Annotated in this window: 45 protein-coding genes and 3 pseudogenes; 35 read left to right on the top strand and 13 right to left on the bottom strand. The window is 29.7% G+C overall.

The features are described from left to right. Positions 1 to 44: 44 nt before the first annotated feature. The 7 genes and pseudogenes from B3J31_RS12425 to B3J31_RS12395 form a co-directional block, all read left to right on the top strand. Positions 45 to 590, top strand: a pseudogene (locus B3J31_RS12425) (EFR1 family ferrodoxin); the annotation flags it as partial. Positions 591 to 726: 136 nt separating this feature from the next. Further along, on the top strand, positions 727 to 2,061 hold the full coding sequence (locus tag B3J31_RS12420; protein ID WP_346867005.1) for a hypothetical protein: 1,335 nt from the start codon (positions 727 to 729) through the stop codon (positions 2,059 to 2,061). 59 nt (positions 2,062 to 2,120) lie between these two features. Next, positions 2,121 to 3,323 (top strand): sodium/glutamate symporter, encoded by a 1,203-nt coding sequence (gene gltS / locus B3J31_RS12415; RefSeq protein WP_346867004.1) that lies wholly within the window; start codon positions 2,121 to 2,123, stop codon positions 3,321 to 3,323. A 475-nt stretch (positions 3,324 to 3,798) separates the two neighbouring features. After that, complete coding sequence (locus B3J31_RS12410) at positions 3,799 to 5,241, top strand: aminoacyl-histidine dipeptidase (protein ID WP_346867003.1); 1,443 nt, start codon at positions 3,799 to 3,801, stop codon at positions 5,239 to 5,241. Between the two features lie 217 nt (positions 5,242 to 5,458). Then, a complete protein-coding gene (locus B3J31_RS12405) occupies positions 5,459 to 7,390 on the top strand; it encodes an OPT family oligopeptide transporter (RefSeq protein WP_150845797.1) in 1,932 nt (643 codons plus the stop codon). A gap of 182 nt (positions 7,391 to 7,572) precedes the next feature. After that, entirely contained in the window at positions 7,573 to 7,968 is a 396-nt protein-coding gene (locus B3J31_RS12400) for a PqqD family peptide modification chaperone (protein WP_150845796.1), read from the top strand. Between the two features lie 192 nt (positions 7,969 to 8,160). Next, positions 8,161 to 9,021 carry an undecaprenyl-diphosphate phosphatase gene (locus tag B3J31_RS12395; protein ID WP_150845795.1) on the top strand — a complete coding sequence of 287 codons (861 nt, stop codon included), beginning with the start codon at positions 8,161 to 8,163 and terminating at the stop codon, positions 9,019 to 9,021. Between the two features lie 71 nt (positions 9,022 to 9,092). Here the strand turns inward: B3J31_RS12395 and B3J31_RS12390 are convergent, their stop codons facing one another. Together B3J31_RS12390 and B3J31_RS12385 are read right to left on the bottom strand one after the other, a co-directional pair. Then, positions 9,093 to 9,890 (bottom strand): TPM domain-containing protein, encoded by a 798-nt coding sequence (locus tag B3J31_RS12390; RefSeq protein ID WP_150845869.1) that lies wholly within the window; start codon positions 9,888 to 9,890, stop codon positions 9,093 to 9,095. Positions 9,891 to 9,892: 2 nt separating this feature from the next. After that, positions 9,893 to 10,462 (bottom strand): LemA family protein, encoded by a 570-nt coding sequence (locus B3J31_RS12385; RefSeq protein ID WP_150845794.1) that lies wholly within the window; start codon positions 10,460 to 10,462, stop codon positions 9,893 to 9,895. A 559-nt stretch (positions 10,463 to 11,021) separates the two neighbouring features. Here B3J31_RS12385 and B3J31_RS12380 point away from each other — a divergent pair. The 3 genes and pseudogenes from B3J31_RS12380 to B3J31_RS17020 all read left to right on the top strand — a co-directional run bounded on the left by B3J31_RS12380 (position 11,022) and on the right by B3J31_RS17020 (position 14,042). Beyond that, positions 11,022 to 12,527, top strand: a complete 1,506-nt coding sequence (locus B3J31_RS12380) for a carboxypeptidase M32 (protein WP_346867001.1) — start codon at positions 11,022 to 11,024, stop codon at positions 12,525 to 12,527. Positions 12,528 to 12,853: 326 nt separating this feature from the next. Then, positions 12,854 to 13,174, top strand: a complete 321-nt coding sequence (locus B3J31_RS12375) for a rhodanese-like domain-containing protein (RefSeq protein WP_150845253.1) — start codon at positions 12,854 to 12,856, stop codon at positions 13,172 to 13,174. Positions 13,175 to 13,284: 110 nt separating this feature from the next. Next, a pseudogene (locus B3J31_RS17020) lies at positions 13,285 to 14,042 on the top strand (metalloregulator ArsR/SmtB family transcription factor). A gap of 168 nt (positions 14,043 to 14,210) precedes the next feature. On the opposite strand, the gene B3J31_RS12360 reads toward B3J31_RS17020, so the two are convergent. Continuing rightward, positions 14,211 to 15,149, bottom strand: a complete 939-nt coding sequence (locus B3J31_RS12360; RefSeq protein ID WP_346867000.1) for an AEC family transporter — start codon at positions 15,147 to 15,149, stop codon at positions 14,211 to 14,213. 310 nt (positions 15,150 to 15,459) lie between these two features. Here B3J31_RS12360 and B3J31_RS12355 point away from each other — a divergent pair, with 310 nt between their 5' ends. From B3J31_RS12355 to B3J31_RS12345, 3 genes are all read left to right on the top strand, one after another. Further along, positions 15,460 to 15,705 carry a TM1266 family iron-only hydrogenase system putative regulator gene (locus B3J31_RS12355; protein ID WP_150845249.1) on the top strand — a complete coding sequence of 82 codons (246 nt, stop codon included), beginning with the start codon at positions 15,460 to 15,462 and terminating at the stop codon, positions 15,703 to 15,705. Positions 15,706 to 15,787: 82 nt separating this feature from the next. Then, positions 15,788 to 17,206 carry a [FeFe] hydrogenase H-cluster radical SAM maturase HydG gene (gene hydG / locus B3J31_RS12350; protein WP_346866999.1) on the top strand — a complete coding sequence of 473 codons (1,419 nt, stop codon included), beginning with the start codon at positions 15,788 to 15,790 and terminating at the stop codon, positions 17,204 to 17,206. Between the two features lie 210 nt (positions 17,207 to 17,416). Beyond that, complete coding sequence (locus tag B3J31_RS12345; RefSeq protein ID WP_346866998.1) at positions 17,417 to 18,583, top strand: hypothetical protein; 1,167 nt, start codon at positions 17,417 to 17,419, stop codon at positions 18,581 to 18,583. A gap of 31 nt (positions 18,584 to 18,614) precedes the next feature. Here B3J31_RS12345 and B3J31_RS12340 read toward each other — a convergent pair whose 3' ends face one another. Continuing rightward, positions 18,615 to 19,196 carry a 4Fe-4S binding protein gene (locus tag B3J31_RS12340; protein ID WP_346866997.1) on the bottom strand — a complete coding sequence of 194 codons (582 nt, stop codon included), beginning with the start codon at positions 19,194 to 19,196 and terminating at the stop codon, positions 18,615 to 18,617. After that, the gene (locus tag B3J31_RS12335) at positions 19,196 to 19,408 is read right to left on the bottom strand and encodes a DUF362 domain-containing protein (protein WP_346866996.1); all 213 of its coding nucleotides are present in this window, start codon (positions 19,406 to 19,408) and stop codon (positions 19,196 to 19,198) included. Before B3J31_RS12335 ends, B3J31_RS12340 begins: the two co-directional genes overlap by 1 nt. Before the next feature lie 109 nt (positions 19,409 to 19,517). Here B3J31_RS12335 and B3J31_RS12330 point away from each other — a divergent pair, with 109 nt between their 5' ends. Both B3J31_RS12330 and B3J31_RS12325 read left to right on the top strand, forming a co-directional pair. Next, positions 19,518 to 20,189: a Crp/Fnr family transcriptional regulator gene (locus B3J31_RS12330; RefSeq protein ID WP_346866995.1), complete on the top strand. Its 672-nt coding sequence runs from the start codon at positions 19,518 to 19,520 to the stop codon at positions 20,187 to 20,189. Between the two features lie 57 nt (positions 20,190 to 20,246). Continuing rightward, positions 20,247 to 23,615, top strand: a complete 3,369-nt coding sequence (locus tag B3J31_RS12325) for an AAA family ATPase (RefSeq protein ID WP_346866994.1) — start codon at positions 20,247 to 20,249, stop codon at positions 23,613 to 23,615. Positions 23,616 to 23,736: 121 nt separating this feature from the next. Here B3J31_RS12325 and B3J31_RS12320 read toward each other — a convergent pair whose 3' ends face one another. Next, positions 23,737 to 24,264, bottom strand: coding sequence for a superoxide dismutase family protein (locus B3J31_RS12320; protein WP_346874021.1), 528 nt, complete (start codon positions 24,262 to 24,264; stop codon positions 23,737 to 23,739). Positions 24,265 to 24,437: 173 nt separating this feature from the next. On the opposite strand from B3J31_RS12320, the gene B3J31_RS12315 reads away from it, so the two are divergent. Together B3J31_RS12315 and B3J31_RS12310 are read left to right on the top strand one after the other, a co-directional pair. Then, positions 24,438 to 24,782 (top strand): hypothetical protein, encoded by a 345-nt coding sequence (locus B3J31_RS12315; protein ID WP_346866993.1) that lies wholly within the window; start codon positions 24,438 to 24,440, stop codon positions 24,780 to 24,782. A gap of 18 nt (positions 24,783 to 24,800) precedes the next feature. Continuing rightward, the gene (locus B3J31_RS12310; protein WP_346866992.1) at positions 24,801 to 25,973 is read left to right on the top strand and encodes a cation:proton antiporter; all 1,173 of its coding nucleotides are present in this window, start codon (positions 24,801 to 24,803) and stop codon (positions 25,971 to 25,973) included. An 85-nt stretch (positions 25,974 to 26,058) separates the two neighbouring features. Here B3J31_RS12310 and B3J31_RS12305 read toward each other — a convergent pair whose 3' ends face one another. Beyond that, entirely contained in the window at positions 26,059 to 26,598 is a 540-nt protein-coding gene (locus B3J31_RS12305; protein WP_346866991.1) for a 50S ribosomal protein L25, read from the bottom strand. A gap of 687 nt (positions 26,599 to 27,285) precedes the next feature. Between B3J31_RS12305 and B3J31_RS12300 the strand changes: the two genes are divergently transcribed. Beyond that, positions 27,286 to 28,596 (top strand): sodium-dependent transporter, encoded by a 1,311-nt coding sequence (locus B3J31_RS12300; protein ID WP_346866990.1) that lies wholly within the window; start codon positions 27,286 to 27,288, stop codon positions 28,594 to 28,596. 254 nt (positions 28,597 to 28,850) lie between these two features. Here the strand turns inward: B3J31_RS12300 and B3J31_RS12295 are convergent. Continuing rightward, positions 28,851 to 29,054: pseudogene (locus tag B3J31_RS12295) on the bottom strand (patatin-like phospholipase family protein); the annotation flags it as partial. Between the two features lie 77 nt (positions 29,055 to 29,131). After that, positions 29,132 to 30,424: an ATP-binding protein gene (locus B3J31_RS12290; RefSeq protein ID WP_346866989.1), complete on the bottom strand. Its 1,293-nt coding sequence runs from the start codon at positions 30,422 to 30,424 to the stop codon at positions 29,132 to 29,134. A 251-nt stretch (positions 30,425 to 30,675) separates the two neighbouring features. Between B3J31_RS12290 and B3J31_RS12285 the strand changes: the two genes are divergently transcribed. The 17 genes from B3J31_RS12285 (at position 30,676) to B3J31_RS12205 (ending at position 50,098) form a co-directional block, all read left to right on the top strand. Further along, positions 30,676 to 31,569: an SPL family radical SAM protein gene (locus B3J31_RS12285; RefSeq protein ID WP_346866988.1), complete on the top strand. Its 894-nt coding sequence runs from the start codon at positions 30,676 to 30,678 to the stop codon at positions 31,567 to 31,569. A 247-nt stretch (positions 31,570 to 31,816) separates the two neighbouring features. Further along, the gene (locus B3J31_RS12280; RefSeq protein WP_346866987.1) at positions 31,817 to 33,199 is read left to right on the top strand and encodes an AAA family ATPase; all 1,383 of its coding nucleotides are present in this window, start codon (positions 31,817 to 31,819) and stop codon (positions 33,197 to 33,199) included. Beyond that, positions 33,186 to 33,878, top strand: coding sequence for a hypothetical protein (locus B3J31_RS12275; protein WP_346866986.1), 693 nt, complete (start codon positions 33,186 to 33,188; stop codon positions 33,876 to 33,878). The genes B3J31_RS12280 and B3J31_RS12275 overlap by 14 nt, the downstream gene beginning before the upstream one ends. Positions 33,879 to 34,101: 223 nt before the next feature. Continuing rightward, positions 34,102 to 36,852 (top strand): type I restriction endonuclease subunit R, encoded by a 2,751-nt coding sequence (locus B3J31_RS12270; RefSeq protein WP_346866985.1) that lies wholly within the window; start codon positions 34,102 to 34,104, stop codon positions 36,850 to 36,852. A gap of 94 nt (positions 36,853 to 36,946) precedes the next feature. Next, a complete protein-coding gene (locus B3J31_RS12265) occupies positions 36,947 to 37,543 on the top strand; it encodes a hypothetical protein (protein ID WP_346866984.1) in 597 nt (198 codons plus the stop codon). Further along, positions 37,534 to 39,078 (top strand): type I restriction-modification system subunit M, encoded by a 1,545-nt coding sequence (locus B3J31_RS12260; RefSeq protein ID WP_346866983.1) that lies wholly within the window; start codon positions 37,534 to 37,536, stop codon positions 39,076 to 39,078. Before B3J31_RS12265 ends, B3J31_RS12260 begins: the two co-directional genes overlap by 10 nt. Before the next feature lie 12 nt (positions 39,079 to 39,090). Next, positions 39,091 to 40,359 carry a restriction endonuclease subunit S gene (locus B3J31_RS12255; protein WP_346866982.1) on the top strand — a complete coding sequence of 423 codons (1,269 nt, stop codon included), beginning with the start codon at positions 39,091 to 39,093 and terminating at the stop codon, positions 40,357 to 40,359. Between the two features lie 18 nt (positions 40,360 to 40,377). Continuing rightward, entirely contained in the window at positions 40,378 to 40,599 is a 222-nt protein-coding gene (locus B3J31_RS12250) for a YdbC family protein (protein ID WP_346866981.1), read from the top strand. 221 nt (positions 40,600 to 40,820) lie between these two features. Further along, positions 40,821 to 41,009 (top strand): hypothetical protein, encoded by a 189-nt coding sequence (locus B3J31_RS12245; RefSeq protein ID WP_346866980.1) that lies wholly within the window; start codon positions 40,821 to 40,823, stop codon positions 41,007 to 41,009. Between the two features lie 36 nt (positions 41,010 to 41,045). Then, positions 41,046 to 41,657 carry a class I SAM-dependent methyltransferase gene (locus tag B3J31_RS12240; protein ID WP_346866979.1) on the top strand — a complete coding sequence of 204 codons (612 nt, stop codon included), beginning with the start codon at positions 41,046 to 41,048 and terminating at the stop codon, positions 41,655 to 41,657. A 177-nt stretch (positions 41,658 to 41,834) separates the two neighbouring features. Further along, positions 41,835 to 43,790 carry a translation factor GTPase family protein gene (locus B3J31_RS12235; RefSeq protein WP_346866978.1) on the top strand — a complete coding sequence of 652 codons (1,956 nt, stop codon included), beginning with the start codon at positions 41,835 to 41,837 and terminating at the stop codon, positions 43,788 to 43,790. Between the two features lie 38 nt (positions 43,791 to 43,828). Further along, the gene (locus tag B3J31_RS12230) at positions 43,829 to 44,806 is read left to right on the top strand and encodes a D-2-hydroxyacid dehydrogenase (protein ID WP_346866977.1); all 978 of its coding nucleotides are present in this window, start codon (positions 43,829 to 43,831) and stop codon (positions 44,804 to 44,806) included. Between the two features lie 61 nt (positions 44,807 to 44,867). Further along, entirely contained in the window at positions 44,868 to 46,064 is a 1,197-nt protein-coding gene (locus tag B3J31_RS12225; protein WP_346866976.1) for an alanyl-tRNA editing protein, read from the top strand. Between the two features lie 147 nt (positions 46,065 to 46,211). Then, on the top strand, positions 46,212 to 46,925 hold the full coding sequence (locus B3J31_RS12220; RefSeq protein WP_346866975.1) for an ABC transporter ATP-binding protein: 714 nt from the start codon (positions 46,212 to 46,214) through the stop codon (positions 46,923 to 46,925). Continuing rightward, positions 46,918 to 48,564: an ABC transporter permease gene (locus tag B3J31_RS12215; RefSeq protein WP_346866974.1), complete on the top strand. Its 1,647-nt coding sequence runs from the start codon at positions 46,918 to 46,920 to the stop codon at positions 48,562 to 48,564. Before B3J31_RS12220 ends, B3J31_RS12215 begins: the two co-directional genes overlap by 8 nt. A 15-nt stretch (positions 48,565 to 48,579) precedes the next feature. Further along, complete coding sequence (locus B3J31_RS12210; protein ID WP_150846349.1) at positions 48,580 to 48,966, top strand: GntR family transcriptional regulator; 387 nt, start codon at positions 48,580 to 48,582, stop codon at positions 48,964 to 48,966. 1 nt (position 48,967) lies between these two features. Beyond that, on the top strand, positions 48,968 to 50,098 hold the full coding sequence (locus B3J31_RS12205; protein WP_346866973.1) for a DUF5808 domain-containing protein: 1,131 nt from the start codon (positions 48,968 to 48,970) through the stop codon (positions 50,096 to 50,098). Between the two features lie 85 nt (positions 50,099 to 50,183). Here the strand turns inward: B3J31_RS12205 and B3J31_RS12200 are convergent, their stop codons facing one another. The 4 genes from B3J31_RS12200 to B3J31_RS12185 form a co-directional block, all read right to left on the bottom strand. Next, positions 50,184 to 50,723 carry a permease gene (locus tag B3J31_RS12200; protein WP_150846351.1) on the bottom strand — a complete coding sequence of 180 codons (540 nt, stop codon included), beginning with the start codon at positions 50,721 to 50,723 and terminating at the stop codon, positions 50,184 to 50,186. After that, positions 50,720 to 51,205 (bottom strand): permease, encoded by a 486-nt coding sequence (locus B3J31_RS12195; protein ID WP_346866972.1) that lies wholly within the window; start codon positions 51,203 to 51,205, stop codon positions 50,720 to 50,722. The genes B3J31_RS12200 and B3J31_RS12195 overlap by 4 nt, the downstream gene beginning before the upstream one ends. 134 nt (positions 51,206 to 51,339) lie before the next feature. After that, positions 51,340 to 51,807, bottom strand: coding sequence for a DMT family transporter (locus B3J31_RS12190; protein ID WP_150846354.1), 468 nt, complete (start codon positions 51,805 to 51,807; stop codon positions 51,340 to 51,342). Between the two features lie 58 nt (positions 51,808 to 51,865). Continuing rightward, the gene (locus tag B3J31_RS12185; protein ID WP_150846355.1) at positions 51,866 to 52,291 is read right to left on the bottom strand and encodes a DMT family transporter; all 426 of its coding nucleotides are present in this window, start codon (positions 52,289 to 52,291) and stop codon (positions 51,866 to 51,868) included. Positions 52,292 to 52,430: the final 139 nt, after the last annotated feature.

Raw genomic sequence — 52,430 nt, 5'->3', positions numbered from 1 at the left:
TAATTTTCTTGTAAAGTGGTGAATTAAATAACTATAAGAACAATTATTTAACAGCAGTAGTAACCTGTGGTGAGAACATAGGAAATAACATGAAAATACTAGAGAAAAAGCTAGGTGCTAAGGGTTTAAAGTTAAATAGTGGATTTTCAATTGTTATGCCTAATAATTATATTATCCTTGGAAGAGCAGATGAAGATGATATTGTGAATAGTAAGATGTCTAAGGCTTTGGAGACCATTGGAGAAGTAAATAATCTTATAGGTGATAAAGTTAGGGATGTATTTAAAGTTGAAACAGGACCAATGCCTAAGGTTATGACAGCTATAGCTAATCCTATATTCAATAAGTTAGCTATAAATACTAAAAAGTTTTATGTTACAGATGATTGTATAGGATGTAAGCTTTGTGAACAGGTATGCAATACTAAATGCATTAAAGTTGATAAAGTTCCTAAATGGGGAGATAACTGCTGTCAATGTTTAGCATGTATAAGTTATTGTCCTAAGGAAGCCATCCAATATGGAAAATATACAATTAATAAAAAGAAATATAAAAACCCTAAAATTGCTGTAGGTGAAATGAAAATATAACTGGCAATAATCCTATATAGCTCAGTGAACTTTTAAAGACTCTCTTTAGTACTGTGATTTTACTTTTTAAAACATGTATATATTTTTATAATAAAAATAATAATAAGAGTACGAAATTTAAAAGGGGAGTTCATCCATGAAAAACTTACTTAGAGTTATTTTTGTATTACTTATTTTCAATTTTATATTATATGATATAGCTTTTGCTAAGGATAGAAGTTATGCTTTAACACATAGAAAAGAAGATAATAAAATTGAGGTAGCAGTAGTTATAAAAGATGATGGTATTTGGGCAGTGAATATAAATAACCCTTCAGAGAAAATAATGCTTAACAAAGGGGCTTATAGAGAGCCAAATATAAGTGGAAATGGTTATGTAGCCTATAGGGATATTAAGAATAACTTGTATGTAACAAAAATAGATTTTTATAAAAAAGTAGAAAATACTACTAATGTAGATGATAGTATTACTGCATATCAATGGGATAAAGATGGAAATTTAATTTATTCTAAGTCCACAGGTGGAGTATATATATTTGGAGTTAAAGATAAAACTAAAGAAATTTTCACTGGAGGGAAAGAGTTTTATACACAAATTTTATTAGGAAAAGATAACTCTTTATTTGCAACAAAGAATATTATGAAAAAAGGTAATTCGGATAATTATCCTTTTCCTCTAGGAATAGTTAAGTTAGATTTAGCAACTAAAAAAGAAAAAGTAGTGATACCATATATACCTATAAGTTCCCAAAATCATGATTTAGGGTTGGATCCAAAGATGGCTACCATCTCTATTAATGGAGTTAATTTAATTGTATGGTGTAGACCTAATTCTGCATCAATGACAGCAGATGGAGTGCCTATAGGAGTTTATAATGATGAAAGTAACAAGTGTAGAGAAGTACTTAATGAAGAGATTATAGTTTTAACTTATGAGGATATGATGTCTGCATCACCAATAGATGATAACTTAGTGGCTATTATAAATGGTGCATATAGGTTTATGAATGTAGATAAAACTTTAGGAATCTTAAATTTAGAAGATGAAAGTTTTAAAAAAATCACTAAGGATGGAGAAGTAGCTATGACTCCAAGTTATTCTAGTGATGGTAGAAAGATAGTATATTCAGCCTCAACTTATAGTGAAAATCTTCAGCAATGGGAAAATTCCAACAATCAACATATATATGAAGTAAACTTAGAAAATAATGAAATTACTAAATTGACTAACTCATCTGTAGGATGGGATTTTTATCCTAATTATATTAATGATGATAGTGAATTTGTATTTATAAGAAAAGATAAAGAAAATAAATTTTCTTTAATTAAGGGAAATAGGGAGGGGAAGGAACAAGTTATTATTGATAACATTTTACATTTGGATGATAGTGCAAGTATAAACGAGTATTTTTGGTATTATGGACATTACGATATGAAGAAGGTGTTTCATAATATGGAGATAACTCAATGATTTAAAAATTTAATACTTACGTACTAAGATACACATATGATGAGAGGAAAGATAAATTTATGGAATTGACATTAGACATATTTCAAACAATGGCATTAGCTTCTATGGTTTTTTATTTTGGAAAATATTTAAAAGAAAAAATATCTATATTAGAAAAGTATTGCATACCAGCACCAGTTGTAGGAGGTCTTATTTTTGCAATACTTATGCTTATATTTAGACTGACAGGATTTATAACTATTAATTTAGATACAACTCTACAAAATATTTTTATGACTGCATTTTTCACTAGCGTTGGATTTACGGCTAGTATTAGAATATTAAAAAAAGGTGGTATAAAAGTAGTAACATTCTTAATTATATCAGTACTTTTAGTAATTCTACAAAATACAGTTGGAGTTGTTTTAGCAACCTTGTTTAATTTAGAACCCTTATTAGGAATTTGTACAGGCTCTATTCCTATGATAGGGGGACATGGTACAGCGGGGTCATTTGGACCTATTCTAGAAGAAATGGGAATTGCAGGTGCCACAACTGTATCCTTTGCTTCTGCGACTTTTGGACTGGTTATGGGAAGTATAATTGGAGGATTGGTTGCTAGAACATTAATTATACGTCATAAGCTTAATACTCCTATGAAGGAGGATGATGATAATACCTGTATGCCACTAGGAGATTTTAATGAAGACAACCAAGATATACTATGTCATAAAAGATTAATATCAGGTGCATCTTGGATCTTTATAGCAATGGGAATAGGATCTATAATATCTAATTTTATTCAGGGAATTGGTTTAACTTTTCCATCTTATATTGGGGCTATGCTTGTGGCTGCAATTATAAGAAATATTTGTGATGCCACAAATATTGAGTTAGTAGAAAAAGAAATTGAAAATCTTGGAGGTATCAGCTTATCCTTCTTTTTATCTATGGCTCTTATGGGATTAAAGTTATGGGAACTTCTAGATTTAGCAATTCCTATGGTTGTTATGCTAATAGCACAAACAATTCTTATAGGTGTATTTACTTATTTCATAACCTTTAGAATTATGGGCAGAGATTATGAGGCGGCAGTGTTTGCATCTGCAAACTGTGGATTTGGAATGGGAGCTACACCTAATGCTGTAGCTAATATGGATTCAATTTCAAATAAGTTTGGATTTGCACCTACCCCATATTTTGTAGTACCAATTGTAGGATGCTTATTCATAGATTTCGTAAATTCTGCAATTATTACACTATTTATAAATATAATTCATTGAAGCCATTGATATAGGTAATCATAGAACAACGACACATTAAAATATTGGAATTTAAAAGAAAAAGCAATATACTATTAGAATGTAAATAGTATGTTGCTTTTCTTAGGTTAAAATGTATGAAATTAATTCATAAAAGATATAATAATTATGAGATTAGAAAAAGTTGTTATAAAAAGGTAGCATAAATTCTTTCTATTAACATAGGTATTATATAGAATTATATTTTAAAAAATAATAAATAATACTATTTTTATAAATACTTTTTTAATTATATAAAATATAAAAAAACTTAAATGAATTATTAAATGGATTATAGGTAATATTTCAAAAATAATTATTTTATATATGTTGACTTTATAAATTTATAAGTATAAAATTAATATAAAATTGTAAGTCGAAAAACATATTAAAATGTTGAAATATATAAAAAATACATATTGATTATAAAATAAATACAAATAATGGAGGGATTTTTATGTCTATATTAAAAGGATTAAATCCAGAAAAGGTTCTAGGCTATTTTGAAGAATTAACTAAAATACCTCATGGTTCAGGCAATGAAAAGGTTATCAGTGATTATTTAGCTAATTTTGGTAAAGAAAGAGGATTTGTAGTAATACAAGATGATGAGTTAAACGTAATTATTAAAAAACCTGCAACTCAAGGATATGAAAATGCACCAGTAGTAACAATCCAAGGTCATATGGACATGGTTTGTGAAAAGAATAAGGATAAGGTACATGATTTTGAAATGGATCCATTAGAGCTTAGAATCGATGGAGACTATCTTTATGCTAATGGAACAACACTAGGAGCAGATAATGGAATAGCAGTAGCCTATGGATTAGCTATTTTAGATTCAAAAGAGTTAAAACACCCAGCTATAGAATTATTTGTTACAACTGGTGAAGAAACAGGTATGTATGGAGCAATAGCAGTAGATCCTAAAAAGCTTGATGGAAAAATACTATTAAATATTGATTCAGAAGAAGAGGGAATATTCCTTGTAAGTTGTGCTGGTGGAGTTACTAACTATGTAAATATAAATAATCAATGGGAAGATGCTTCTAATGAGGCTTTAAAGCTAGAAGTTAAAGGTTTAAAAGGCGGACACTCTGGTATGGAAATAATAAAACAAAGAGGAAATGCTAATAAACTTATGGGAAGATTATTAAATGCCATATCAAAAGAGGTAGATTTCAATATTTCTCATATAAGTGGAGGAGCTAAAAACAATGCAATTCCACGTGAGGCAGAAGCTACAATTACAGTAGCTACTAAAGATGTAGAAAAAGTTAGAGAGATAGCTAATAACTCATTAGAAATTTTTAAAACTGAATTAAGAATACAAGATCCAGATGTAACTGTAATAGTTGATAAGGCTGAAGCTAATAGACAATTAACTAAAGAAGTAACTGAAAAAATTGTTTCTTATTTAACAGTTGCTCCAAATGGAATTCAAACTATGAGTGAGGATATTAAAGGGTTAGTAGAAAGTAGCCTTAACTTAGGAGTAATAGAATTTAGTGAAGAAAAAGTTACCTTTGTCTCTGCTGTGAGAAGCTCAGTAAAAACATTAAAAAGTGCAATTACAGACAGAATAGATGTTGTAGCAAAATTAGTTGGTGCCGAGGTTGTTAATGATTCGGATTATCCAGAATGGCAATATGAACCAAACTCACCAATAAGAGATTTATGTATAGAAACTTATAAAAACGTTACTGGTGAAGAACCAAAAATAGATGCTATCCATGCAGGACTTGAATGTGGACTTTTAAAAGAAAAAATGCCAGATGTGGATATGATTAGTTTTGGACCAAATTTATTTGATGTACACACTCCAAATGAACATATGAGCATATCATCTGTTGAAAGAGTATGGAACTTTATAATAGCACTATTAGAAAATATTAAATAAATACCTAAGGTGAATTTTACTTTAGATATTTAATATAATAATAAACAATTTGATTTAGGCATCCTGAAGAGTACTAGTTAATGTGTTTATGTTTTTATCAATAGTATTAATTAAAGATAAAGATATAGCTTGTAGATAAATTAAACTTTTAAACATAGTAATTAGTGTCTTTTTTAGGGTGCCTTGTTAAAGAGTTACAAAGGAGGAGAAAAAATTTATGAGCCAAGAGAAAAGAAAATTATCTCAAAGTGCTTATGGTGGATGCAAAGGTGAGGAATATGTTCCTTTTGTTCCAACATCAATGGCAATGCCAGAAACAACAGGTTATTCAATTATTTTAGGTATTATTTTAGCATGCGTTTTTGCAGCAGCTAACACATATCTTGGTCTGAAAGTTGGTATGACAATATCAGCTGGTATTCCGGGTGCTATTATTGCCACTGGAGTATTAAAAGGAATGTTTAGAAGAAACAACATTTTAGAAGCAAACATGGTAGCATCTTTAGCTGCTATGGGGGAATCCATTGCCGGGGGAATTATATTTATTTTGCCAGCATTAATTCTTTGGGGATTAAAATTAAGTATTTTAACCGTTGTTATTGTTACAATAATTGGTGGAGTTATGGGAGTATTTTTCATTACACCCCTTAGAAGATACTTAATCGTGGAAGAACACGGAAATTTAGTTTATCCAGAAGGGATGGCTGCAGCTGAAGTTCTTGTAACTGGTAGTGAAGGTGGACAAGGCTTCAAAACAGTTATGACTGGTCTTGGAGTAGGAGCTGGATATAAACTTTTCTCAGGTGGATTTGCACTTTGGGGAGAGCAAGCTACTTATGTTATTAAAAGTTATCAAGGTACAATGATGGGATTTGACACTTTAGCATCACTTCTTGGTGTTGGATTTATAGTTGGTACTAGAGCATCATTACTTATGTTTGGTGGTTCTGTTATAGCTTGGTTTGCACTTATACCATTAATTAAATTCTTAGGAGTTGGACTAGCAGAACCTTTATTCCCAGCTACTAAAATTATAGCTGAAATGAGTGCTAACGAAATCTGGGCTAACTATATTAAATATATAGGTGCTGGAGCTGTTGCAATGGGAGGATTTATTTCTCTTGCTAAGTCTATTCCTACTATTATCACAAGTTTTAAACAAGCTATGGGTGGAATAGGTGCAGGTAAAAATGATAAGGTAAGTAGAATTGATTTAGAAGCACCTCTTACTTGGGTTATTCTAGCAGCAGCTTTTGGATTCGCATTAACTTGGTTATTACCAATGGTTAACGGTGGATTTGTAGGTGGAATCATGGCAGTTTTATTCAGCTTCTTCTTTGCTGTTGTTTCAGCTAGAATGGTTGGTATAATTGGAGCATCAAACAACCCAGTTTCAGGTATGACTATAGCTACAATGTTATTTGTAACTACTGTAATTAAATTAACTGGTGGAGTAAGCCAAGAGTATATGACTAAAGCTGTATTAATAGGTGGAGTTGTTTGTGTTGCTATAGCAGTAGCTGGAGGAGCAGCACAAAGTTTAAAAACTACATTTATTATAGGTGGTACTCCTAAAAAGGTTCAAATAGGAATGTTTATTGCACTTTCAGTAGCAGGAGTTTTTGCAGCACTTGTAATTAACATGTTAAATACTGCTTATGGAATAGGTTCTGCAGATGTAGCAGCGCCTCAAGCTACACTTATGAAAATGATAGTTGAAGGTATTATGACAGCTCAATTGCCATGGACACTAATAATAATTGGTGCTGCAATTGCATTATTCTGTGAGTTAGCGGGAATAGCAGTATTACCAGTAGCTCTAGGTATATACCTTCCAATAACTTTAAATGCTGCTATCTTAGTTGGTGGAATAATCAGAGAAATCGTTGAAAGAAAATTCGCTAAGGATCAAGATAGAAGAGGAGAAGTTGTTGAAAAAGGAACTCTTCTTGCATCAGGTTTAGTTGCTGGAGATGCATTGATGGGTATAGTAGTAGCTGGATTAGTAGCTGCTAATATAAACATATCATTCGGTAAGAATTTCTTAACAGGAATAACTCAAAGCAATCTATTTGCTTGCGTAATGTTTTTATTACTAGGATTATGGATTTACATGTTCTCTTGTAAAAAGGATAAGGCTGTTAAATAGTTATAACTGTTAAATAGTAAATTATAAAATAATTTAAAATCGCTTTGCCACAGGTAAAGTCTATCTGTGGACAAGCGATTTTAATAATTGGTAACAAATTAATTTACATAATAAAGAATAATAATTTGAATTAAAGAATATCTTATATTTAATAGTTATAAATAAGTTAGGAGGAATTTTGCATGAAAAATAAGAAAACGCAAGAAGAAATAGAAAAACAAGCTCAAGATACAAAGCATAATTTTGCCCTTTATGTACCTGAAATTAAACAACAAAATTGGGAAGAAAAAGATGGTAAAGTTGTTATACATATAAAAGTTACTGATCCAGTTAAAAAGTTTCTAGCTTGGATGGTTAAAAGAACTCCTGAAACTAAATTAGAACTAGATGAGAGATGTTCTACAGTATGGAAGTATATAGATGGAAATAGAACTGTTTATGATATTGCAAAGCTCATGGCAGAAACTTATAAAGAAAATGTAGATGGAGAGCTATATAGATTAGTAACTTATTTAAAATACATATCTAAAAGAGGATGGATAAAGTTTAAAGAATATGATAAAGAAGTTGAAATTTAATATACATAGTGTTTAATTAACATAAAATTAAAAATTATAAGACCTATGTAAATACAAGGTTTATAGGTATTAAAGGGGACAACCTTACATCATTGAAAGATATATGTAAGGTTATCCTCTTGTTCTATTTATGCATGTAAGGTAAACTATATGTATGTCAAAATCGGTACAAGTAGCAAGGAGTGAAAATTAGTGGGTTTAGATTTGATAGTTATAATAAAAGCAATAATTATTGCAATAGTAGAAGGATTAACAGAGTTTATTCCAGTTTCATCTACAGGACATATGATATTAGTTGGTAATGCCATAAACTTCCGTGGTGATTTTGCTGATATGTTTCAGGTAGTTATTCAACTAGGGGCTATACTTGCAGTAGTGGTATTATATTGGAATAAGATTAAGGATAGTGTAATAGAATTTTTTAAATTCATATTCACATTGGGTAAGAAGGGTCAAACTGGATTTAAATTTGGAATTAATGTATTGATTGGATGTATTCCAATGGGAATAGTAGGAGTAATTTTTTATAAGCAAATTAAAAGTTTATTTAATCTTCAATCAGTAATTGTTGGATTATTAGTAGGAGGATTTTTACTACTTATAGTGGAAAACTTCTTTAGAAAGAGAAAAAGCAAAGCTGTTAAAAACATAGATGATATAACACCTATGCAAGCATTAAAGGTAGGGATATTCCAAGTTCTTGCTGTATGGCCAGGAATGTCAAGAAGTGCATCTACCATAATGGGAGGTTGGGTTGCAGGGCTCTCAACTCCAGTAGCAGCAGAATTCTCATTTTTCTTAGCAGTACCTGCAATGGTAGGATCATCAGCTAAAGATTTATTTGAATTTAACTATTCTATTATGACTCCAACCTTATGGGTTGCATTAATAGTTGGGTTTATTGTTGCCTTTGTTGTATCAATAATAGTTATGGACAAATTTGTTACTTTCTTAAAGAAAAAGCCTATGAGAGTATTTGCTATATACAGAGTAGCAGTAGGAGTACTACTTGCTGTGTTAGTATTTACAAAGGTTATTACCTTAGTAGCTTAAATTAAATGATAACTTTAATAAAAAAGAGAGCAAGTTCATTGAAAAAATGAACTTGTTCTCTTTTTTTATAACTACCAACTACCAGATGATCCACCGCCACCGGAAGAACCTCCACCGAAGCCGCCAAAGCCTCCGCCACCGGAAGAACCACCGCCGCCGAAGCCACCACCACCTCGAGGACCTCTGCCACCTCTACTAGTCCAAAACAACATTCGTAGTAATCTACCCCTATTGAAGATGGAATCTATAAATACAAAGATGATGATAGCTATAAATATAAATATATTAAAACCATCATTATCTTCATAATCTTCTTCACTAGGCATTGTCACATTCAAAGACTTATCTAAGGTGACACCGTATTCTTCACTAACATAATCACATAAAACACTATAACTATTTAAAATTCCTTCACTATAATTTCCATCTTTAAAACTTGGTTTTGCAATGGAAGTCATAACTCTACTTGAAAGTGCATCAGGTATTGCACCTTCAAGACCTCTTCCTACCTCTACTCTCCATTGCCTGTCATCTATGGCTACAAGAATTAAAAGACCATTATCTTTGCCTTTTTCACCTATTCCCCAGGTTCTAAAGAGACTATTGCTATAATCTTCAATTGGAGTATTGTTTAGGGTGTTCATTACAACAACTACAGCTTGAGCACCTGTTTTATCCTCAAGCTCCTTACCTAGAGAAACAATTTTATTGGCATCTTCACTATCTATAATACCAACATAATCATTTAGATATTTATATATAGTTGGGCTAGGATAAGTATCCTCTGCTAATGCACTAAAAGAAAAAGATAACAGAATAACAACAAGAAAAGAAAGACAGTGTTTTAAAAATTTAGTTTTCTTCTTCATCATTAATTAGAAAAGTCTACGGAAGGAACTTCTGTAGCACCTGCACTTGCCTTATAAAATGGTTTTTCGTCAAATCCAAATAATGAAGCAATTATGTTGGTAGGAAATCTTAAGATTTTCGTATTATATTCTGTAACTACAGTATTATAATCTTGCCTTGCAATTGCAATTCTATTTTCTGTTCCTTCTAATTGCACTGATAAATCTAAGAAATTTTGATTAGATTTTAGGTCAGGATAATTTTCAACTACTACGAGCAGTCTAGAAAGAGCGTTAGATAGTTCAGTATCTGCAGCTGCTTGATCAGAAATATTTGTAGCGCCTGCAAGTTTAGCTCTAGCATCGGCTATTTCTGTAAAAATTTCCTTTTCTTGAGTTGCATATCCTTTTACTGTATTAACTAGGTTAGGGATTAAATCTGATCTTCTTTGAAGCTGAGTATCAATGTTTGATTCCGCTGCACTAACTCCTTGTTTAAGAGTTACAAGATTATTGTAATTTCCAACTAAAAATACAGCAATAATAATCACAATAATTATTATAGGAAGGAAAACCTTCATACCTTTTTTCATAATTTATTCTCCTTTCAATCTTTAATTTAGTATATGTTTTAATTTCACATATTATATATGGATTAATCTTATTCTTAACAAGATTAATTAGAAACATAAAGTAATCAGTTATAAATTAAAACCATTGCTTTACATTATATTCATTATAATCAAGAAAATTTACAAAATCAATGTAAATAAGAAAATCCTGTGATTTACACAGAATTTTCTTATTTGAGGGGTAAACTTATTTGCTTTAAATATTAGGAAATTAATTATCTCTTATATAATCTTGGGGGAATTACTTACGAAATATTTATTATCTCCTGTTGATATTTATAATAAGGGTATATTGTGACATCTGTGTGACAAAATTATGATTAGATTATAAATAATTTTAGAAGGAAATTAATGAGATTAAAAATTAGGTGTATAAATTGAATATAGTTATTTAATTATATAAGTAGCATAAAGCATAATATATATAAAAATTTAATAAATAACTATGGAATTATATTGAAAATAAAGATATAATTAGTACAACGAAATTATGTAATACAAGTTATAAGGAGTGGGGAGAATGGAGAACATTAATGAAAAATTAAATGAAGTAAAGGAGCATATTAAAAACGTAACTTATTTAATTCATGCAGAAAGCTTAATACATTGGGATATGCAAACAGGAATACCATCTAAAGCTATAGATGGAAGAATTGAAGTAGTGGGATATCTATATTCAGAGTGTTTAAAACTTATGACTTCTTCAAAAATAGGGGAATGGATAGAGTACTTCTCAGATAAAATGGACAAATTATCTTTCAAGGATAAAAAGATTATAGAAAATTTAAAAAGAAACTATGATGAACTTATAAAGATACCACCTGAAAGAAATAAAGAGTATCAAATGTTATGTTCAACATCAGAAGCATTTTGGAAACAAGCTAAGGCAAACAATGATTATGAAGGCTTTAAGCCATATCTAGCAAAGATAATAGAGTTTAATAAGGAATTTGCTGAATATATAGGATATGAAGGAAACATATATAATAAATGCTTAGATGATTATGAAAGAGGATTGACTGTAGATAGGGTAGATAAAGTATTTAAAGAGCTTAGGGATGGTATAGTGGAGCTTTTAGAGAAGATTAAAGCCTCTAAGGTAAGTATAGACGAGTCCTTCTTTAAAAAGCAATTTCCTACTAAAGATCAAGATGAATTTGGTAAATTTGTTTTAGAAAAATTAGGATATGATTTTGAGGCAGGAAGACTAGATACTACTGTTCATCCATTTACAACTAACTTCGGAAATAAAGATGTTAGAATAACAACTAATTATGATGAACATGATTTTAGAAGTGCGTTCTTTAGCAATATTCATGAAGGTGGACATGGTATTTATGAGCAAAACTCAGCAGATGATTTAGAATATACAGGTGTTTCAGGCGGAACTTCTATGGGGGTACATGAATCACAATCTAGATACTATGAAAATATTCTAGGAAGAAGTAAGGAATTTTGGGCTTATTTTTATCCAGAGGCTCAAAAGAGATTCCCTCAATTTGAAGGAGTTAATTTAGAAGATTTCTATAAAGCTATAAATAAGGTAGAACCTTCTTTAATTAGAACAGAAGCAGATGAATTAACTTATAGTATTCATATTATAATTAGATATGAGTTAGAAAGAGCTTTCATGAATAATGAAATCACAGTAGAAGAGTTGCCAGCTGCTTGGAATAAAAAATACAAGGAATATTTAGGTGTAGAGCCTAAAAATGATTCAGAAGGAATTCTTCAAGATACTCATTGGGGTGCAGGTTTAATTGGATATTTTCCAAGCTATGCTCTTGGTAATGTATATGGAGCTCAATTCTTAAATAAAATGAGACAAGATATACCTACCTATGACGAAGAAGTTAAAAATGGTAATTTTGCAGTGATAAAAGATTGGTTAAGAGAAAACATACATCAGTTTGGATCTCTTTATACTCCATCAGAGCTTATTGTAAAAGTAACAGGAGAAGAGTTAAATCCTAAATACTTCTTAGAGTACCTAAATAAAAAATACGGAGAAATCTACGAAATATAAGTGACACTCTAAATCTATGATTTAGTTAGTCGAACTTACTCATTCGAATATATATGAGAAGGCGTTTCCTTAAAATATGCCTATAGATCTCAACTTAGTCAAGATGTCAAAAAATAAGAGCTATGAACTTTCAGTTTTATAGTTCTTATTTTTTATTGCATTTAATATGAAAATTAGTTAAATCTAAAGTTAGTGATTGTGAATATATATGATTATTAATAATAAACAATAAGTGATTAACTCACATAAATAAAATATTAAAAAGGATAAAATATATGTATAATAAAAAGCAGATTTTGAATTATCATATATAGGGAGGCGTTAAAATGTTTAATTTTTTAAAAAGGGATAATGGAAAAGTAATAAGTATTAATGATATAGATAGTTTGTTAGGTAAGATTAATTTAATTGATGTTAGAGAAATATATGAATATAGAAATGGAAGTTTGAAAACAGCTAGAAATATTCCAATGGGAAATCTTTTAAACAATCCAGATAGATATCTTAAAAAAGAAAATGAATATTACCTTATGTGTCAAACAGGTTCGAGAAGCTCACTTGCTTGTAGGAGATTGACTAAAGAAGGGTTTAATGTGATTAATGTTAGAGGTGGTATTGGAGCATATAAAGGGGCTAAAAGAAAATAACTTTAATTATTGTATAGAATATTTTAATTTTTAGTTGATATAATCACTTAAGAGTAATATAATTTAATTAAGTTAATACTTAATTAAATTATATTATAAAAGGAGTATATATGATAGAAAGTGTAAAAGTTTTTAAAGCTATTGGTGATGAGACAAGGATAAAAATACTAATATTATTATCTAAGAAGAATATTTGTGCAAAGGCAATAGCTAAGCATTTACAAATTTCTGAAGCTGCAGTATCACAACACATTAAAATTCTTAAGGAAGTAGATTTAATTGTAGGTTACAAAAGAGGATATCATGTAATCTATGACTTAAATAAGAAAGTTTTAGAAAAAGCTATAGAATTTATTAATGTATTAATTACTGATGACATATGCTCAATAGATGATAAGTTTAATGTAAGTTTAGAGAGCTTTCATGCTTTACAATGTGAAAAAAATTGTAAGGTAGTAAAGAAATGCTGTAAAGAGAGATTAAAGGAGGAAGAGTAATGAAGGTTTGTTTTCCAGTTAAATCTAATGAAGGTATGGAGAGTGTACCATATGGACATTTTGGAACAGCTCCAATGTTTGTAGTATGTAATTTAGAAACTAATGAGGTTAAGACTATAGGAAATGGTGATTTAGGTCATCAGCATGGTATGTGTCAACCAATGAAAGCATTATCAGGAGAAGTAGTAGATGCTGTGGTTGTAGGTGGTATTGGTCAAGGGGCTATAGTTAAGTTAAACTCCCAAGGAATAAAGGTATATAGAGCAGCAGAAGGAACTATAAATACAAACTTAGAGAAGCTTAAAAATGGTGAGTTGTCAGAATTCGCTATGAATCATACTTGTAATCATGATGGATGTGACCATCATTAAATATAATTAAGAATTGAAAGAACTGTATGAAAATAGAAATAAGTGCTTCTATTTTCATACAGTTCTTTTAATAATGGCTCTGTTGAAAACTATAGTGATAGAATATACAATCTATAACATGTTGACGGATTATTTTTACACAGTCCAACTATACATTTAATCTATCCTCTAAATTAAGCTAAACTGTTTTAATGTGAATATCCACAGGAATACTGTAAGTATACAAAAGGCTGAAGTAAATACTACTATTTGGGCAGCTAATTCACTATCACCATCCATTTTTTGAGCCATAGTGAAGGAAGAAATAGCAGTAGGGGATGCAAAGATAAGCATTAACGCTATAAGTTCTATATCTCTAAAACCTAACCATATACTTATAGGCATAAGAATACTAGGAACTACAATAAGTCTACCAGTTACACCTATAATAGTTTGTTTCAAGTGAGCTTTTACATCGGTGAAAGAAAAGGAACCACCAAGTAAAATGAGGGAAAGAGGTGTAGCAATTCGTGATATATCACTTATGGATTTTTCGATAGCCGTTGGAAGTTTTATTCCAAAGATAAGAAATAATAGTCCAATTGCTGATGTTATAATTAAAGGATTAGTAATAATTCCTTTTAGAGTATTTTTAATATCTAGCTTTCCGCATCTAAAAATTTCTAAGGATATCACTGCTAGCATATTAAAAACAGGGACAACGGTAGCTATTAGTATAGCTACAACACCAACTTTGTCCTCACTAAATAGGGAACATGCTACAGGTAAACCAAATATTACAAAGTTGCTACGAAATATACCTTGTATCAAAACACCACGCTTTTTATTATCTTTTTCAATGAGAGGAATAAGAATGCATAGTACTATAAAAGTAAGGGTAACGCTTATAAGTGCAAAGCAAATAAGTTTCGGATTTATAGCTCCTTTTAAATCTGTTTTATATATATTATAAAATAACAATAGAGGCAAAAAAGCCTTAAAGGTCATACTATTCATGACCTTTAGAGTATTGTCATCAAACATTTTCAATCGTTTTAATACATATCCTAAAGCCATGGTAAGAAACAGTGGTAAAACTACATTTATTGATAAAATCAAATTTTCCATAATCAATATCCTTTCTAGTCTTTTGTTAATCTATTTCTCATATTTTACATGTTTATCCCAATTAATTGTATACAAAGTTAAAGTGTTTTTCAATGTATAAGTAATAATTGATAATATTTGTAATAGGTGTTAAAATAAAAATGTAGTCTTACTCTAAGGAAGTATCCAAGGAGGAAGAGTAATAGATTTAAATCGTTCTGAAGTACATGAGGGTTAGCCCAAATGATAAGGCGGTGTCATAGGATAGCGATATACTATCTCTGCTCTCTTTTGGGATGCAGAGAGTATTTTTTTGAGAGGAGCATAAGCTTTGGAAACAAGAATCGCATTGATTGGAATTATAGTAGAGGATACTACAGCTACAGAAAAATTAAATAATATTTTACATGACTATGGACAATATATTGTTGGGAGAATGGGGGTACCATATCGCGACAAGGAGGTGTGTGTTATTAGCGTAATTATAGATGCAACTAATGATATTATTAGTTCATTATCTGGTAAGTTGGGTATGCTTGATGGTATTACTGTAAAAACGATCTATTCGAAGAAGTAGAGTAAATATATAAAATCAGAACGAATTAGGTATATATTAGAATAAAGCACTTAAAATCCTAATAAGAAAGAAGAGTAGATGTATGTATAATGTAAAATCTAAGGTAGCAACTGAATTTATTGAAGATGGAGAAATATTATCAACCCTTGAATATGCTAAGAAAAATAAAAATAATAAAGAGTTAATAAATAGTATTATAGAGAAGGCTAGAGGATGTAAAGGTTTAAATCACCAAGAAGCAGCAGTGCTATTAGAATGTGATTTAGAAGAAGAAAATAAAAAAATAGAAGAATTAGCTATGGAGATAAAGAATAAATTTTACGGTAATCGTATAGTTATGTTTGCTCCATTATACCTTTCTAATTATTGTGTTAATGGATGTATATACTGTCCTTACCACCATGGAAACAAACATATAGCTAGAAAGAAACTTACTCAAGAAGAAATTAAAAAGGAAGTAATTGCATTACAGGATCTTGGACATAAAAGACTTGCACTAGAAACAGGTGAAGATCCTATAAATTCTCCTATAGAATATGTATTAGAAAGTATAAAGACTATATATGGCATAAAACATAAAAATGGTGATATAAGAAGAGTAAATGTAAATATTGCTGCTACTACTGTTGAGAATTATAGAAAATTAAAAGAGGCTGGAATAGGAACATATATATTATTCCAAGAAACTTATAATAAAAAATTATATGAAGAATTACATCCAACAGGACCAAAGCATGATTATAATTATCACACTGAAGCTATGGATAGAGCTATGGAGGGTGGTATAGATGACGTTGGTATAGGAGTTTTATTTGGATTAAATATGTATAAGTATGATTTTGTTGGATTACTCATGCATGCAGAGCATTTAGAAGCAGCCATGGGAGTGGGACCACATACTATCAGTGTACCTAGAATTTGTCCTGCTGATGAAGTAAATCCAGAGGATTTCACTAATGGAATTTCTGATGATATATTTGCAAAGATTGTTGCAATTTTACGTATTTCAGTACCTTATACAGGAATTATTGTATCTACAAGGGAATCTCAAAAATCTAGAGAAAGAGTGCTTCATCTTGGAGTTTCTCAAATTAGTGGAGCTTCATGTACAAGCGTTGGAGGATATGCTCAGAAGGAAAAAGAGGAAGATAATTCAAAACAATTTGATATTAGCGATACAAGAACTCTAGATGAAATTGTAAATTGGTTACTTGGTATGGGATATATCCCTAGTTTCTGTACTGCTTGTTATCGTGAAGGTAGAACTGGAGACAGATTTATGCAGTTAGTAAAATCAGGTCAAATTTCTAACTGTTGTTTACCTAATGCCCTAATGACTTTAAAAGAGTATCTAGAGGATTATGCATCTGAAGATACAAAAGCTAAAGGCGAAGAAGTCATAAAAAATGAAGCTATGAAAATTCCTAATCCTAAAGTTAAGAGTATTGTAGAGGAACACCTAAAAGAACTTAATGAAGGAAAACGTGATTTTAGATTCTAGATATAATATAAATAAATCACCCTAAGTTTAGGGTGATTTATTTATATTTAGAATTTTATGTCACGATATGCTATTTTTAAGTATATTTGGTTTAGATTTTACAATAAATAGTTTATAATAAGTTTTAATTAACTTATGTAATTATATTTCTTGACTCAATNNATTGAGTCAAGAAATATAATTATTAGTAGTATAAATGGGGGGAGCAAAATGAATAGTAAAAAGGGTGTTACTATTTTAGGGGTAATTATAGTTATTATAGTATGTTATTTGGGTTATTTAAATTTTTATAAGGTTAAATCGCCAGAAGAGTATTTAGCAGATAATAATAAAACTGCAGATTTTAGTGAAGATGGAATAAGTACTACTCTTAACTTAATTAATGATAGCAGTGAGTATGATATATTTTTTACTGGTGAAGATCATGGAAAGTTAGGAAATGAAAAAATAAGTATTGAGATGTTAAAATATTTGAATGAAAAAGAAGAGGTCAGATATTTAATATGTGAATTACAGTATAGTATAGTGAGTAAGTTAAATGAGTATATACAAAATGGTGATGAGAAGCTACTTAAAGAGGCAATAGAACCAGTAAGAAATGCTAACCCTAGCTATGGTGGTGATGATTACTATAAATTCTGGCAAGAGGTGTATAATTATAATAAAACTTTACCTAAGGATAAAAAGATACAAGCTTTTGGTATTGATATAGATTTTCAAGCTAATTATACTTTAAATGAAATGTTTAGCTTAATTCCTAATATAGAACCAGATACAGAAATAATAGAGAAAATAAATAATTTTAAAAGTATACTTAATGGGGATGTAGAAGATGATGAGGAAATAGCTAGAATATTGGTTGATTTAAATAAGGATATAAATAGCAATACCGATATATATATATATTTATTTGGAGATAACTTCAAGAAATTTAAAAATAATCTAAGTAGCATGATGAATACTATGAAATATATAGAAAATCAAAGGGTATATAGAGATGATTTAATCTATGATAACTTTATGAGAATATATAATGAAAATCCTAAGGGCAAATACTATGGGCAATTTGGTCAAATGCATATTTTTAAAGAAACTGTAAAATACAATGGAGAAGAAACAATCACATTAGCCAAATTAATGGAAGATAAGGGAAAACTTAAAGTATTATCTATACCTATAGTATCTAATAAAATAGTAAATCAATATGCAAATATAGAAAAGTTAAACTTGAAAGACTTTACTTTATTTAAGCTAAATGGAAAAGGGTCTCCTTACAAAGAAGGTTTGGAAAATTTACTTACAGATAAGGAAGTTGAACCTATAAGTGGTAGTGTAGTAGATTATTATCAATATTTAATTTGTATATTTAATAACTAAATTTTCTTTATAAAAATAGAGGGCTAGCCCTCTATTTTTTCATATCTTTAATTATACAAATTCCTTGAGTCATGGTACCCATTGGACAATAAACACACCAAGAACGTGGTTTATAAAGGGCCATGGTAATTATACCTAGGAGAGTTGAAGTTAACATTAAGCTGTAGAAGCCAAAACTAAATTGAGCTATCCAAGGAGAAACATAGGATAAATCTGTGAAGTTCCAAGGTAATTTAAAGGTCCAAAGTATAGTAAGAACTTCTTTTAGAGTATTTGTCCCTTGGAAAACTAAATAGGTGTTAAATACCATATTAATGAACATAGTTAAAAAGAAAATTAAAAATCCGTATCTAAAATATTTAGATTTTAAAAATTTAGGCATAGGCTTATTTCTTGATAATTTTAACTTATTACCTAATAAATCTAATAGTTGTCCTCTACCACAGTATTTATTGCAATAGCCTTTATTTCCTTTAACTATTGAAATTAATAAAGGTACGATGAAACAAATTAATCCTAGCCAAGCAAAGAGTATATTAAATAACCCTAAAATTAAATATAGGGAAGATAGTATCCAAAGATATTCATAAAGATGCTTTTTCTTCTTTTTCATTAGTTACCTCCTAGTTGTTTAATTTCTATAGTAGATGCAGGGCAAGCTATAACACATTTTCCACATCCAACACACTTATCATAATCAACCTTTGAAAAAATACCCTTGTTAATAGCAATGGCTCCAAGGGGACAGACTTTTTCACAAGCACCACAGGCTACACAGTAGCTAGTATCCACATAAGCCTTTCTTTTAACAATTTTCTTTTCCATAAATTTAAATCCTCCTGTTTTATAAATGTTGTAGTAAGCATATTATAACTGTATAATTAAAAGAAAATATGTGATATAGTCACACAAGCAATTTTTTTAGGAGGACAATATGTTAAATAGTTTAGATGTATTTAATAAAAGACTTGAAGCTTTGTATGATGCTTATCCTGTATTAAAAGAAATAGATGATAGCCATGAAATTATAAGAAAAAATGTAATTTTTAAAAGTTTATTAAGTGAGGAGTATTTAAAAACAGATAGTGGAAACTGCATAGGTATGTTATTTGTTATAAGTGGAATTATAAAGGTTCAAAAAGTAACAGAAGAGGGAAATGAAACTAATTTATACAATGTAGAGCGTGGTGAGCTATGTCATGAAGCATTAAGCTGCTTTGTAAATTGTCAATCACTAAATATTGAAGGCATAGCCATGCAAGACTCTTTAATTGCTATTTTACCATCAGATATAGTGAAAGCCTATTTATTAAGTGATTTTAGATTTATGCAAGTTATATATAAAGATCTATATGCAAAATTTAGAGGGGTTATAGAAAACAAAGAAGCTAGAATTCATGAATCTTTAGAAAGTAGATTGGTTAAATTATTACTTAGTAAGAATACTAAAATAATTTATACAACCCATGGAGAACTTGCTTTTGAATTAGATTCTTCAAGAGAAGTAATAAGCAGAAAGCTTAAGGAACTAGAGAAAAAAGGGTATTTATTAATATCAAGAGGTAAAATTCAATTACTAAAAGATTTAGAAGAACTATATAATTAGTAAAGAAATTATAATACAAAGATAACTACATAAACAAAAGAAAGGGTGAAGTTCTATATGAAAGACAAAAGTTTAAGTAATGGTTTTTTAAATATAGTAAAAAAAATGAATAATGAAATAATAGGGCAAGGAGATTTCATTCATAAATTGTGCAATTATTTTAAAGAAAAGTTTGAAGAAGATAAGAAGGGCATATTACTTTTAGCCGGTAAACGAGGAACTTTTAAAAAAGCTAGTGTAAGGTTATTATTTGAAAAACTTAATGAGGAAGGATTAACTGAAGATTATCATATAGATGAAATAGATTTAGCTTCTTATAATTTTAATTTAGGATATAATGCTTTTTTAAGTGACTTATATGAAAAACTAAATAGTAGTTCACATGTAATAATGTTTAAAAATACTGAAAAAGCTTCAGAAAATATTTTAAATGTGTTATCAGAAATATATCCTAATACTTGTTTAAAGTTAAAAGATAACTATATTATGAAAAATAAGTTTCTTATTGAAGCAAAGAGTAAGGATAAAGACAATATAGGAGAATTCATCTGCCATAATAAATTTTTCATATTTATTTATAATAGTGATGATAATGTAATAGAAGATGGAATTTTAGATAATAGGGAAGAGGTATTATATACTGAAAGCCTTACAGAAGAGGAACAAAATAAAGTAATTAGAAGAGAAGTGTTAAGGTCAATAGATGGTATACAAAAGCATATGCAAGGAAATATAGTTCTTGGAATAGAAAATAAAGATGAAGAGGAAGATAACTTTGGAATTTGTAGTTTCTTACAAGAAAACTTCATAGAAGATAGCAATTTTGGAATCAGTGAATATATATCCTATAAAATTTATAAACCAATTATGAACCTAATACAAAAGGAAGGACTTTATAGTGAAAGTCAGATTTTAATATATGTAGATAAGAATGAGATATATTGCAAATCAGATGATGAAATATACAAGTTAGAGAACTATCTAGTACCTACCCTTGAAGAAGTAAAATATAAATTGGATTCTATAATAGGTATAGAGGAACTGAAGAATTTTATAATAAATGTTGAAAATAATTGGAAAGTACAAAAAATAAGAAAAAGACTTGGACTAAAAACTTCAAAGATATCTATGAATATGATATTTACAGGAAATGCAGGCACAGGAAAGACTAATGCAGCTAGGGTTACCTTTGAATATTTAAACGCCTTAGGTATATTATCTAAAGGTGTATTTGTAGAGGTGAGTAAAGCAGATTTTGTTACAGAGAACATTAATGATACATCTAAGAGAACAAATGATATAATTAATTCTGCCTTAGGAGGAGTACTATTTATAGATGAAGCATATTCCTTATGTGAAAGTGAAGAAGATAAGGTAGGTAAGGAAATAGTAGATGCATTACTTAAGGGCATTGAGGACAATAGAGATAATTTAATAGTCATATTAGCTGGTTATGAGAAAGATATGGAAAGATTTCTAACTATAAATCAAGGTCTAAAATCTAGATTTTCAAATACTATACACTTTAAAGATTACAACCCAGTAGAAATGTATGAAATAGCAGTTAATATAGCTAAATCTAAGGGGTATAGAATAGCAAAGAATGTAAAAGCAGGTTTAATAGATTTATTTACAAGAAACCAAATTACAGGTAAAAATGATTTAGGTAATGCTAGATTTGTAAGAAATATAGTGGAAAATGCAATAATTGATGCTTCGAAAAAATATCTAACTAACAGTGATAAGGAGATTGATTTATTAGATAGAGATAACTTTAACTTTAGAGCAAATGCAAAGTTTGATTTAGAAGAAAAATTAAATGAAATAATAGGTCTTGATGATGTTAAAAAACTATTAAGAAGTCAATATAAGCTTATAGTTGCTCAAGAAAAAAGGAAATCTGTTGGAGTAAATACTAAGATAGAGCAAAATTTAAATATGGTATTTACAGGTAATCCAGGTACAGGTAAAACAAGCATAGCAAGATTAGTAGCTGAAATGCTAAATAGTATGGGATTATTAAAGGTAGGTCAACTAGTAGAAACTGATAGATCAAGTTTTGTTTCAGAAATTCCAGGGGAAACCCCAAAGAAAACAGAAGAGAAGTTTAAAGAAGCTTTAGGTGGAGTATTATTTATTGATGAAGCATATACCCTTGCTAATGATTCGTTAGGAATTGAAGCTATAGAAACTCTGTTAAAGTTAATTGAAGATTATTCTAAAGAAGTAATAGTGATATTAGCTGGATATGAAGAAGAAATGGAAGAATTCTTTGATGTAAACATTGGATTAAGGTCAAGATTTCCATTATGGACTAATTTTGCAGACTATAATCCTAATGAACTTTTTGAGATGGCTGTAAAGCTTGTTGAAGTAAAGGGGTTTAAGTTATCTAAGAATGGATACATAACTTTAAAGAAAAGCTTTGTTGAAATCTACAATAACTCAGATGCACAATCAGGAAATGGTAGGATGGTTAGGAATTATGTGGAAAAACTAATTAGAAATCAAAGCATAAGAATTGTAGAAGAGGATATCAGTGTCTATGAGATGAACCTTATAACTGCTAAGGATGTAGAAAATATAAATGTTATTGAAGATGATAACATATTTAATCTAGATAGTAGATTAGAGCTATTAGTTGGTAATGAAGATGCAAAGGAATTTTTAAAAAATCAATATAAGCTTTTAAAAGTTAGAGAAAGAAGAAAAAAAATAGGATTAGGCTCAGATATCAATAGATATATGAACATAATATTTACAGGGGAAAATGGAACAGGGAAGAAAACTGTAGCTAATATTCTCTCAGAAATGTATTATAGTATGGGAATAGTTAAAGCTAAAAACATTGTAGAAATGGATAAGTATGAATTCATGGCAATGATTAATAAGGGAATAAAAATTGAAGATATATTTAGTAAATTTTCAGGGAAAATGCTATTTCTAAATAGGGTAGACCTTCTCCTAGAGGAACAGCAATATAATAAAATAGTATCAGATTTCATTAAATTCTTAGATAAAAATAATAAGGTTATATTAATCCTTTCAGGAGAAAAAGAAGGAATGAAAAAACTAGTATTATCTAATCCAGCCTTTAACTATAGATTTCCAACTTGGTTTGATTTTGAAGATTATGATTATATGGGATTATGTAATATAGCATTAAGTATATTAAGTAAAAAAGGATATTCCTTATCGAAAGATGCAGAAGAGGAAATTAATAAAACTATAATAGACATATATGGTAATCCCAATTTAGTAATAAAAAATGGATTAATGATAAAACAGTATTTAGATAATCTTATAAGAACTCAGAGTATTAGAATATGTGATGAAGAATTTAGTAGAGATAGTATAAATTTTATAACCTTAGATGATATTATAAACAGTAAGAAAGAATTTTTAAAAAGAAATATTGTAAAGTAGTAAAATAAAGTAGTAAAGAACTATATCAAGATATGTTTTGATATAGTTCTTTACTTTAGTATAAAATTTATAAGCTTGATATATAGAATTTGTATTAACAATTAATAAGTATTAACAGTATCTAAGTAGGCATTATTATTCCACAAGCTAATCGTTTCCCAGAATTACCAGCAGGTTGACTAGTAAAGTCATCAGCATTTTCATGGATTATGATAGCTTTTCCAACAATATCTTTTATAGAAAATCTGCTTAAATAAACATCCATTGCAGCAATACCATTTGATGACATTAGTGGTGGAAGATCTCCATAGTGATACGGGTGAAGTTCATTTGTTGGATTCCAATGCCCACCGGTAGTTTTAAAAGGGTCATTTGGATCACCTATATTACAATTTTCAAACTCATGAATATGCAATCCATGGAAAAGTGATGGTTTTCCTTCAGAGTTGTATGTTGGAATACCAGTAACACAGACTTTAAGAAGTATTCCATCGGTTAAAGAACAAAATAAAGCTCTACCATTTAGATCAGGAGCTAAGGAACCACCTTGGAATAATGCATATGCGGAGGGGTCAGGGATGATATTATTCTTAATTATATCGTTAATACTAAATTTATCATTGGACATTCTCAAATCAATACACTCCATTTTATTGATACAATATAATTTATAATATGTTGTAGTAAGTTGGTGTGTGTACATGAAAAATAAAAATTTTATGTATTTAATTAAATTTAGTTTAATTAAATAAAATTTATGTAAATTTGATTTAATTAAACAAAAAATATATAATAGATATATAAGGAAGGGGAGGGATATAAATGGAAGTTCTAATATTTGTATTAAATGACCCAAGGGATTTAGAGGAAATAATGATTGAATTCACTAACATAGGTATAAGTGGGTCTACAATTATTGATACTGTAGGGATGGCTAACATTTTATCTAGCTGTGAAGATGCAAGTATGTTTTCTTCGCTTCAATTGTTATTAAACAAAGGAAGGTCATCTAATAAAACAGTATTTACAGTTTTAAAGAAAGAAAGAATAGAACAAGCACTCGAGATTATCAACAAAGTAACTGGAGGATTAAATGGACCAGGTAATGGAATAGCATTTACAATTCCAGTTAATAGGGTATTTGGAGGTAGTTTTCAACAAAAATAGGAGGGACTGAAGTTAAAGATGAATTGGTTATATGTACTAGGGATAGTAATACTTGCAGGTATATTTTTAGGATTACTAGTAAGTTATATTAAACTACCAAAGGTAACAGGATACTTAGTAGCAGGGATAATAATAGGACCTTTTGTTTTAAAGATCGTACCTACTGAAGCTATCCATGGATTAACAGTTATTTCAGAGGCTGCCTTAGGGTTTATTGCTTATAGTATAGGTAGTTCTCTGAATTTCAAGGATTTAAAGAAAATTGGTTCTGGAATTATAATTATTGCTTTATTTGAAGCACTTATGGCAGTAGTAGTCGTAACTTTAGTTATGGTAACAGTATTTAAGCAACCATTAGCTTTTAGTTTATCTTTAGGTGCAATAGCCTCAGCAACAGCACCTGCAGCTACAATTATGGTTCTAAAGCAATATAGAGCTAAGGGACCCTTAGTAAATACTCTTATACCAGTAGTCGCTATAGATGATGCCATTGCAGTTATAGCCTTTGGAATAGCTTTATCTATTGCAAAAGCTTTAACGAATGGCACAGGAGCTTTGACCGTGATGTCAATAATGAATCCTTTTATAGAGATTATAGGATCTACTATTCTAGGAATAATACTAGGATTTGCATTAGCTTTTATCAATAGATTATCTAACAGTAGAGAACAAACTATGAGCATGGCTATAGGTGTAATTTTATTAGCTATAGGTGTAGCTAATAAATTACATTTGTCTGGATTATTAACTTGTATGGTTATGGGTGGAACCATTAGTAACATTACCGATGGTAAAACTAAATTACTTACTGTATTAGATGAATTTACTAATCCAATATTTATAGCGTTCTTTACTATATCAGGATTAGAACTAGATATGTCAGTTTTGAAGACTGTAGGTATAATTGGAGTAGGTTATATAATAGCTAGAGTTGTTGGTAAAGTTTTAGGAGCTTATTTAGGAGCTAAGATAGCTAAATCAGAGCCTATAGTTCAAAAATATTTAGGATTAACTTTAGTACCACAGGCAGGAGTAGCTATTGGACTAGCACTTATAGTTCAAAATGAATTACCAGCTTATGGTACGCAGATTAGAACTATAATATTAGCAGGAACTGTTATATATGAGTTAATAGGCCCACTATGTACTAAAATAGCTATATTTAAAGCAGGTGAAGCAAATAAAGCTTAATAATAAAATATTAGGAGTTATATAAGAAAAAAGTGCTAGTCTTTTGTAAGAATAGCACTTTTTTAAATATAAATTTCATTTCACATTAGCCATTTACTACAGCTAAGATAGTGTCCTCAGGAGTAAGAAGTGTTACTTCACTTGGAATATTAATATCTTTAGCTAGTAGTTTATCATTAAATTGCATATTAGCTACATTAACTTCAATATATTCTGGAATCTTTTCTACATTTCCTTGAAAATCAAGATATGGTCTAAAGGTTTCTAAAACAAGTCTTTTAGATTCCAAATTTTCTTGACCTATATAATTTATAGGAATAGTTAGTTTAATTACTTCATTTGGTTTAACATATTGTAAATCAAAATGTATAATTTCGTGTAGATTGTTTTTTTGAATATCTTTAACTACACAGTTTAGAGTTTTTCCCTCTAAATCAATTGGTATGATAGAACCACTAAAACTGCCTTTTAACATTTTTAACAGTTCAGTTTTATTCATCTTAGCAGAGATGGGTTCTTCTAAAAATTCACCATAGATTACGCAAGGTATTTCTCCTAAATTTCTAAGCTTCTTTAAATTCTCCTTTGAGCTTCTTTCATATACTTTAAATGTTGTACTTTTCATAATAAATCCCTCACTTATTTTTAATAATTTCTTGTTGATTTATTAAGCTCAGTATATAAACAAAGTTCTTTGCTTCAGAGGGAGTTTTTACTCTCTCTGAAGCTTAGAAATCGTTATCCAGGGACGTAGCAGCTCTTTACTCTCACTTTGAAGAAGATGGAGTATTAGAGCTGGTAGTCATCGGATAAAATTGTCACAGTAAAATTCATAAATGAATCTAAGCACTATTAATTACACACAGAGCTTATACAAAGCCCACATATGCATCAACCTCCTTAAATATACTTATACCATGATAACATATATTAAGGAAAAAGCAAAATTCATAAAATATTAGGAGGAAAAATATTTGACAAGCTTAAATATCCATGATACTATTTATTAAAATATAACACTTAGGAGAATTAAAATGAGTAGAGAAATTAACTTTAAATCAACAAAAGTTAATATGGCATATTATCTTAGCTATTATAGATAGGGTTTGTATTTATAAACAATTATAGATGCAAACCAGTTTAACAAATTTGGTTTGTGTCTATGATGGTTGGGAAGTTTTGCTATACTCAAATGTTTAGTGATTAGACCACATAGATATATCTATGTGGTTTTTATATTTCATGCCTTCTTATTTAAACCACATGGAATCAATCTATGTGGTTTTATTTATTTTAGGAAGGAGCTTAGAATATGAAAAACAGAGAAAACTTTACAAGTAGAGCAGGATTTGTGATATCTTGTATTGGAGCAGCAGTAGGACTGGGGAATATATGGATGTTTCCTTACAGGTTAGGTCAAAATGGGGGAGCTGTATTTTTAATTCCATACTTTATTTTTGTACTTATACTAGGATCCACAGGGCTAATTACAGAATTCGCATTTGGAAGAGGTGCTGAGGGGGGTGCTCTAACAGGAATTAAAAAAGGGTTTAAGAATAAAAGTTTAAAGGGAGGAATTCTTTTCGGATTTATACCAGCAATAGGACTTGCAGGAGTGTTTATGTTTTATAATGTGGTAGTAGGTTGGATAATTAAGTATTTAGGACTTAGCCTTAGTGGAAATATAAAAAATATTGATATACCTAAGTACTTTGAAAGTTTTGCAGGAAGCACCCAAACTATACCATGGAATTTACTAGCAATAGTACTAGCCTTGGTAATTGTATGTATGGGTATATCTAAGGGAATTGAAAAAATAAATAAAATTATAATGCCTATGCTTTTTGGAATTTTTATATTGTTAGCTATTAGATCATTAACTTTACCTGGAGCTATAGATGGGGTGAAGTACCTATTAACACCACAATGGTCATACCTATTTAAAATAAATACATGGGCAATGGCACTTGGTCAAGCCTTCTTCACAGTATCTTTAAATGGATGCGGAATGGTGGTGTATGGTAGTTACATAGAGAAGGATTTAGATATTCCAAGGTCTGCAGTAAGTACTGCGGTACTTGATACTATTGCGGCATTGTTAGCCTCCTTTGTTATTATGCCAGCAGTATTTGCCTTTGGCTTAGATCCAGCAGCAGGTCCACCTTTATTATTTATAACAATACCAACTATATTTAAAGCTATCCCTGGTGGACAAATACTTATGATACTATTCTTTTTAAGTGTATTATTTGCAGCAATTAGTTCTTCAATAAATATGCTAGAAGGGCCAGTAGAATCTTTTATGGCACAAACAAAATTAAGCAGAAAAACAGCTACTATATTAATAGCTGTAGTGTCATTTGTATTATCAATACCTTTAAATTTAAATATGAATTTGTTTAGTAACTTTGCAGATGTAATTACTATAGTAATATCACCATTAGCTGCACTACTAGTATTTATAGTATTTTACTTTATGTACAACAAAGAACAGGTGTTAGAAGAAATAAATAGAGGTGCTAAGAGAAAGGTAGGAAATAAATTTTTTATGTTTTCAAAATATGGGTTTACCCTTATAACAGTATTGGTAATAATACTAGGAATAATTTACGGTGGGATATAAGTCTGTTTATACTAATTTTAGATGTGGATTTTCCTATTTTAAAGAGGGTAATTACTATATATTCTAAATAGTAAATTCTCTGAAACCCGCATGAACAGAAGAACTAGTTAACTATTTTCATAGTTAACTAGTTTTATATATTAATATTTATATAGTTTCATAGGTTTATAGGTAAATATTTAAATAGTTTTATTCATAAATATTTTTATGAAATGCTAAAGAATTTTTTTATTTCATCAATTCTTTCAAAAGCCTATATATCTTTTATCATGTCTATGGTTAATTAGAATGTCATAGTTTCTTTTCTTTTGTTTTGATATATATGAAAAGCCGTTGGTAATACCTGCTGAAACACCAATGCAATAAGGAAACATAATATCATTATCTAAAAGAGCATCCATTATACCAGCGCTAAAAATAGGTCTAAAGGTTCCACCTTCAAGAATTAAACTACTCATGATGTCAACTCCTTAAAATTAAATTTGTTAGATTGTTTTCTTACATAATTAAATTTAGATATTATTTTAATTAATTGTTAAATTAAAAAAGTAGCATATAATGGTACTGATTTTATACCATTTTCATATCCAAAGTTTTTTGCTGAGATTCGTATTGAGTATGGTGGATTATACTTCTTAATAAATTGCTGTAAGCTTTTAGCTCGTACATTATCAGCAGCTTTAACTTCTATTGGGATAATGTTGCCTTGATCATCTTGAACAATAAAATCTACTTCAGCTTGACCTTTAGATTCCCAATAGTAGATCGTATAGCTATTTGCAATCAATGAAAAAGCAACATAATTTTCTGTTAAGGCACCTTTAAAGCCATTAAATGAAGGCGTGTCAACTAACACTGCGTTGGCTGGTATACCAAATCTAGAACAAAGTAATCCTGTATCAGTCATATACACTTTGAAAGTGTTAAAGTCAGTATATGCAGATAAAGGTAATTTACCTTCATTACACTTATGACATTTTATTATAACACCAGAGGCCTTTAACCAATCTAAAGGAGTTTCATAATCATGTGCTCTTGCTCCAGATTTTATAATTTTATACTGAAATTTTTTGTTATCTTTAGCTAGTTGAGCAGGGATACTATTAAAAGCTGCCATTATTTTAGTGGTTTCATTTGGGGTAGCATATTTAGCCATATCTGCAACATAAGAATCATTTATGTTTTTTTGAGTTGCTAGAACAAAATTAAAATCATTTTTTTCTATATATTCTTTTACAGAAGCTGGCATACCACCTATAACTAAATAGAGCTTGTAAATATCCATCAAAGTGTTATGAAAAGAGAGAGGGGAATTGTTATTAAAACTCTCTTTAATTAAGTCAATATAATCTTCTTTACCTAAAGCTATTAAAAATTCTTCAAAGTCTAGAGGATATAAGGTCTTTATGTCAACTTTACCAACAGGAAATGAATATTGTACGCGGTTAACAGCAACTCCTAGAAGGCTACCAGCAGCTATTATATGATATCCATTAGCATTTTCATTGAAGTATTTTAATGATGTTAATGCTCTCTCGCATGCTTGTATCTCATCAAAGAATATTAAGGTATCTTCTTTAAAGATTGTTTGTCCTGTAATTACTGAAAGTTCTTTTATTATTCTATCAGGATTTAAATCTTTATTAAATATATTTGAAAGTTCTGAGTTATTTTCAAAGTTTAAATATACAGTATTTTTATAGTAATCTTTACCAAAGGTTAAAGTAGAGTAAGTTTTACCAACTTGTCTAGCTCCTTGAAGAATCAATGGCTTTCGATTTTTATTATTCTTCCATTCTTTTAACCATTCTACAATTTTACGCTTCATTTAGTGTTACCTCTCGATACTTTTAATAACTTAATTATATATAGTATTCACACTATTTACAATATGCATACATTAATAATTAAATAATATTTAAAACAAATATGATGTCCTATTTGTTTTGTTATACTATAAGAAATTAAACTTAAGACAATAATAAAACAATCGGTTGTAAGAGTTTAGGTATTGTAGTATAAATTAAGTTATAGATAAATTCAATTTAAATAATTAATATTTAAGCTGGGGTGATTAGCATGGAATATATATCTGCAAAAAAATTAATATCTCAATATATACCTAATAATTCATGGTTTGATATCAATTATAATATGAATATCTATAAAGGATGTTGCCATGGGTGTATTTATTGTGACTCCAGAAGTGAATGTTATCAAATAGAAGATTTTGATAGAGTTAGAGCAAAAGAAAAAGCTGTAGAAGCTATAGGAAAAGAACTTAAAGGGAAAAGGAAAAAGGGTGTAATAGGAACAGGCGCTATGAGTGATCCTTACAATCCATTTGAAAAACAATATGAGCTAACAAGGAAAGCTTTGAAGGAGATTAATAGAAATAACTTTGGAGTTTCCATTGCCACCAAGAGCCCTTTAATTACTAGAGATATTGATATATTAAAGGAGATTTCAAGGCACTCTCCTGTGTTAATAAAAATAACTGTAACTACCTTTGATGATGAGCTATGTAAAAGGGTAGAACCTAATGTGGCACCTAGTAGCGAAAGATTTAAGGCTATAAAACAGCTTAGTGATAGTGGGATATATACAGGAATATTGCTTATGCCAATTCTTCCATTTATTAATGATTCAGAAGATAATATAAGAAATATAGTCAGAGAAGCTCATAATTCAGGAGCTAAATTTATATTTGCTTATGGAATGGGGCTTACCCTTAGAGGGAATCAAAGGGCCTATTACTATAAACAATTAAGTAGACTATTTCAAAGGGAGAACTTAGTTAGAAAATATATTCATACCTATGGTGATAGGTATGAATGTGAATCTTCTAATGCAAAGAAGCTTTGGAAGACCTTCACTGAAGAATGTAATAAATATGGAATTATATACAAAATGAAGGATATAATTAAAGATTATAGAAAGAATTATGAAGAGGAACAGCTGAGCTTATTTTAAGACTATTAAGATAAACCTGAATTATTCACCGATTAGCAATATAAACTAATAAAATAACGTAAGTTTATGAGATTTACTTAACTTTTATAATTGAATTTAGAGAAAAAGTATAAAGTAGTGAATATAAAAATAAATATATAGCATAATATAAATATTATTTAAAAAAGGAACATTTTGTACCAAATAACCAAAATATATTGAAGTATTTAGGGGATTAATATATAATCAGTATTGTGGAGGTAGTTTTATGAGAGAAGCAATTATTAGAGTTCAAGGTATTGAATTAAATGGGTTTAAAAATATACAAAAAGGTGAAATTGGCCTTCTAAGTTATAAGCAAAAGAAGTTTTATAATGCCAAATCAGATGTATTAGGCATATATGGTCAGAATGGATCAGGAAAGACAGCAGTAGTTGATGCTTTTAAGCTGTTGAAAACTATAGCAAGTGGCGATAAACTACCAGAAGATATTAAAAATTATATATATAAAACAGAAGATAAAGCAATATTAAAATTTATTTTCTATATAGAGAGAAGTAAAGAGAAGTTTTTAGTGTATTATGATTTCACTATAAGAATAAAAGATGGGCAAGCAGAATTATCTCATGAAAGATTAAGCTATTCTAAAATAGTTGACGATGTTAAAACAAGAAAACAGGATATTGTTGAGTATAGCATTGATTCAAAAGAAGTGCCACTTTTGCCCAAAGTGCGATATAATGAATTAATTAAGGATAGTAAAGAAAATGAATTTAATCTTGAAGTGTGCAAAAGAATGGCAATAAAAGAGAAAACATCTTTTATTTTTAATGAAAGTTTGAAAGAAATATTTGAAAACAGTGCTAGTAACAGCGACTATATTAACATTATTAGTTGTGTTAAACATTTTGCTAGACTAAACTTATTTGTAATTACAAATGAGCAATCGGCTCCAATTAGTCTGAATTTTATGCCATTAAGTTTTAGAATGGAAAATGAAGATACGATAACTAGTGGGAATATTGCAGTGAATTTACTTGGGACATCAACTATAGATAAGGTTACCTATAGTATAGCAACTCAAGTTATAAAACAACTAAATGTTGTATTAGATACGATTATTCCAAATTTACAATTAGAAATTAGGAATCTAGGTAATGAGTTAGCTGAAAGTGGAGAAGAAATAATTAAAATTGAATTAATGTCTATTAGAAAAGATATTAAGCTTCCTCTAAAATATGAATCTGAAGGGGTTAAAAAAATAATTTCTATTTTAAGTGCACTTATATCTATGTTTAATAATCCTTCAATTTGTCTAATTGTTGATGAGCTTGATGCAGGGATTTTTGAATATTTATTAGGCGAGTTATTAAAAATAATAGAGCAGAATGGAAAAGGACAATTTATATTTACTTCTCATAATTTACGTGCATTAGAAAAGTTAGATAAAGAGTCATTAGTATTTAGCACTGCTAATCCGCAAAAAAGATTTATAAGAATAACTCATATAAAGAATAATAATAATCTAAGAAATGTATACCTACGTGGTGTTGATTTAGGTGGGCTTGATGAGTGTATTTATGAGGAAACTAACAGCTTTGAGATTGCTCATGCATTAAGAAAAGCAGGTGATGCATTTGGGGAAGAGTAGCAAGATTATATTGTTTATAGTAGAAGGAATTACTGATGAAATTTCATTAGGTTTGATATTATCTAAAATAATTGAAAAAGATAAAGCTGTTAGATTTAAAGTTGTTGGTGGAGATATAACATCACAAAACGGTGTTAATACAAGCAACATACTTACCAAAATAACAAAAGTCATAAATGAATTCATAGAAAAGGATATATATAGGAAAAGTGATATTTTGAAAGTAGTTCATTTAGTTGATATTGATGGTACTTTTATTTCAGATGATTTAATTTTAGAAAAAGATGTAGAAAATATTGAATATACAACTGAAAATATATATGCTAAAAATATTGAGAAGATAAAGGCACGTAACAAACAAAAGTCACAGATATTAAATAAGTTAGCAACTTCAAGCACTGTATATACTAACTTGCCATATGAAGTTTATTTTTTCTCTTGTAATCTTGAGCATGTACTGCATAATGAATTAAACGTTGCAGATGATGTGAAAGAAAAATATGCTTATAAATTTGCAGATAAATACGTTGGTAATCCAAGTGATTTTATAGATTTTATTAATAATCCTGAATTTGCATTAACTGGTCAGCATAAAGAAACTTGGGAATTTATAAGAAAAGGTGCTAATTCATTGAATCGATACACGAACTTTAATCTATATATTGAATCATTAAAATAAAGATAAAGCATATCTTGAATTATAATTCGCAGCTAAAACTTTACTGTATTAGAGTTTAAGTTGTGAATTATGTTTGAGTTTTTGAACCCTTGTTTTTACAAGGGTGTTTCTTCGTAAAAAAGTAATATAGGTTTCGACGCATAGCGATAAAATGGTAGAAATGTTATAATTATTCCATGGAATCTATAGAATTTAAACATATGGGGACTATGAGGGGGATAATATGGGGTATCAAAGTGAAGCTCAGCTTGAAAAGCAGTTAGTTGAGCAGCTAGTTAATCAAGAATTTAGGCCAGTTAAGATTTCCAATGAGGATGAACTGGTTAGTAACTTTAGGATTCAGCTTTATAAACATAATGAGAAGAAGTTAAATGGAGTTCCTTTAACAGATAAGGAATTTGAGCGCATTTTACGTTATGTGGAAGGTAAGAGTGTTTATAACAGTGCTAAGATTTTGAGGGATAAGTTTATTCTTGAAAGAGAGGATGGCACTGAGGTTTATATAGAGTTTTTTGATACAGTAAGTTGGTGTAAGAATTTATTTCAAGTTACAACTCAAACCACAGTGGTTGGAAAGTATGTTAATAGGTATGATGTAACTTTACTTATCAATGGTTTGCCAATAGTTCAAATAGAACTTAAGAGAAGAGGTTTAGACTTAAAGGAAGCCTTTAATCAAATTGAGCGGTACAGAAAACATTCTTACCAAGGGTTATATAGATATATTCAAATATTTATTGTGAGTAATGGAGTGGATACTAAGTACTTTGCAAGTTCCGATAGGGAGCTTTTATTTAGCCAAACCTTCTTTTGGACTGATGAGAAAAATGAGAGAATCAGTAGCTTAAATGAGTTTACTGCTACCTTTTTAGAAAAGTGTCATGTGTCTAAGGTTATTGCACGTTATATGGTAATAAGTGACACAGATAAGAATTTAATGGTTATGAGGCCATACCAAATTTATGCAGTGGAGGCACTGGTTAAAAGGGCATTAGAAACGGGTAATAATGGGTTCATCTGGCATACCACAGGTAGTGGAAAGACCCTTACTTCTTTTAAAGTGAGTCAAATTTTATCTAATGAGCCATCTATTAAAAAGGTCTTTTTCTTGGTAGACAGAAAGGACTTAGACAGTCAAACCCTAACTGAGTTTAATAAGTTTGAAAAGGATTGTGTGGATACCACAGATAAGACTAGCACCTTAGTTAAACAGGTTAAGGATATTAATAAGCCACTGATTATAACTACTATTCAAAAGATGTCAAAGGCTATTAGTTCTCCAAAGTATGCAAGTGTCATGGACAAGTATAAAAATGAAAAGGTTATATTTATAATAGATGAGTGCCACCGTTCTCAGTTTGGAGATATGCACAGAGCAATAAATAAGCATTTCTCTAAAGCACAGTATTTTGGTTTTACTGGAACACCTAGATTTAAGGAAAATAAGAGTAGTGATGGTAGAGTTACCGCAGATTTATTTGAGGAGTGTTTACATCATTATCTAATAAAAGATGCAATAAAAGATGAAAATGTGTTGGGTTTTTCCGTTGAATATGTTACTACCTTCAAGGGACAATTTGATGAGGGAGATGACACTAAAGCAAGGGCAATAGATACTGATGAAGTGTTTATGAATGATGAGAGAATCACCATAGTTGCAGAACACATCATTAAAAACCATTATCTTAAAACAAGAAATAGGGAGTACACAGCAATCTTTACTGTTCAAAGTATAGAAGCTTTAGTTAGGTATTATGATAAGTTTAAGGAACTTCATCATAACTTAAACATTGCAGGGATATTTAGCTTTGGTGCCAATGAGGACAGTGAGGGAAAGGATGAGCATTCAAGAGATAGTTTAGAAAGAATTATAAAGGATTACAATAAAATCTTTGAAACAAACTACTCCACAGATACCTTCTCTGGCTATTTCACAGATGTTTCAAAAAGGGTAAAGAAAGCTCAAATAGATATTCTAATAGTGGTTAATATGTTCCTAACAGGTTTTGATAGTAGAAGCCTAAACACTTTATATGTTGATAAGAACTTAAAGTACCATGAGTTAATTCAAGCTTTTTCAAGAACCAATAGAATAGAGAAAAGCACTAAGCCCTATGGAAACATTGTATGCTATAGAAATTTAAAAGATAATACTGACGAGGCAATTAAACTATTTTTTCAAACTGATAATACAGATAAAGTGCTTATGGAAAGTTATGAATATTACTTAAAATTATTTAAACAAAAGCTAAAAGAACTATATAAAATAGCTCTACTACCTAGGGATGTAGATTTCTTAGAAACAGAAGATGAAAAAAAGGAATTTATAATTTCCTTTAGAGACTTATCAAAGGTTCTTGTAAAACTTCAAACCTTTACAGAATTTGAGTTTGAGGAAGAGAACTTAGGCATTGGAGAGCAAAAGTATCAAGACTTTAAGAGTAAGTATTTCTTAATATATGATGCAGTTAAGAAGGAAGAAAATGAGAAGGTTTCAGTGCTATCAGATATTGATTTTGGTATAGAGCTTATGCATACAGACAAAATTAATGTGAGCTATATCATGAATTTAATTAGAAACATTGATATGGAGGATGAAAATAAGCGGGAAAAAGATATTAATCATATTAAGAAGGAACTAGAAAGAGCTGATAGTGAAGATTTAAGATTAAAGGTGGATTTACTAAAAGCCTTCCTTGAAAAAGTAGTTCCAAACCTTAGTAAAGAAGACTCCATTGATGAGGCCTATAATGAATTTGAGAATAACCAAAGAAAAAAGGATATCTATAACTTCTCCCAGGAAGTTGGAGTGGAAGAGGATATTATAAAAGAGCATGTAGCAGAGTATGAGTATTCAGGAATTGTTAAGCATGAGGAGCTCAGCGACATAATAAATGCACCACTACTAAAGAAAAGAAAGTTAGTTAAGGTAATTAAGGATTTTATTATAAAACATGTGGAAAAGTACGAATAAATAGTGTTATTTAAAAAAATAGCAGAAACCAATTGACGGTTTCTGTTATTTTTGTTATGCTATTTCATATAATAGCAAGAAAAGAGGTGAGGACTTGAAAATAGATAACCTAGGAAAAGTAACCCATGGGGTGACTCTTTCACGAGTAGAGGGAAAACCAGGTGATGATAAGGAAGAGTTTCAGCTTTTTACTATGCAAGATTTAAGCAGAGAATCTGGGCAATATAACCAGGTAGTGGAAAACCAAGAGGTAGAAGTTAGTAAAGATAAGTTTGACAAAGATACATTATCCAAGGAAAACTTAGTGGTTATTGGTCTCACTTCATATAAAGCAATGGTTATAGAGAAAAATCATAGCAATAAAATAATACCTTCAAACTTTGCAATTGTAGAATTAAACCTTGAAAGGGTTGATCCCTATTATTTTACTTGGTGTTTTAATGAGCATCCAGAAATACAAAAGCAATTGAAGGTAGCAATGCAGGGGTCCATTATTAGAGCACTTTCTATACAAATGCTAAGAGAATTTATAATGCCACTACCATCTTTAGAAGTTCAAAAGTCCATTGGAAAAGTATATGAGCTGAATAGAAAAAGAGACAAATTCTTATTTCAGAAAAATATCTTAGAAGAAAAATTATACAATCATATGTTAGTAAAAAAATTGAAGGAGGACATAAAATGTCAGTAAGTGAAAAACAACAAGAGCAACAAGCAAGTCTACATACAAGGTTATGGGCCATAGCCAATGATTTAAGAGGAAACATGGAGGCAAATGAGTTCAAGAACTACATACTAGGACTTATATTCTATCGTTACCTTTCAGAAAAAGTAGAATTAAGAGCAGAAAGTCTACTTGCTGAAGATAAAATTTCTTATACAGAAGCCTGGAAGGATGATGAATTTAGAGAAGCACTACAAGAAGAGCTTTTAGGTCAAATTGGATATTTCATAGAGCCAAAATACTTATTTTCTTCCTTAATGAAAGCTATAGCAGATGGAAATTTTGATATAGAAATGCTTCAAGGAGCTATTAATGACATTACAGAATCAACTATTGGTCAGGATAGCCAAGAGGACTTTGACCACTTATTTGATGATATGGATTTAACCTCCACAAAGCTTGGTAAGGACGTAAAAAGTCGTTCAAAGCTAATTGCAAAGGTAATGGGAAACATAGCAGAAATACCATTCTTACATGATGATACAGAAATAGATGTGCTTGGTGATGCCTATGAATATTTAATATCTCAGTTTGCAGCCAATGCAGGAAAAAAAGCTGGTGAGTTCTATACCCCTCAACAAGTATCTAAAATACTAGCAAAGCTTGTAACCGTTGGTAAGAAAGACCTAAGAAATGTATATGACCCAACTTGCGGTTCTGGTTCACTACTTCTACGTGTAGCAAAGGAAGCTCAGGTTCGTAAATTCTATGGACAGGAATTAACCTCCACAACCTATAACCTAGCTCGTATGAATATGCTGCTCCATGATGTATCTTACCAAAACTTTGACATAAGAAATGACGATACCTTGGAACATCCAATGCACAAGGATATGAAGTTTGAAGCAATTGTGGCAAATCCTCCATACAGTGCTAACTGGAGTTCTGACCCTAAGTTCTTAGACGATGAAAGATTCAGTGTATATGGAAAGCTAGCACCAAAATCAAAGGCAGACTATGCCTTCATTCAGCACATGATATATCAACTAGATGATAAAGGAACCATGGCAGTAGTACTTCCCCATGGAGTATTATTCAGAGGAGCAGGAGAAGGGACCATAAGACAATACCTAATCAAAAACAGAAACTACTTAGATGCAGTAATAGGACTTCCAGCAAACGTATTCTTTGGAACTTCAATTCCAACAGTAATCTTAGTATTTAAAAAATGCCGTGAAAACAGTGATAACATACTATTCATTGATGCTTCAAATGACTTTGAAAAAGGAAAAAATCAAAATGTCCTAAGAGAGAGTGATGTAGAAAAAATAGTAGAAACCTATATAAAAAGAGAAAATGTTGATAAATACTCTTATGTAGCAACCTTAGAAGAAATTAAGGAAAACGACTATAACCTAAACATTCCAAGATATGTGGATACCTTTGAAGAAGAAGAAGCCATTGACATTGAAGAAGTTAAAACAAAAATCCAAACCCTAGATAAAGAAATAGAAGAGATAGATAAAGAGCTCAAAATTTACCTAAAAGAACTGGGAATATAGGAGGTGGAACAAATGAATAAAACACCGAAGTTGAGATTTCCTGAGTTTAGTGGGGAGTGGGAAGAGAAAAGCATAGGAGAAATTTTTGATTTTTACACTACTAATTCTTTTTCAAGAGATTGTTTAAATGATATTACTGGAAAGGTTAAGAATATTCACTATGGTGATATTCACATGAAATTTCCGACTATATTAGATGTTAAGAGATTTCATATACCTTATATTAATGAGGATATTAATATAGAAAAAATATCTCCAGAATCCTACTGCAAAGAGGGAGATGTTGTTATTGCTGATGCATCTGAAGATTATGCTGATATTGGTAAAAGTGTTGAAATAAAAAATATTAGCGATGAAAAAATTGTAGCTGGATTACATACTATCCTTGTACGAGATAATAAAGGTATAACAGAAAATGGTTTCAGAGGATATATGTTATTAAATGAGAGAGTTAGAAAACAGATAAAAATATTGGCCGTAGGTTCTAAAGTGTTAGGAATTTCTAAGCCTAATATGGCACAAGTAAGTGTAAATATTCCAGAGAGTAAAGAACAAGAAAAACTAGCATCATTTTTCTCATTAGTAGACGAAAAAATTCAAAAGCAACAAAAGAAAGTTGAAGCTCTTGAAGAGTATAAAAAGGGTATGATGCAGAAGATTTTTTCTAGGGAGATAAGATTTAAGAAGGAGAATGAGGAAGAGTATCCGGAGTGGGAATTTAAAAAGTTAGGAGATTATGCTGAAAAAATAACTAAGAAAAATAAAGGTTTTATAGTTACTAATGTTATATCAAATTCAGCTAAGAACGGACTTATATCGCAGAGAAATTTTTTTGATAAGGATATTGCTAATGAAGATAGCATTGATGGATACTATGTTATAGAACCAGGAGATTTTGTGTATAATCCTAGAAAATCTGCTGAATCTCCTTATGGACCAATAAATAAATATGATTTAAGTGAACCAGGTGTAGTATCACCATTATATTTATGTTTTAGAGCTAATTACAAGATTAATGGCGGGTTTTTAGCATTCTACTTTAAGTCAGATAAATGGTATAGATTTATTTACCTAAATAGTGACCAAGGTGCAAGGCATGATAGAGTTAGTATAAAAGATTCAGTAGTATTTGATTTAGACATTGAAATACCAACATTAGAAGAGCAAGAAAAAATAGTAGACTTTCTAAGTGGTTTGGACACGAAGTTTGAAAAAGAACAACAAAAACTAGAAGCTCTAAATCAATGGAAAAGAGGTTTACTTCAACAAATGTTTGTGTAGTAATTGGAGGTATTAATTATGGCAGATATTAAATTTGAAATTAAAGAAACCTTAGGAGCTATTTCAGAATCTTCTAAGGGGTGGAAGAAAGAAATAAATCTTATTAGCTGGAATGATAAAGAAGCTAAGTATGATTTGAGAGAATGGAGCCCAGAACATGAGAAAATGGGCAAGGGAGTTACTTTATCTAGGGAAGAATTGGGTAAGTTAAAGGAAATACTTAATAAAATGGATTTATAAATTATGGAGGGTATGCAAAATTTGCATATCCTTTAGTTAACTTAAACTAACATTATTTTTTAATAGTAGATTATAAGTTTCTTAGAATATAAGACAGTGAAGAAGAATGTTCTATTATTTTACTTACCAAGTTTAAAATATATGATAAAATGTATATAGTATTTAATTTAAAGGGGGAAGGTTTGCCTTATATATGTTAAGACAAAATCTATATAATTAAAATGAAGGATATTAAATCAATAGTCTATTGGATAATAGGATTTTTGCTTGCGGATGGCTTTAGGTATCTACTTAGGGATGTAGATATTCCAGAGATTTTTAAATGGGCATTAGGAATAGTTATAATTCTTGGAGGCTATATTCTTATAAATAAATTATTTAAAAAAGATATAAGCAAAGAAGAAGTATAAGCTAAAGGGGTAAATTTATTTTAAGGGGATGAAGATATGCATTTTGATGAGGAGTCCCAAAAATGGGATACAAAATATAGGGTTCAAAGAGCAAAGAAAATTAGTACTGAAATAGAAAACTATTTGGATAAAGATAACAATTTAAGAGCCTTAGAATTTGGATGTGGTACAGGGCTTATATCAGAAAATTTAACTCATAGATTTTCTGATATATTGATGATGGATTTATCTGAAGGAATGATAGAACAGTTAAAATTAAAAATAGAAAAAAACAAAATAAAAAATATGAAAACTTGGTGTGGGGATTTATTTCAATTTAACGATGATGAAAAATTTGATGTGATTTATACATCCATGGTTTTTCACCATATAGAAGATCTACCAAAGGTAACAAAGAAATTACATGAGCTACTTAATAAGGATGGAAAGTTAGTAGTTGTAGATTTGTGTCCTGATGATGGTGGATTCCATGATGAATTACATGGATTTAATGGACATAACGGGTTTGAAATTGGAGAGATGGAAACATTGCTAAAGACAGCAGGATTCCAAGTTGCAAGTTCAAGGGTATTTTATTCAGGCATAAAAGAGAATGAAAGTAAAGGTCAGACATATCAACTGTTTAGTATGTGTGGTATAAAAAAATAAAATATATAATTATGAGAGCATTCTTAAGAAAGGATGTTCTTTTGATATAGGCTTCCTTGATTATATTAATGGTTTCAAAATCTTATTTTTGATTTCATCATAATTTATCACTGAACTATAAAAGAATATTGTGGTAAAATAAATCTAATGATATTGTACAATAAAGGGGAGTTTATAGTGAAAAAAACCATAGGAATTTTTGCTCATGTTGATGCAGGTAAAACTACATTTTCTGAGCAATTACTTTATCATACAAAGAGTATAAAAACTAGAGGAAGAGTTGATCACAAAGAAGCTTTTCTAGATAGTCATAATATAGAAAGAGAAAGGGGTATTACAGTTTTTTCTGATATTGGAATTTTTAATTATGAAGATTCAGAATATTATTTAATAGATACTCCAGGACATATAGATTTTTCTCCAGAGATGGAGAGAGCTATGGGGGTTCTAGATTATGCTATCCTTTTAATAAGTGCAGTAGAGGGAGTGCAAGGTCACACAGAGACAGTATGGCAGCTACTAAGAAAAAATAATATGCCTACTTTTATATTTATAAATAAAACAGATAGAGAAGGTGCTGACTTACAAAAGGTTATCCATGAGATAAGAAATAACTTAAGTAGTGAAGTTTGTTTAGTTGAAGAAGATTTATATAATTTAAGTAATGAAAATATAGAATTTATAGCTGAAAGAAATGAGGAATTACTGGAAACCTATCTAGATAAAGGTTATGACAACTACTTATGGGTAGATAAATTAAAGGAGCTTATAAAGTCAGAGAAAATATTTATAGCTTTAAAAGGGTCAGCTTTATTAGATGAAGGTGTAAAAGAGTTTTTAGAGATCTTTAATAGTCTTAGTTATACTAACTATGAAGAGATAAAAGATAATAAATGCTTCAAAGGTAGAGTATTCAAGGTTAAATATGATGAAAAAGGTAATAGAGTTACCTTTATAAAAGCATTACAGGGTGAGTTAAAGGTAAAGGATGAAATTAGATATAGTACCAATGGAGAAGAAATAAGAGAAAAAATAAATGAAATTAGAAGTTATAATGGAAATAAATATGAGAGTAAAGATAAAATTGTTTCAGGTGAAATTTTTGGAATTATAGGCATAAGCTCTTTAAGAGCTGGTATGGGCATAGGAGTTTTAGATTTAAATGAGTTTTTTATGATTCCAACCTTAAGAGCAAAGGTAGAGTTTGATAAAAGTATAAACCCTAGAGAAGTGTTAGGATGCTTTAAAATTTTAGAAAGTGAAGAAAATAGTCTGAATGTAGTGTGGAGCGAGGAGTTACAAGAGCTTCATATTAGTATAATGGGGAAAATACAACTAGAAGTCTTAAAGGAAATATTAAAAGATAGATTTAACTTATTAGTGGATTTTGGAACTCCAGAAATATTATATAAGGAAACCATGAAAGGGGAAGTGGACGGATTTGGACATTTTGAGCCTCTTCGCCACTATGCAGAGGTTTATTTAAAGTTAAAAGAAGGGACTAGAGGATCAGGGATTACTTTTAAAAATAAATGCCACAGTGATTTTTTAACTACAGGAAATCAAAATCTTATAAGAACTCACATATTTGAAAGAGATCACAAGGGAATACTTACAGGAAGTACAATTACAGATATAGAAATAACCCTTATGAATGGAAGAGCACATTTAAAGCATACTGAAGGTGGAGATTTTAGAGAAGCAACTAAAAGAGCCCTTAGACAAGGATTAGAAAGTGCTAAAAATCTATTACTAGAGCCCTATTACAAATTTAAAATAGATGTAGAGATAAACTTAATGGGTAGAGTTATCAGTGATATTCAAAAAATGAGTGGTAGCTTTAATGAGCCTAAAAGTTATGGAGAAAGAGTTATAATTGAAGGAAGAGGTCCTGTAGCTACCTTTATGAATTATGCTTTGGACTTTCAAGCATTCACAAAGGGGAAGGGCAGCTTAAGTCTAGTATTTCATGGGTATGATATATGTCATAATCCAGAAGAGGTTATAGAAGCTAAAAGCTATAACAAGGATGTAGATCCTGAATACACATCATCTTCAATTTTTTGTGCTAAGGGTGTAGGGTATGCAGTACCTTGGTATGAAGTTAAGGAACATATTCATTGTCTTAAATAAATATTGTTAGAAATTTAATATATTAGGAGTGATTAATTATGGAAAAAGAAATTAATGTAGTTGTGTTAATGCCTATGGACGATAGCCATAAAATTGATTTAATGTCAGTGGCGCCTGGATCTAATTTTATATTTACTTCAGCTAAAGAGATAAATAGGGAGACTCTTCAAGATGCTCACATAATTATAGGTAATCCTCCATTAGATATGGTTAAAGGATGCAAAAACTTAAAGTGGTTACAACTTGATAGTGCAGGAGCTGATTTATTTGTAAAAGAAGGGGTGCTTCCAAGGGGAGTAAAACTAACTAATTCAACTGGAGCCTATGGACTCGCTATATCAGAACATATGATAGGTGTTCTACTTTCTATATATAAAAAGTTATACCTTTATAGGGATAATCAAAATAATAGTCTTTGGAAGAATGAGGGTGAAGTTAAATCTATTTATGGATGTACTGCTTTAGTTATTGGACTTGGTGATATTGGAGGAGACTTTGCCAAGAGAATAAAAGCTCTAGGGGGATATACTATAGGAGTAAGAAGAAGTGATACTAATAAACCTGAATATTTAGATGAATTATATCTTATGGATAAGATTGATGAGTTATTACCTAAAGCAGATGTGGTAGCATTAAGTTTACCAGAAACTAAGGAAACCTATAAATTATTCTCTAAAGATAAAATTTCTAAGATGAAAAAGGATTCTGTACTTATAAATGTAGGTAGAGGTACAGCTATAGATACTGAAGCACTTTGTGATGCTTTAGAAAGTGGGAAACTTTTAGGAGCAGCTTTAGATGTGACAGACCCTGAGCCACTGCCAAAGGATCATAGGATTTGGGGAATAAAAAATGCAATAATTACACCTCATGTTTCTGGAAATTATAATCTAAAGGAAACCCACCATCGTATAGTTAAAATTGCTGTTAATAATTTAGAACGCTTTATAAAGGGAGAGGAACTCAGGAATGTAGTTAACTTATCTACAGGATATAGAGATTTAAAGACAAAGTAATATTTAAATTAAGGCTAAAGTTAGAACTTTAGTTATACATTGGTTAAAGGAGAGAGATACAATGGAGAAGCTTTATTATAAAGATCAATATATTAAAGAATTTGTAGCTGAATTAGAGAAGGTAGAAGAGAAAGATGGGAAGTTTCATGTGGTTTTAGATAAAACAGCTTTTTTCCCAGGAGGTGGAGGTCAATTTTGTGATCTAGGATTTATAGAAAATGAACCAGTAATAGATGTTTACGAAGAAGAAGGTATTATATATCATGTTCTTAATAAAAAGCCTATAAAGCTTCATAAATTAAAGTGCTCTATAGATTGGGAAAGAAGAAGGGATGGCATGGATCAACACCTTGGACAGCACGTTTTATCAGGGTGTTTTTATAAAATATTTAATGCAAATACAGTGGGCTTTCATATGGGAAGAGAAATATGTACTGTAGATATAGAGGGAATATTAGAAGAAGAAAAGATAAGAGAAGCTGAAAATGCTGCAAATCTAATTATAGGAGATGATCTCCAAGTAGAATTTTTAGTGCCAGATAAAAAAGAGTTAAAGAAAATGGGATTAAGAAGAGCATTACCTAATACTAATGAAGAAATAAGAGTTGTTAAGATTTCAGATTTAGATATTAATGCATGTTGTGGAGTACATCCAAAGTCAACCTTAGAACTTAGAATGATTAAAGTAAGAAGATGGGAAAAACATAAAGGAGCAACGAGAATAGAATATGTAGCAGGGAAAAGAGCAATAGAAGATTCCTTTAGAAAAGATAAATTTACTACAAGTGTATGTAGATACTTAAATGCCAGTGAAGATGAGGCTATAAATGGCATAAAAAATATGAACGAAAATCTTAAAGCTGCTCTAGATAAAAATAAAAAGCTAAGTGAAGAAGTAGCTGCTTATGAAGTAAAAGACATGGTTGAAAAAGGGGAGAAAGTAGAAAATATAACTATAGTTAAAAAAGTTTATGATAATGAAGATATTAAATATGTAAATAAGGTAACTTCAAAGATTATTGAAAATAACAATACTATAGCATTAATGGCAATTAAAAATGGAGAAAGAGCAAACCTTATCTTTGCAGCATCAAGGGATTTTAAAGGAATATCTATGAATGAACTATTAAAAGATGCAATCACTTTAATTGATGGTAAAGGTGGAGGAAGTAGTCATCAAGCTCAAGGTGGTGGAAAGAATAATAATAATTTAGATGGAACTCTAGATTATGCTATAAATAAAATAAAAGGTAAATAATGAAAAATTATTAAGTTAAAAGTTAGGTTATTAAATTTAAATAAAACCTAACTTTTTATTTATTTAAAAATTTAATAATGCTTGAACATTTGTTATATCTGTTATATATTATATATAACAGATATAACAAATAAGGTGGTATGTAAAATGTTAAAGATAAATAATTTTTCAAAGTCTTATAGTGGTAGTAAAAAAGCTGTAGATAGTATATCTCTTGAAGTGAAACCAGGAGATATATTTGGATTTATTGGTCATAATGGTGCTGGAAAAACTACTACCATTAAAGCTGCAGTAGGAATTTTAGATTTTGAAGAAGGAGAAATTTTAATAAATGGTAATTCTATAAAGACTAGTCCAATAGAGTGTAAGAAGGATATAGCGTATATTCCGGATAACCCAGATTTATATGATTCCTTAACAGGTATACAATATTTGAATTTCATAGGAGATATTTTTAAGGTATCAAAGGAAGAAAGAGAAGCACTTATAAAAAGGTATAGTGAAGCCTTTGAACTTACAAAATCTTTAGGAGATTTAATTTCATCCTACTCTCATGGTATGAAGCAAAAACTAGCTCTTATATCAGCACTTATTCATAAGCCTAAATTATTAATTCTAGATGAACCCTTTGTTGGACTAGATCCTAAAGCAGCACATATTTTAAAAGGATTCATGAGGGAATTATGTAATGAAGGAGGAGCTATATTCTTCTCTACTCACGTACTAGAAGTTGCTGAAAAATTATGCGATAAGATAGCTATCATTAAAGGTGGAAAGATAGTAGCTTCAGGAGACACCAATAAAGTTAAAGGTGATGGTAGTCTAGAAGAAATATTTATGGAGTTGATTGACAATGAGTAATTTAAAAGTTCTATTAAAAAATAGCATTATGAATACTTGGGGAATAAATAAATTCCTAAAGGAAGAATCAAAGAGTGAAAAAGTAAAAAACATATCCATATTTTTAGCAATACTACTAGGCATATTTTCTATAGGTATGTTAATTGTAATGTATTCCTTGGCTATAGTAGAGCAATTAGGACAGTATGGATATTTAAGCCTTATTTTGATGAGTGCAATGATTCTTAGTACTATGTTTTCATTTTTTACATCTGTATACAAGGCTCAGGGTGTTCTTTTTTCTTCAAGGGATTTTGAAACCTTAATGAGTTTACCAATAAAACCAGGTATCATCTTAGCTAGTAAGATGATTGAATTATTATTATTGAATTATTTATTTGTAGCATTAGTAACAATTCCACCAGCTATAGTTTATTTTATGAAATCTGGTACAAGTATTATATTTTTTATTTATTTATTAATAGGAATAATTTTTATTCCACTTATACCTATAGTTATGGCAGCTATTATAGCCTTTGCTCTTAGCTATGTATCTTCCAGAATGAAACGTAAAACTTTAATTTTAAATATAGGAACCTTGATAGTTGTAGTTATAGTAGTGATAGGTTCATTTAAAATGGATAAGATTATAAATATAGTTATAGAGAACAGTACATCTATAATCCAAGGGATAAAAACTATTTATCCACCTTCTTATTACTTTACGGATGCTTTAGCTAATTTAAGCTTATTATCTATGACTAAATTTATTTTATGGTCTATAATTCCTTTTATAATATTTTTAATAATCTTTGCTAGAAGCTTTAAGTCAATAAATTTAAGACTAGGAGAAACCTTTAAAAGATCTAATTATAAATTAATGTCTTTAAAAACTAATACTTTAAGGGTAGCGTTAATAAAGAAAGAATTAAAAAGATATTTTTCATCTTCTGTATATGTTACAAACACAATAATAGGTATAGTTTTAGTAACGGTAGCTGCTGTATCATCTGTAGTTATGGGAGGAGATTTTCTCATAGATCAGATGGCACAATCTAGTGATTCAGACCTTCAGGTACTAGCACCACTATTAAAACAGGTAATGCAGTTTGCACCACTTATAATATTATCCTTTGGTATAGGATTAACTTGCACTACAGGTTCAGCTATATCAATTGAAGGAAGAAATTTATGGATTTTAAAATCATCTCCATTAGAAGTTAAAGATATATTTATTGGTAAGATAGGAGTTAATATTCTTTTACTAATACCAACTATAGTAGTGGATTCAGTTATGTTTGCCATAGCCTTTAAGTTAACCCTAATAAATTTTATGTGGACTATATTAATTCCTACACTATTAGCTATTTTAGTATCAGTGGGGGGACTATTAATTAATTTATTTTTCCCTAAGTTAGACTGGACTTCAGAAGTACAGGTTGTAAAGCAAAGTTTAAGTTCTATGATAAGTATTCTTATGGGAGCAGTGCTTGTAGTTGTAGTGATTTTTGTAACTATTGGAATTAACAAGGTATTTGCAATTACAAATATAAATTTATATCTAGGGGTTATAGCATTATTACTACTACTTTTGATATCATTAGTATGTACAATATTGAAAACTAAGGGAGAAAAGTTGTTTAATAGACTAAAGAGTTAAATAGGAGATGAGATTTTGATTTTAAAAATAGACTTTGACTCAGATATACCTATATATGTACAGATAAAGAATCAGGTAGTTGAAGGTATAGCAAGAGGGGAACTAGAAGAAGGAGAAGAACTTCCATCCGTTAGAGGGTTAGCGGATGATATTGGAGTGAATATGCATACAGTTAATAAAGCATATTCACTTTTAAAGGATGATGGATATATTAAAATAGATAGAAGAAAAGGAGCTTTTGTTTCTCTTAGTTTAAAAGGCTCTAATGAGGTGTTTAGAGAAAATTTAAATTACGAATTAGAGTATTATATGGCTGAATGCTTTAATAGAGGTATAAGTAAAGAAGATATAAAGAGCTATATTGACGCTATTTTTAGTGGATTTAAGAAGGAGGATAGCTAATATGGATAAGTGGTTATTCTTAGCATTTATGAATTTCATGTTATTATTTATATTTTTAACTAGTTTTTTTGTGAACAAAACATCTAATAGTGGCATTTTCTTTGGAGTGAGATTTCCTAAGGAATATCAAGAAGAAAAGGAGCTAAAAGATATAGAAAAATCTTATAGAATAGTTGTTTCAATTATATTTTTTATTATGCTTTTAGGAGTAAATATTTTATTCTTTAATCTTGATAACTATAGTGAAAATACTTTAGGAATTATAATGGCAATACTTATTATAGGTAGTTTAATAATAAGCTTCATAGTATATATTCCATATTATAGAAAGGTTAAAATCTTAAAAAAGCATAGAAACTGGACTTATACCAAAAGAAATGTAGTAGTGGTAGAGACTACTCTAAGAAAGCCCAAAAAGGATGAGAAGATAAAACCTATAGACTCAAAATGGTTTTTATTATTATTTATATTTCCTTTAGTAAGTATTTTAGTAACTATGTATAGATATGATGTATTACCTAAGGTGATGGAGATTCCTTATACTAGCTTTGGGGTGTTTAAAAAGGAGACTTTAAGAGATCATTTTATAATATATCAATTTCCAATTGTTCAAATTTTTTTAACAGCATTATTATATGGAATAAACAAAGTGATTATTAATTCTAAGGTGGATTTAAATAGTGGAAGTATTGAGAAGGCTATTATTCGAAAGAGGAAGTTTAAAAAAATAGGGTCAATATTAATGATGGTAATGATACTACAAATGCTTATTATGTTTTCCTTAATTCAAGCATCTATATTATTTAACTTTGATCCTATGATAATTAACTATGTATTTATGGTAATTTTCATGATAACTATGATTATATTTATCATTATTTTTATCAAAATTGGTCAAGGTGGAAGAAATATCGAAACAAAAGGTGAAAAAGATGAGTTATATAAAGATGATGATGATAAATGGATACTAGGAAGTATTTATTATAATAAAAATGATCCAGCTTGGATGGTAGAGAAAAGATTGGGTGTAGGTTGGACAGTAAACTTTGCTCATCCAAAGTCTTGGATAGCTGTGGGAGGACTTATAGTATTTATAATAAGTAATATAATTATGTCTATATTGCTTACTTGATTGTATTGTGTATAAAAATTAAATCAGAATTAAAGGAGTTACTAAAATCTTAGTTGATTTAGTAACTCCTTAATTTTTATATTTCTTAAGTATCATAACGTAAATATAGATTATCTATATCCTCTTTTTTCATAAACCCTTCCACTAAATAACCCATTATGATGACTCCAGGTACATCAATTACTAATCTAGATAGGGTAAAGGCATAACCTATAGCGGAAACTTCGAAGAGTAATGTAGAAATTTTAGTAACACACCAGGCATTCATAAAAATAATAATATTACTAAATTTAACTCCTTTTTTTAAAAGCACTGCAGTAAAAGGAAATGCAGCATACATGGGCCCAGCAGCTATAGAGCCAATAAGAATAGCAAATAAAACACCAGTAAATCCAGAGTTCTTCCCCATATATTTCATTAATGCCTCTTTTGGAACCCACACATCAATAAGGCCAAGAAGAATCATAATAGGTGGAAGTACATATAACATCTGAGTGAAGCTAGATTGAGCATTAATAAAGCTTTTAGTTCCTAAGTCCCAATTAAAGACGAATACTAAGATAAGTATTAATAAACTTAAAAGGAAAAAGGAATACCTTTTTAGAAAGTTAAGTAGTTTAATCAAAATAAAGTCACCACCTTTCCAATAAAGAAAGCTACTACAAAGGAAAAGACAAAGGCTATGAAATTTCTAAGAAAGGCAGCTTTTTTACCTATATATTTTGACTCTAAGCTATATGTCATGATACCAACCATGGTTAGAGTAGAAATTAAAGCTCCCACTTGTGGATAACCCGCTCCACTTTCAAGTAGTGTATTACCTAATGAAAAGGCTACAAAAGTTGGCATCATAGTTATGGAACCAGTAATAGAAGAAATAATAACTCCTAAAAATCCAGAATTAGTTCCGATTAATTTTGATATGGTAGCTGCATCTACTATAGCAAGGAGAATTCCTACAGTGATAATGATACCTAAAAATTGAGGCATTATGTTTTCAAAGGATTTAAGGGAAATTTTAAGAGCCTTAATAGTTTTCTTCTTATCTTTAACTAAAGAAATAAGAAGGAGTATTAAAGCTAAAGTGTATAGAATAACACCTGTCATAACATCACTTCCAATAACTCTATAAAATCATATTATGCTCATAAATTTGTGAGGTTACATAATTATAGTATAATAAGTATTATCAAGGGTATGAAAAGAGAAGAGTGATGAATAATTTGGATGTATTCATTTGCCTATGCTTTAAGAACTTCACTTTCATCACAATTAGTGTCATTTTTATCTACTATAAGATTATAGGCCAATCCTATAAGAACTAAAATACCTCCAATAACTTTTCCTGTAGATGCTTTACCTAAGGTGATATAGTCAATTACTATACCCATAAATAATTGCCCAATAAATATAAAGAGAGTTAGATAAAAAGAAGATATTCTCGGAGTCATGTAATTTGAAATAACTATGGTTATAACTCCTAGGAGTCCTCCTAAATATGCTAAGAAGGGTATTGTGCTAAAGCTACTAAAGGTTGAAGGAAAGGTTTCTTTGCTGAATAAAAGAAATACTACTGAGAAAAACAGTCCAACTACATAGTTAAAAAAGGTTCCTTGAAATATACCGATTTTCTCTGCTAATTTAGAATTTATAGTTCTACCTATAACAATAGTTACACCAGCTAAAATAGAAATTATAATATATATCATTATTTATCCTTAATAAGGTTATACAATAAATAACCTTATTAAAGTTCACCTCCTATCATTATTTAAAAATAGTCATAATTATGATACCTACAATCATAATTGATAAACCTATGAACTTCTTACCGTTAAATTTAATCTTTTTCATTCCAAGTAATCCATAGTTATCTATGATAATAGAAGAAATTGCTTGACCAAGTAATCCTAGAGAAATGCTTAAAGAAGCGCCAAGAGCCACAAAACTTATATTACTAAAAAGCACTGTAAATACTCCAACGGCTCCAGCACTGTACCATAAAATAGGAATACCCTTTTGAATTTTTAATTTTGACTTAGTAGCAAATAATACAGTAATAATAGTAATTAAACCTATTATGTGAATGAGTACACTGGAAGAATAATTACCAATAGTCCTTGATAAGGTTCCATTAAACACAAGCATTACTGAAATTAATGCACCTATAAATATAGAAATAAAAATATTCATGACAATCCCCCTTTTAGTTACATATTGAATTTATCATAAAGGAGTTGAGAAGTATTATGACATATGTCATAGTTGTATTAAGAAAGTATTTAAGATGAGAAATGATTTTTATAAATAATTTATCCTGAATTATTCATAG

The sequence above is a fragment of the Clostridium sp. UBA5988 genome, assembly GCF_002435615.1.
GTDB lineage: Bacteria > Bacillota > Clostridia > Clostridiales > Clostridiaceae > Clostridium_J > Clostridium_J sulfidigenes.
This window is presented reverse-complemented; position numbering and strand designations above follow the sequence as displayed.

What these genes read in the sequence shown, in the direction of transcription:
- B3J31_RS12420 (WP_346867005.1), top strand. Translation starts at nt 727, where the DNA reads ATGAAAAACTTACTTAGAGTTATTTTTGTATTACTTATTTTCAATTTT.
- gltS (WP_346867004.1), top strand. Translation starts at nt 2,121, where the DNA reads ATGGAATTGACATTAGACATATTTCAAACAATGGCATTAGCTTCTATG.
- B3J31_RS12410 (WP_346867003.1), top strand. Translation starts at nt 3,799, where the DNA reads ATGTCTATATTAAAAGGATTAAATCCAGAAAAGGTTCTAGGCTATTTT.
- B3J31_RS12405 (WP_150845797.1), top strand. Translation starts at nt 5,459, where the DNA reads ATGAGCCAAGAGAAAAGAAAATTATCTCAAAGTGCTTATGGTGGATGC.
- B3J31_RS12400 (WP_150845796.1), top strand. Translation starts at nt 7,573, where the DNA reads ATGAAAAATAAGAAAACGCAAGAAGAAATAGAAAAACAAGCTCAAGAT.
- B3J31_RS12390 (WP_150845869.1), bottom strand. Translation starts at nt 9,890, where the DNA reads ATGAAGAAGAAAACTAAATTTTTAAAACACTGTCTTTCTTTTCTTGTT.
- B3J31_RS12385 (WP_150845794.1), bottom strand. Translation starts at nt 10,462, where the DNA reads ATGAAAAAAGGTATGAAGGTTTTCCTTCCTATAATAATTATTGTGATT.
- B3J31_RS12380 (WP_346867001.1), top strand. Translation starts at nt 11,022, where the DNA reads ATGGAGAACATTAATGAAAAATTAAATGAAGTAAAGGAGCATATTAAA.
- B3J31_RS12375 (WP_150845253.1), top strand. Translation starts at nt 12,854, where the DNA reads ATGTTTAATTTTTTAAAAAGGGATAATGGAAAAGTAATAAGTATTAAT.
- B3J31_RS12360 (WP_346867000.1), bottom strand. Translation starts at nt 15,149, where the DNA reads ATGGAAAATTTGATTTTATCAATAAATGTAGTTTTACCACTGTTTCTT.
- hydG (WP_346866999.1), top strand. Translation starts at nt 15,788, where the DNA reads ATGTATAATGTAAAATCTAAGGTAGCAACTGAATTTATTGAAGATGGA.
- B3J31_RS12345 (WP_346866998.1), top strand. Translation starts at nt 17,417, where the DNA reads ATGAATAGTAAAAAGGGTGTTACTATTTTAGGGGTAATTATAGTTATT.
- B3J31_RS12340 (WP_346866997.1), bottom strand. Translation starts at nt 19,196, where the DNA reads ATGAAAAAGAAGAAAAAGCATCTTTATGAATATCTTTGGATACTATCT.
- B3J31_RS12335 (WP_346866996.1), bottom strand. Translation starts at nt 19,408, where the DNA reads ATGGAAAAGAAAATTGTTAAAAGAAAGGCTTATGTGGATACTAGCTAC.
- B3J31_RS12330 (WP_346866995.1), top strand. Translation starts at nt 19,518, where the DNA reads ATGTTAAATAGTTTAGATGTATTTAATAAAAGACTTGAAGCTTTGTAT.
- B3J31_RS12325 (WP_346866994.1), top strand. Translation starts at nt 20,247, where the DNA reads ATGAAAGACAAAAGTTTAAGTAATGGTTTTTTAAATATAGTAAAAAAA.
- B3J31_RS12320 (WP_346874021.1), bottom strand. Translation starts at nt 24,264, where the DNA reads ATGGAGTGTATTGATTTGAGAATGTCCAATGATAAATTTAGTATTAAC.
- B3J31_RS12315 (WP_346866993.1), top strand. Translation starts at nt 24,438, where the DNA reads ATGGAAGTTCTAATATTTGTATTAAATGACCCAAGGGATTTAGAGGAA.
- B3J31_RS12310 (WP_346866992.1), top strand. Translation starts at nt 24,801, where the DNA reads ATGAATTGGTTATATGTACTAGGGATAGTAATACTTGCAGGTATATTT.
- B3J31_RS12305 (WP_346866991.1), bottom strand. Translation starts at nt 26,598, where the DNA reads ATGAAAAGTACAACATTTAAAGTATATGAAAGAAGCTCAAAGGAGAAT.
- B3J31_RS12300 (WP_346866990.1), top strand. Translation starts at nt 27,286, where the DNA reads ATGAAAAACAGAGAAAACTTTACAAGTAGAGCAGGATTTGTGATATCT.
- B3J31_RS12290 (WP_346866989.1), bottom strand. Translation starts at nt 30,424, where the DNA reads ATGAAGCGTAAAATTGTAGAATGGTTAAAAGAATGGAAGAATAATAAA.
- B3J31_RS12285 (WP_346866988.1), top strand. Translation starts at nt 30,676, where the DNA reads ATGGAATATATATCTGCAAAAAAATTAATATCTCAATATATACCTAAT.
- B3J31_RS12280 (WP_346866987.1), top strand. Translation starts at nt 31,817, where the DNA reads ATGAGAGAAGCAATTATTAGAGTTCAAGGTATTGAATTAAATGGGTTT.
- B3J31_RS12270 (WP_346866985.1), top strand. Translation starts at nt 34,102, where the DNA reads ATGGGGTATCAAAGTGAAGCTCAGCTTGAAAAGCAGTTAGTTGAGCAG.
- B3J31_RS12260 (WP_346866983.1), top strand. Translation starts at nt 37,534, where the DNA reads ATGTCAGTAAGTGAAAAACAACAAGAGCAACAAGCAAGTCTACATACA.
- B3J31_RS12255 (WP_346866982.1), top strand. Translation starts at nt 39,091, where the DNA reads ATGAATAAAACACCGAAGTTGAGATTTCCTGAGTTTAGTGGGGAGTGG.
- B3J31_RS12250 (WP_346866981.1), top strand. Translation starts at nt 40,378, where the DNA reads ATGGCAGATATTAAATTTGAAATTAAAGAAACCTTAGGAGCTATTTCA.
- B3J31_RS12245 (WP_346866980.1), top strand. Translation starts at nt 40,821, where the DNA reads ATGAAGGATATTAAATCAATAGTCTATTGGATAATAGGATTTTTGCTT.
- B3J31_RS12240 (WP_346866979.1), top strand. Translation starts at nt 41,046, where the DNA reads ATGCATTTTGATGAGGAGTCCCAAAAATGGGATACAAAATATAGGGTT.
- B3J31_RS12230 (WP_346866977.1), top strand. Translation starts at nt 43,829, where the DNA reads ATGGAAAAAGAAATTAATGTAGTTGTGTTAATGCCTATGGACGATAGC.
- B3J31_RS12225 (WP_346866976.1), top strand. Translation starts at nt 44,868, where the DNA reads ATGGAGAAGCTTTATTATAAAGATCAATATATTAAAGAATTTGTAGCT.
- B3J31_RS12220 (WP_346866975.1), top strand. Translation starts at nt 46,212, where the DNA reads ATGTTAAAGATAAATAATTTTTCAAAGTCTTATAGTGGTAGTAAAAAA.
- B3J31_RS12215 (WP_346866974.1), top strand. Translation starts at nt 46,918, where the DNA reads ATGAGTAATTTAAAAGTTCTATTAAAAAATAGCATTATGAATACTTGG.
- B3J31_RS12205 (WP_346866973.1), top strand. Translation starts at nt 48,968, where the DNA reads ATGGATAAGTGGTTATTCTTAGCATTTATGAATTTCATGTTATTATTT.
- B3J31_RS12195 (WP_346866972.1), bottom strand. Translation starts at nt 51,205, where the DNA reads ATGACAGGTGTTATTCTATACACTTTAGCTTTAATACTCCTTCTTATT.
- B3J31_RS12190 (WP_150846354.1), bottom strand. Translation starts at nt 51,807, where the DNA reads ATGATATATATTATAATTTCTATTTTAGCTGGTGTAACTATTGTTATA.
- B3J31_RS12185 (WP_150846355.1), bottom strand. Translation starts at nt 52,291, where the DNA reads ATGAATATTTTTATTTCTATATTTATAGGTGCATTAATTTCAGTAATG.